The sequence below is a fragment of the Corynebacterium cystitidis genome (genome assembly GCF_900187295.1).
Lineage (GTDB): Bacteria > Actinomycetota > Actinomycetes > Mycobacteriales > Mycobacteriaceae > Corynebacterium > Corynebacterium cystitidis.
The window spans coordinates 2,874,914-2,932,584 of the sequence record NZ_LT906473.1 but is presented as its reverse complement, the minus strand read 5'-3'; the positions used below and the strand labels follow the sequence as shown (position 1 = coordinate 2,932,584).

Annotated in this window: 57 protein-coding genes (1 of these 57 cut by a window edge); 28 read left to right on the top strand and 29 right to left on the bottom strand. The window is 56.7% G+C overall.

What is annotated here, in order from left to right; translation table 11 throughout:
- From CKV99_RS13805 to CKV99_RS14905, 4 genes are all read left to right on the top strand, one after another.
- Positions 1-1,666 carry the end of a DEAD/DEAH box helicase gene (locus tag CKV99_RS13805; RefSeq protein ID WP_092258198.1) on the top strand. Its footprint begins 3,284 nt before the window's first position, so 1,666 of the gene's 4,950 nt are visible here — the last part of the coding sequence; its start codon lies beyond the left edge, outside the window; the stop codon is at positions 1,664-1,666.
- 689 nt (positions 1,667-2,355) lie between these two features.
- Entirely contained in the window at positions 2,356-6,171 is a 3,816-nt protein-coding gene (locus CKV99_RS13800; protein WP_143063426.1) for a hypothetical protein, read from the top strand.
- 173 nt (positions 6,172-6,344) lie between these two features.
- Positions 6,345-6,542 carry a hypothetical protein gene (locus CKV99_RS13795; protein WP_092258204.1) on the top strand — a complete coding sequence of 66 codons (198 nt, stop codon included), beginning with the start codon at positions 6,345-6,347 and terminating at the stop codon, positions 6,540-6,542.
- Between the two features lie 412 nt (positions 6,543-6,954).
- The gene (locus CKV99_RS14905; RefSeq protein WP_231910105.1) at positions 6,955-7,188 is read left to right on the top strand and encodes a hypothetical protein; all 234 of its coding nucleotides are present in this window, start codon (positions 6,955-6,957) and stop codon (positions 7,186-7,188) included.
- A gap of 41 nt (positions 7,189-7,229) precedes the next feature.
- Here CKV99_RS14905 and glf read toward each other — a convergent pair whose 3' ends face one another.
- Entirely contained in the window at positions 7,230-8,420 is a 1,191-nt protein-coding gene (gene glf, locus CKV99_RS13785) for a UDP-galactopyranose mutase (protein WP_092258207.1), read from the bottom strand.
- Between the two features lie 201 nt (positions 8,421-8,621).
- Between glf and CKV99_RS13780 the strand changes: the two genes are divergently transcribed.
- Entirely contained in the window at positions 8,622-10,604 is a 1,983-nt protein-coding gene (locus CKV99_RS13780; protein WP_092258210.1) for an N-acetylmuramoyl-L-alanine amidase, read from the top strand.
- Between the two features lie 432 nt (positions 10,605-11,036).
- Here the strand turns inward: CKV99_RS13780 and CKV99_RS13775 are convergent, their stop codons facing one another.
- Together CKV99_RS13775 and CKV99_RS13770 are read right to left on the bottom strand one after the other, a co-directional pair.
- Positions 11,037-12,050, bottom strand: coding sequence for a DUF3039 domain-containing protein (locus CKV99_RS13775; protein WP_092258213.1), 1,014 nt, complete (start codon positions 12,048-12,050; stop codon positions 11,037-11,039).
- A gap of 16 nt (positions 12,051-12,066) precedes the next feature.
- Complete coding sequence (locus CKV99_RS13770) at positions 12,067-12,462, bottom strand: helix-turn-helix domain-containing protein (protein WP_092258216.1); 396 nt, start codon at positions 12,460-12,462, stop codon at positions 12,067-12,069.
- Positions 12,463-12,678: 216 nt separating this feature from the next.
- Between CKV99_RS13770 and CKV99_RS13765 the strand changes: the two genes are divergently transcribed.
- The 3 genes from CKV99_RS13765 to CKV99_RS13755 all read left to right on the top strand — a co-directional run bounded on the left by CKV99_RS13765 (position 12,679) and on the right by CKV99_RS13755 (position 14,753).
- Complete coding sequence (locus CKV99_RS13765) at positions 12,679-12,975, top strand: antibiotic biosynthesis monooxygenase family protein (RefSeq protein WP_092258378.1); 297 nt, start codon at positions 12,679-12,681, stop codon at positions 12,973-12,975.
- Positions 12,976-13,770: 795 nt separating this feature from the next.
- A complete protein-coding gene (locus CKV99_RS13760) occupies positions 13,771-14,088 on the top strand; it encodes a hypothetical protein (protein ID WP_092258219.1) in 318 nt (105 codons plus the stop codon).
- 2 nt (positions 14,089-14,090) lie between these two features.
- Positions 14,091-14,753 carry a nucleotidyl transferase AbiEii/AbiGii toxin family protein gene (locus CKV99_RS13755; protein WP_157728494.1) on the top strand — a complete coding sequence of 221 codons (663 nt, stop codon included), beginning with the start codon at positions 14,091-14,093 and terminating at the stop codon, positions 14,751-14,753.
- Positions 14,754-14,787: 34 nt separating this feature from the next.
- Here the strand turns inward: CKV99_RS13755 and CKV99_RS13750 are convergent, their stop codons facing one another.
- Complete coding sequence (locus tag CKV99_RS13750; RefSeq protein ID WP_092258381.1) at positions 14,788-15,435, bottom strand: response regulator transcription factor; 648 nt, start codon at positions 15,433-15,435, stop codon at positions 14,788-14,790.
- Complete coding sequence (locus CKV99_RS14435) at positions 15,429-15,584, bottom strand: ATP-binding protein (RefSeq protein WP_157728492.1); 156 nt, start codon at positions 15,582-15,584, stop codon at positions 15,429-15,431. Before CKV99_RS14435 ends, CKV99_RS13750 begins: the two co-directional genes overlap by 7 nt.
- A gap of 170 nt (positions 15,585-15,754) precedes the next feature.
- Between CKV99_RS14435 and CKV99_RS13745 the strand changes: the two genes are divergently transcribed.
- A complete protein-coding gene (locus CKV99_RS13745) occupies positions 15,755-16,483 on the top strand; it encodes a hypothetical protein (protein WP_143063428.1) in 729 nt (242 codons plus the stop codon).
- 90 nt (positions 16,484-16,573) lie between these two features.
- Here CKV99_RS13745 and CKV99_RS13740 read toward each other — a convergent pair whose 3' ends face one another.
- On the bottom strand, positions 16,574-17,845 hold the full coding sequence (locus CKV99_RS13740; RefSeq protein WP_092258228.1) for an ATP-binding protein: 1,272 nt from the start codon (positions 17,843-17,845) through the stop codon (positions 16,574-16,576).
- Positions 17,846-18,148: 303 nt separating this feature from the next.
- A complete protein-coding gene (locus CKV99_RS13735; protein ID WP_231910104.1) occupies positions 18,149-19,396 on the bottom strand; it encodes an ATP-binding protein in 1,248 nt (415 codons plus the stop codon).
- Between the two features lie 292 nt (positions 19,397-19,688).
- Between CKV99_RS13735 and CKV99_RS13730 the strand changes: the two genes are divergently transcribed.
- The 3 genes from CKV99_RS13730 to CKV99_RS13720 all read left to right on the top strand — a co-directional run bounded on the left by CKV99_RS13730 (position 19,689) and on the right by CKV99_RS13720 (position 21,442).
- Positions 19,689-20,126, top strand: coding sequence for a hypothetical protein (locus tag CKV99_RS13730; RefSeq protein WP_092258235.1), 438 nt, complete (start codon positions 19,689-19,691; stop codon positions 20,124-20,126).
- A gap of 56 nt (positions 20,127-20,182) precedes the next feature.
- Positions 20,183-20,614 (top strand): hypothetical protein, encoded by a 432-nt coding sequence (locus CKV99_RS13725; protein WP_092258238.1) that lies wholly within the window; start codon positions 20,183-20,185, stop codon positions 20,612-20,614.
- 120 nt (positions 20,615-20,734) lie between these two features.
- Entirely contained in the window at positions 20,735-21,442 is a 708-nt protein-coding gene (locus CKV99_RS13720; RefSeq protein WP_092258241.1) for a chymotrypsin family serine protease, read from the top strand.
- 19 nt (positions 21,443-21,461) lie between these two features.
- Here CKV99_RS13720 and CKV99_RS13715 read toward each other — a convergent pair whose 3' ends face one another.
- Positions 21,462-22,277, bottom strand: a complete 816-nt coding sequence (locus CKV99_RS13715; RefSeq protein WP_092258244.1) for an ATP-binding protein — start codon at positions 22,275-22,277, stop codon at positions 21,462-21,464.
- Positions 22,278-22,815: 538 nt separating this feature from the next.
- On the opposite strand from CKV99_RS13715, the gene CKV99_RS13710 reads away from it, so the two are divergent.
- The 7 genes from CKV99_RS13710 to CKV99_RS13680 all read left to right on the top strand — a co-directional run bounded on the left by CKV99_RS13710 (position 22,816) and on the right by CKV99_RS13680 (position 27,715).
- Positions 22,816-23,076, top strand: coding sequence for a type II toxin-antitoxin system Phd/YefM family antitoxin (locus tag CKV99_RS13710; RefSeq protein ID WP_092258246.1), 261 nt, complete (start codon positions 22,816-22,818; stop codon positions 23,074-23,076).
- Between the two features lie 10 nt (positions 23,077-23,086).
- Positions 23,087-23,341 (top strand): Txe/YoeB family addiction module toxin, encoded by a 255-nt coding sequence (locus tag CKV99_RS13705; protein WP_092258248.1) that lies wholly within the window; start codon positions 23,087-23,089, stop codon positions 23,339-23,341.
- Positions 23,342-23,494: 153 nt separating this feature from the next.
- Positions 23,495-24,595 (top strand): sensor histidine kinase, encoded by a 1,101-nt coding sequence (locus CKV99_RS13700; RefSeq protein WP_143063430.1) that lies wholly within the window; start codon positions 23,495-23,497, stop codon positions 24,593-24,595.
- Positions 24,592-25,263 (top strand): response regulator, encoded by a 672-nt coding sequence (locus CKV99_RS13695; protein WP_169872657.1) that lies wholly within the window; start codon positions 24,592-24,594, stop codon positions 25,261-25,263. The genes CKV99_RS13700 and CKV99_RS13695 overlap by 4 nt, the downstream gene beginning before the upstream one ends.
- A gap of 60 nt (positions 25,264-25,323) precedes the next feature.
- The gene (locus tag CKV99_RS13690) at positions 25,324-26,235 is read left to right on the top strand and encodes an ABC transporter ATP-binding protein (protein ID WP_092258254.1); all 912 of its coding nucleotides are present in this window, start codon (positions 25,324-25,326) and stop codon (positions 26,233-26,235) included.
- Entirely contained in the window at positions 26,232-26,981 is a 750-nt protein-coding gene (locus CKV99_RS13685; protein WP_092258257.1) for an ABC transporter permease, read from the top strand. The genes CKV99_RS13690 and CKV99_RS13685 overlap by 4 nt, the downstream gene beginning before the upstream one ends.
- Positions 26,981-27,715 carry an ABC transporter permease gene (locus CKV99_RS13680; protein ID WP_092258260.1) on the top strand — a complete coding sequence of 245 codons (735 nt, stop codon included), beginning with the start codon at positions 26,981-26,983 and terminating at the stop codon, positions 27,713-27,715. Before CKV99_RS13685 ends, CKV99_RS13680 begins: the two co-directional genes overlap by 1 nt.
- Positions 27,716-27,771: 56 nt before the next feature.
- Here the strand turns inward: CKV99_RS13680 and CKV99_RS13675 are convergent, their stop codons facing one another.
- The 10 genes from CKV99_RS13675 to serS form a co-directional block, all read right to left on the bottom strand.
- Positions 27,772-28,071, bottom strand: coding sequence for a HigA family addiction module antitoxin (locus CKV99_RS13675; protein WP_197697197.1), 300 nt, complete (start codon positions 28,069-28,071; stop codon positions 27,772-27,774).
- Positions 28,072-28,078: 7 nt separating this feature from the next.
- Positions 28,079-28,360: a type II toxin-antitoxin system RelE/ParE family toxin gene (locus CKV99_RS13670; RefSeq protein WP_092258265.1), complete on the bottom strand. Its 282-nt coding sequence runs from the start codon at positions 28,358-28,360 to the stop codon at positions 28,079-28,081.
- Positions 28,361-28,496: 136 nt separating this feature from the next.
- On the bottom strand, positions 28,497-28,700 hold the full coding sequence (locus CKV99_RS14900) for a hypothetical protein (protein WP_231910103.1): 204 nt from the start codon (positions 28,698-28,700) through the stop codon (positions 28,497-28,499).
- Between the two features lie 28 nt (positions 28,701-28,728).
- On the bottom strand, positions 28,729-29,169 hold the full coding sequence (locus CKV99_RS14895) for an ATP-binding protein (RefSeq protein ID WP_231910102.1): 441 nt from the start codon (positions 29,167-29,169) through the stop codon (positions 28,729-28,731).
- Positions 29,133-29,402, bottom strand: coding sequence for a hypothetical protein (locus CKV99_RS14890; protein WP_231910101.1), 270 nt, complete (start codon positions 29,400-29,402; stop codon positions 29,133-29,135). The genes CKV99_RS14895 and CKV99_RS14890 overlap by 37 nt, the downstream gene beginning before the upstream one ends.
- Positions 29,403-29,637: 235 nt before the next feature.
- Entirely contained in the window at positions 29,638-30,315 is a 678-nt protein-coding gene (locus CKV99_RS13660; protein WP_092258268.1) for a hypothetical protein, read from the bottom strand.
- A 416-nt stretch (positions 30,316-30,731) separates the two neighbouring features.
- Complete coding sequence (locus tag CKV99_RS13655; protein WP_092258271.1) at positions 30,732-32,438, bottom strand: ATP-binding protein; 1,707 nt, start codon at positions 32,436-32,438, stop codon at positions 30,732-30,734.
- Positions 32,439-32,581: 143 nt separating this feature from the next.
- A complete protein-coding gene (locus CKV99_RS13650; RefSeq protein ID WP_092258274.1) occupies positions 32,582-33,397 on the bottom strand; it encodes an HAD family hydrolase in 816 nt (271 codons plus the stop codon).
- Positions 33,397-34,230 (bottom strand): lysophospholipid acyltransferase family protein, encoded by an 834-nt coding sequence (locus tag CKV99_RS13645; RefSeq protein ID WP_092258277.1) that lies wholly within the window; start codon positions 34,228-34,230, stop codon positions 33,397-33,399. The genes CKV99_RS13650 and CKV99_RS13645 overlap by 1 nt, the downstream gene beginning before the upstream one ends.
- 1 nt (position 34,231) lies before the next feature.
- Positions 34,232-35,491 carry a serine--tRNA ligase gene (gene serS / locus CKV99_RS13640; RefSeq protein WP_092258280.1) on the bottom strand — a complete coding sequence of 420 codons (1,260 nt, stop codon included), beginning with the start codon at positions 35,489-35,491 and terminating at the stop codon, positions 34,232-34,234.
- A 114-nt stretch (positions 35,492-35,605) separates the two neighbouring features.
- Between serS and CKV99_RS13635 the strand changes: the two genes are divergently transcribed.
- Genes CKV99_RS13635 through CKV99_RS13625 form a run of 3 tightly spaced genes read left to right on the top strand, consistent with a single transcriptional unit; the run spans position 35,606 to position 37,779 of the window.
- Positions 35,606-36,358 carry a GntR family transcriptional regulator gene (locus CKV99_RS13635; protein WP_092258283.1) on the top strand — a complete coding sequence of 251 codons (753 nt, stop codon included), beginning with the start codon at positions 35,606-35,608 and terminating at the stop codon, positions 36,356-36,358.
- A 9-nt stretch (positions 36,359-36,367) separates the two neighbouring features.
- Positions 36,368-37,435: a septum formation family protein gene (locus tag CKV99_RS13630; protein WP_231910100.1), complete on the top strand. Its 1,068-nt coding sequence runs from the start codon at positions 36,368-36,370 to the stop codon at positions 37,433-37,435.
- Positions 37,432-37,779, top strand: a complete 348-nt coding sequence (locus CKV99_RS13625; RefSeq protein WP_092258285.1) for a metallopeptidase family protein — start codon at positions 37,432-37,434, stop codon at positions 37,777-37,779. Before CKV99_RS13630 ends, CKV99_RS13625 begins: the two co-directional genes overlap by 4 nt.
- 18 nt (positions 37,780-37,797) lie before the next feature.
- Here the strand turns inward: CKV99_RS13625 and CKV99_RS13620 are convergent, their stop codons facing one another.
- Complete coding sequence (locus CKV99_RS13620) at positions 37,798-38,397, bottom strand: histidine phosphatase family protein (RefSeq protein ID WP_092258288.1); 600 nt, start codon at positions 38,395-38,397, stop codon at positions 37,798-37,800.
- Complete coding sequence (pheA, locus tag CKV99_RS13615) at positions 38,398-39,327, bottom strand: prephenate dehydratase (protein WP_092258291.1); 930 nt, start codon at positions 39,325-39,327, stop codon at positions 38,398-38,400.
- A 26-nt stretch (positions 39,328-39,353) separates the two neighbouring features.
- Here pheA and CKV99_RS13610 point away from each other — a divergent pair, with 26 nt between their 5' ends.
- Positions 39,354-40,061 carry a CPBP family intramembrane glutamic endopeptidase gene (locus tag CKV99_RS13610; RefSeq protein ID WP_092258294.1) on the top strand — a complete coding sequence of 236 codons (708 nt, stop codon included), beginning with the start codon at positions 39,354-39,356 and terminating at the stop codon, positions 40,059-40,061.
- A gap of 26 nt (positions 40,062-40,087) precedes the next feature.
- On the top strand, positions 40,088-41,332 hold the full coding sequence (locus tag CKV99_RS13605; protein WP_092258297.1) for an LCP family protein: 1,245 nt from the start codon (positions 40,088-40,090) through the stop codon (positions 41,330-41,332).
- A gap of 302 nt (positions 41,333-41,634) precedes the next feature.
- Here CKV99_RS13605 and CKV99_RS13600 read toward each other — a convergent pair whose 3' ends face one another.
- The 5 genes from CKV99_RS13600 to CKV99_RS13580 all read right to left on the bottom strand — a co-directional run bounded on the left by CKV99_RS13600 (position 41,635) and on the right by CKV99_RS13580 (position 48,278).
- The gene (locus tag CKV99_RS13600) at positions 41,635-43,503 is read right to left on the bottom strand and encodes an MFS transporter (protein WP_092258299.1); all 1,869 of its coding nucleotides are present in this window, start codon (positions 43,501-43,503) and stop codon (positions 41,635-41,637) included.
- 221 nt (positions 43,504-43,724) lie between these two features.
- Positions 43,725-44,639, bottom strand: coding sequence for a DUF5926 family protein (locus CKV99_RS13595; protein WP_092258302.1), 915 nt, complete (start codon positions 44,637-44,639; stop codon positions 43,725-43,727).
- 24 nt (positions 44,640-44,663) lie between these two features.
- On the bottom strand, positions 44,664-45,377 hold the full coding sequence (locus CKV99_RS13590) for a glycerophosphodiester phosphodiesterase family protein (protein WP_092258390.1): 714 nt from the start codon (positions 45,375-45,377) through the stop codon (positions 44,664-44,666).
- A 14-nt stretch (positions 45,378-45,391) separates the two neighbouring features.
- A complete protein-coding gene (locus tag CKV99_RS13585; protein ID WP_092258305.1) occupies positions 45,392-47,266 on the bottom strand; it encodes a pyruvate kinase in 1,875 nt (624 codons plus the stop codon).
- 67 nt (positions 47,267-47,333) lie between these two features.
- Complete coding sequence (locus CKV99_RS13580; RefSeq protein WP_092258308.1) at positions 47,334-48,278, bottom strand: L-lactate dehydrogenase; 945 nt, start codon at positions 48,276-48,278, stop codon at positions 47,334-47,336.
- 220 nt (positions 48,279-48,498) lie between these two features.
- Between CKV99_RS13580 and CKV99_RS13575 the strand changes: the two genes are divergently transcribed.
- A complete protein-coding gene (locus CKV99_RS13575) occupies positions 48,499-50,352 on the top strand; it encodes an alpha/beta-hydrolase family protein (RefSeq protein WP_231910099.1) in 1,854 nt (617 codons plus the stop codon).
- Between the two features lie 25 nt (positions 50,353-50,377).
- Here CKV99_RS13575 and CKV99_RS13570 read toward each other — a convergent pair whose 3' ends face one another.
- Together CKV99_RS13570 and msrA are read right to left on the bottom strand one after the other, a co-directional pair.
- On the bottom strand, positions 50,378-50,848 hold the full coding sequence (locus CKV99_RS13570; protein WP_143063431.1) for a Rossmann-fold NAD(P)-binding domain-containing protein: 471 nt from the start codon (positions 50,846-50,848) through the stop codon (positions 50,378-50,380).
- A 57-nt stretch (positions 50,849-50,905) separates the two neighbouring features.
- A complete protein-coding gene (gene msrA, locus CKV99_RS13565) occupies positions 50,906-51,547 on the bottom strand; it encodes a peptide-methionine (S)-S-oxide reductase MsrA (RefSeq protein ID WP_092258317.1) in 642 nt (213 codons plus the stop codon).
- A 176-nt stretch (positions 51,548-51,723) separates the two neighbouring features.
- Between msrA and CKV99_RS13560 the strand changes: the two genes are divergently transcribed.
- Entirely contained in the window at positions 51,724-52,326 is a 603-nt protein-coding gene (locus CKV99_RS13560; RefSeq protein WP_092258320.1) for a superoxide dismutase, read from the top strand.
- 731 nt (positions 52,327-53,057) lie between these two features.
- Here the strand turns inward: CKV99_RS13560 and CKV99_RS13555 are convergent.
- Complete coding sequence (locus tag CKV99_RS13555) at positions 53,058-54,020, bottom strand: hypothetical protein (RefSeq protein ID WP_143063432.1); 963 nt, start codon at positions 54,018-54,020, stop codon at positions 53,058-53,060.
- A gap of 189 nt (positions 54,021-54,209) precedes the next feature.
- Here CKV99_RS13555 and CKV99_RS13550 point away from each other — a divergent pair, with 189 nt between their 5' ends.
- Positions 54,210-55,385 carry an MFS transporter gene (locus tag CKV99_RS13550; protein ID WP_231910098.1) on the top strand — a complete coding sequence of 392 codons (1,176 nt, stop codon included), beginning with the start codon at positions 54,210-54,212 and terminating at the stop codon, positions 55,383-55,385.
- Here the strand turns inward: CKV99_RS13550 and CKV99_RS13545 are convergent.
- Positions 55,382-56,908, bottom strand: coding sequence for a TM0106 family RecB-like putative nuclease (locus tag CKV99_RS13545; RefSeq protein WP_231910097.1), 1,527 nt, complete (start codon positions 56,906-56,908; stop codon positions 55,382-55,384). The two genes, CKV99_RS13550 and CKV99_RS13545, sit on opposite strands and share 4 nt — an antisense overlap.
- A 90-nt stretch (positions 56,909-56,998) precedes the next feature.
- Here CKV99_RS13545 and CKV99_RS13540 point away from each other — a divergent pair, with 90 nt between their 5' ends.
- A complete protein-coding gene (locus CKV99_RS13540; protein WP_092258329.1) occupies positions 56,999-57,634 on the top strand; it encodes a DUF6474 family protein in 636 nt (211 codons plus the stop codon).
- The last annotated feature ends 37 nt before the right edge of the window (positions 57,635-57,671 follow it).

Genomic DNA, 57,671 nt, shown 5'->3' with positions numbered 1-57,671 from the left:
AAATGGCGGGTGGATCGACGCTAATACTGGCGATGGTATTCGCCTCTCGCTTGCCGACGAGTTCTCCCACCTCTATGTCTTCAACCTACGAGATAACCAACGCACGGCGGGTGAGCAATCACGTAAAGAAGGTGGGAAAGTTTTCGGTGCTGGTTCACGTGCAACTATCGCGATCCTCATCGCGGTGAAGAGGAGCGATCCGGCTTCTGACGGGTGCCAGATTTCCTATCACGATATAGGCGATTATCTGAGAACCGAAGAAAAGCTAGCGATCATTGATTCGGCATCGTTGGAATCCTTACCCTGGTGCATTATTAAGCCTAATAAGCACGGTGACTGGCTCAACCAACGCTCAGAACACTTCGAGACGTGGCCCATACTCGGCGAAAAGAAAAAGACTTCGAAAACAAAGTATTTTGGTTTGTACACTAATGGTATAGGTACAGGTAGAGACGCCTGGGTCCACAATTTCGACACACAAACAGTGAGCGAATCAATCGCCCTTCTAATCTCTACTTTTAATCTGGCTGTTGAAGCAATCGAAAAGACATCGCTTTCACCCAGAAATGAAAAAGAAGTCATGGCTTTCCTTGCCCAAACCCCGTCTCTCGCGGATTCTAAAAAAATTAAGTGGACCCGAGGTCTAAGGACTGTGGCATCCAACCAACGCCACATCACCCCCCTGGAGGTAGGAATTCATGTCACACTGTACCGGCCATTTTCAAAGACAAATACAGCTCTCCATCCCGACCTGATCGAAACGCCTGGCTTGACGAAGGCTGTTTATCCAACCCCGAAACACGACAATATTGGGTTTGTTGTCATGGCACCTCGCAAAGCGGCATCGTTTGCCACCCTAGCAACCGATCTATTGCCTGATTTGTCATTCTTCACCTACACCGGCCAGTTCTTCCCACGGTGGACGTGGGAGGCGCTGGAAACGCCCGAGGGAATGCTGGATTTGGGGGCGGGGAACGGAGCGTCGACAAGCGAGAAAGGTAAAGAGGGGGAGGTTCTTGGCGGGTATCGGCGAGTCGATAACATCACCGACGAAATCCTGGAGATCTACCGTGCTGCCCTAGGCAGAGACGTGACGAAGGATGACATTTTCTACTATGTGTACGGCAAACTGCACGACCCGGCGTACCGGGAAACGTATGCAGCGGACCTGAAGAAAATGCTTCCGCATATTGAGACGCCGGGAACGCGCGAGGAGTTCGACAAGTTCGCTACCGCTGGGTGTGAACTTACGGGCCTGCACGTCGGCTACGAGGAAGTGGAGCCGTGGCCACTGGATGTACAGGTCAAAGGTGATTCTGAGGACCGAGAAACGTGGCGGGTGACGAAGCTAAAATGGGCGAAGAAGAAAGACCCCGAGACCGGCAAGAACGTCAACGACGTGACGAAGATGATCTACAACAAGCAGGTGACTATTGCGGGCATTCCTGAAGAAGCCGATGAGTACATGCTGGGATCGCGGTCGGCGCTCGCGTGGATCATTGACCGCTACCAAGTTAAGAAGGACGAAGCCTCCGGGATTGTCAACGACCCAAACGACTGGGCCGACGGAGTGGGCCACCCGCGATACATTGTGGACCTGATCGGGAAGGTCACGCGTGTGGCCGTGGAGACCGTGCGGATCGTGGAGGGGTTGCGAGCAAAGTAAAACCCCCGAAGGAACATGCGGTGTACCGCGTGAACGCTTACCCGGGGCGACTGCATGAGCAAAGCTAACGGAAGGTCACTGGCTGCGCAGCTAACTGGTTGCCTGCAAGCTAGAAGCGACGTACGAAAGTCACGTCACGACCGGTACCGCTATCCACCTCGGCGGAAGTCCAAGGCCGGTCCTAGTTTTGTAGGCGAACTGGCGCAGGCCTGGGAAGTCCTATCTCTTCCCCAGTCAAGTCTTAGTCCCGAATGGCGTTCATCAGCTGGTCAAGCGTCGCGCCGTTAATTTTCGCGTCACTCCAGATTCCTCACCCACGGGACTACAGAAACGAAGTGTCGACAATTCGCATCCGCCGGGCGTCAATTCTCCCAACAGTCTGTGTCTCAGGGTGTCGAGTTAGCACGCCATAGATATCTAATTTTCCGGCCCAATAATTATGCACAGCAATATCCAAATCTTCATCCGGTGGCTCAGAGCGTGACTGAGCGCTGTAAGATTATAACTATGTGAAACGTGGTGGTCCAGTTCAACCATATGGTGCTCTGCCGTAATTACCCTCCTAATTTCGTTTAATTGGGGACTGCGCGTTCATGTAAAGGGAATCGTTTTTTCGTAAGATTCTCATGAGCTAGATCTGGACGACCGTAGTTAATGAGGAGTAATTTGCGCGACCGGAGGCATATCCCGTGAGGACTAGAGCAGGCTATATTGACCGAAGTAGGCTGAAGAACTGGGCCGATTCTCGTCATTCAGAGTCTGAACTCCCGCGTCTGGTTCGTCGTCTCATCCTCGAAACGACACCGGGGTTAGTCCAGCTAGGTATGCCCGCAGGCGATGGAGTGGCGGCCGGGGATTGGGACGGTGTTGTTCGGGCAACCGAAGCGACGACTTGGGTTCCAGGTGGTTTGTCGGTATGGGAGCTGTCGGTTAATTCCAACCCCAACAGGAAAGCCGATGAGGACTATTCTAAGCGAATAGACACTCCAGACGGCACACCGACCGCTGAATGCACCTATATCGAAGTGATCCTGCGCCCTTGGACGGCAAGGGAAAAGTGGGCTACAAATAAGCGAAACGATCAGGTCTGGAAAGACGTCAAGGCTTACGGGCTTGATGATATCGAGACCTGGCTTGAGTCCGCCCCAATTACATGGGCGTGGCTGTCGGAAGAACTGGGGCTTTCTCCATACGGGCTTCGCACCGGTCTGACTTGGTGGCGAAATTGGGCAGCGCAAACGAATCCAAAATTAATACCGGAAGTTGTGCTCGCCGGTCGAACTGACATTGCGAAAAAACTTGAAACCCAGCTTGGTTCTTCCGGTTCCGTTACTACGATTGCTGGCGCATCGCCGGAAGAAGTGTGCGCCTTCATCGCTGCTATCGCCGTCAGCCTGGATAACCAGGGCAGCAGCCAGATGCTCGCACGGCTCGCATTCGTCGACGACATATCTACATGGAGGCAGTTGACAACCTCGTCCCAACCGCTCGTCTTGGTCCCTCGCAGGTCCGAGTTGGCAAACGAGATCCCCACCGGTACTGTGCATAACTTCTGTGTGCCGGTTTTCTCTAACGAAGGTGCCGACATCACACTTCCAGCGTTGGATTCTGCTGAGGCAGCAGTCGCGCTGACTAGCGCCGGAGTCACAGATAAAGATAGGGCCGACAAACTCGGTAGGCTCGCACGGCGAAGCTTGACCGCCATGCGGCGATGCTTGGCGGTAAAGCCCGTCCTACATCGACCGAACTGGGCTGATAGTCCGTCCCGAAACGTCCGATCAATCCTGTTGGCTGGCTCCTGGAGAGACAATACAGAAGAGGATCGTTCGATCCTTGAGGAGCTCACAGGAACCGACTACGAGTCGTTTAGAGAGGCGATCACAGAAGGAGCCGGCAATCCTACCGACCCTCTGGTAATCCGCACAGGCGAAACTTGGCATCTTGTCTCACCGGTGGATGCTTGGATGCTGTTGGTGCGGAAGCTGACTCACGAGGATCTAAAGCGGTTCGAGAACATCGTTGAGATGGTGCTCAAAGAGCACGATCCGGCCCTCGAGCTACCGCGGGACCAGCGGTGGAGAGCATCGATTGATGGCAAAACCCGTCGCTACTCCGGAAACCTCCGCCGTGGCCTCGCTCAGTCGCTTGCCCTCTTGGGAATATACGGCGAAAATGTCGTCTGTTCGGGTGGAGCATCAGGGGCAGACTTCGCAAACTATATGGTTCGGAAGCTACTCGAATGGGCGTCGATAGATGACACCGGAGAAGCGTGGCAATCACTAGCTGACATCTTGCCCCTCCTCGCTGAGGCTGGGCCGGACAACTTCCTCGATGCGGTCAGCGCAGCAACAGCGGGCGATGCTCCCCTATTGGCCACTATGTTCCAGGACAACGCCGACAAATCGGGAATCTTCTCGGGCGGAACTCCTCACAGCAACCTGCTGTGGGCGCTCGAGTGCGTGTCCTGGTCCTCTGATCATTTCGCGCGTGCGGTCTACCTCCTGGCACAGCTTGACGAGATCGATCCGGGTGGTCGGATTGCCAACCGTCCTGCGGCCTCTTTGGCTGCGATATTCCGCCCCTGGCATCCAGATAGCTCTGTCGATTCTGATCGTCGACTTTTTGTCCTCGACGAGTTGCGCCGAAGACACCCTGGCGTCGCCTGGAAGTTGGAGTGCAGCATGCTTCCTAAGCGGCACGAGACACATTTCCCGATTAACACACCCGCGTTCCGAACTTGGAAGCCAGACAAACTATCTGTGACATACGGCGAATTCTGGAAGATGACGACCGCAGCGGTAGAGCGTTGCATTGAAGATGCTAGTGAGGATGCGCAGCGCTGGTCAACGATCCTTTCTCACACGGCAGAGTTGCCACCAGCAGACCGGGCGCGAGTGGTGGATGCTCTCGATTCGATGGCCGATCAACCGCAGCTTGCGGCTGACTTTCGAGACACGGTGTGGCGAGCACTTGTGGCTATTATTGACCAGCATCGCGAATTTCCGGATGCTTCGTGGGTGCTTCCCGACGAGGAGCTCGGCAAGCTCGAGGCGTTAGCAGCGCGCTACCAGCCAAGGTCAGCGTATGTCCGACTGGTCGGACTCTTTCAATCAGGGAACCCGTATGGCCGTGCTAACCGGCGAGAGGACTACGAAACCTTTAAGCGCGAACTCGAACGTCAACGCATCGAAGCCATAAAAGAGATCGAAGCCGAGGGGGGATTCGATGCCATCACGAGACTTGCACAAGACGGGACGGTGCATAGGTCTGTTGGTTTTGCTCTGGCCGACGTCGGCTCGTCACATGACGACGAATTACTTAGTTGGCTAGCATCTGACGACCAGGATCTCGCCAGCACCGCGATGTCGTACTTCTCAGCCCGTTACGCCTTAGATGGTTTCGAGCTCATCACAGACTTCCTCAAACGGGACGACCTCACGGTTGATCAACGTGCTCGACTCCTGCTTGTCGCTCGCGACAACCTGCCGGAGGCGTGGGCTTTGGCTGCTGCGGACCCGGACCTTGAGGCCAGGTACTGGATGACATTCCAGACAATCGGTTTGGGGCAAAACATTGACAAGGTCGACGAGATTGCTGATCACTTGATCCGGGTTGGCCGCCACGCCGACGTTGTGCATCTCATGAGCATGTACACCCACGACGAGGCCGGTTCGCACCCCTGGCTAGCGGAACTCATTGTGCGAGCACTGGACGGGTTCCTGGCAGATCAAGCTCAATCGGCTGCTGCCCGTGATCTATCGTCCTATGACTTCCAACAGCTCTTCGCCTACCTCGAAGCTATGCGCGAGCACCTTGAGCCTGGCTATCTTGCTCGACTCCAATGGTCATACCTGCCAGCCCTCGGTTATGATGCGAGAGTCCCAGCGCTATCCGAAAGTTTAGCTGATGACCCTGAAAAATTCGTCGAGCTCGTGTGCACTGTTTACCGTGCCCGGACGAGCGGGGAAGACGAAGAAAGTACCGAGCAGTCTAGTGACGAAGAACAACCTGACGCTTCCCTAGTAAGCAATGCGTACCACCTGCTCAATACATGGGACACACCACCCGGCCTCGTTGATGGCGTCATGAATGCCGAGGTACTTCGAGCTTGGCTTGATCACGCTAGAGAGCTCCTGGACGAACGAGGCCGGACCGAGGTCGGCCTGCGGCAGATCGGTCAGGTTCTCGGCCACACCCCACCAGACGCCGACGGCACCTGGCCGGGAAACGTCGTCCGAAATCTCATTGAAGAAGTGCAGCTTGATCACATTGAATCCGGCTTGTACCTCTATATCCTTAATAGTCGTGGAGCTACTAGTCGCGGCTTGGAAGACGGCGGCGATCAGGAGCTCACGCTTGCTGCGGACTATCGAGCCAAAGCCAGTGCATTCGCCGACATTGCTCCTCGAGTGGCTAGTTTGTTTAGGAAAATCGCTATCTCGTACGAAAACGAAGCACGACGGCATGATGAAGGCGCAGAACGCTTCCGGCGCGGACTTCACTGAGCGGCATAAATCGTTTCACTCTGCCAGGTAGGGATCACCGACCCACCTCCTTCGCTGATTCGCTTCGAGCATAGCCTCACCCTTGGACATAGGAACGGTGCGGATCGAGTAGAATTTGCGAGAAAAGGAGACACGCTTGCACGCCGCCTAGCCATCGAGAAAAGACTACCCTCATGAACCCGCTCTTTGCTATAGGGCTAACCGGGCTCCTCGGTGCCGCCGCCACCTTCACCGTCCTTGTACTCGTCGGTGTAGCCAACCCTTGGCCAGCGACAATCCTAGTGGGCGCGATAGTCATTCTTCTGGGCTACTGGCAGTTCCGAAAGTTCAAGAAGGATTCCCACGATGTGCGTCGGGACTCAACTAATTAGACTCTTCTTACTTCAACGAAAAGCATTCCCTCCCGATTAAATCGAGCTTGAAACGCAGCCTATGCCCTGCGATTGAGCCGCATCAGTTATTTTCACCCGATTGATCTTTGAAGGAGACGAAGTTTCATTTGTCAAGATCACCTGTTAAGAGCGTGAATTTTGAGGGGGTGTGGTGATGGCCAGATCGCGCGGAACGGTGTCAGATTAGTTATCAATGCCCTTTTGGATCAGTCACTGGTAGCGCTCATCGCGCAGTGCCGCAACCTCCGCGGCAGCGCTGTGAACACAGTGGCCGAATCACCCTCGAACACGTAGCGCATCCGCCCCACAAACCCAGACGCAGTAGCTTTACTGCCGATCCGCAGCACCATATTGTGCCCATCAATGTCACTGACCCCACCTGACGTGAGGCATGTGGAAGCCAATCGTGGTCACGCCCCTGCACCCACAGGCCAGGCCCGCAGAACACGCTGCTCAAGCGTTTATTCAGCAAACGGATCAGGTTGTGCAGATCTACACGCGAAGTGGATACATCGTTTTCGTGGAAGGTGGTTGGCGAGCGGAAATTAACCATCACCGCATGCTGTGGCTCCATCTTCCGTCAGATGACCCAGTTTTTCGGGACACCCCACCTCCCCAAGCCTGAGCCAAACAACAGCCCAAGCATCACCCCTAAGCACCACCGCCCTAGTGCCCGCGCTCCTGGTTAATCGGCTCGCCGTCTTCAAAGTACGGTCGCAGGTGATTATCAAACAAGCTCAACGCCGCACCGATCGCCATGTGCATATCCAAATACTGGTAGGTGCCCAGCCGCCCGCCGAACAGTACCTTGTTCTGGGCGGATTCGGTAGCAGCCAATCGTCGATAAGCGACAAGCTTTTCCCGGTCTTCCGGGGTATTGATTGGGTAGTACACCTCATCATCGCCCTCGGCAAAGCGGGAATACTCCTTCACAATCACCGTCTTGTCGTTTGGGTAATCACGCTCCGGATGGAAGTGACGGAACTCGTGGATGCGGGTGTACGGCACATCAGCATCGTTGTAATTCATCACCGAGGTGCCCTGGAAATCACCGGTGTCGCGCAGCACCTCCATCTCAAAGTCCAGGGTGCGCCACCCAAGATGGCCCTCGGCATAATCAAAGTAGCGGTCCAGCGCGCCAGTGTAGACCACTGGCGCATCCGGCGAGTCTGCCCGCAGCTGGTCGCGTACCTCAAACCAGTCCGCGTTCAGCTGCACATCAATCAGATCCGACGCCACCATGTTCTCCAGCCACTTCGTGTAGCCGTCAACAGGCAGGCCCTCATACTTGTCGTTGAAATAACGGTTATTAAAGGTATAACGCACCGGAAGGCGCGAAATGATTGAGGCCGGCAACTCCGTCGGATCAGTCTGCCACTGCTTGGCGGTGTAGTGCTTCACAAAAGCCTCATACAAAGGCTTGCCAATCAGCGCGATGCCACGCTCCTCCAAGTTCTCAGCGTCGGCTGGGTCCATCCCCTCTGTCTGGTCCTTAATCAGCTGGCGCGCCTCATCCGGCGAATAGTACTTGCCAAAGAACTGGCTGATCAGGCCCAAGCCCATCGGAAATGGGTAGGCCGAACCATCGTGCATCGCAAACACGCGGTGCTGATAGTCCGTAAACGAGGTGAAGCGGTTCACATATTCCCACACGCGATCGTTCGACGTGTGGAACAGGTGCGCACCGTACTTGTGCACCTCAATGCCTGTTTCAGGCTCGGCCTCGGAGTATGCGTTTCCGCCCAAATGGTTTCGCTTTTCGACGACAAGCACACGCTTGCCCAACTCGCTTGCAGCCTGCTCCGCCACTGTGAGCCCAAAGAAACCAGATCCAACAACAATGAGGTCATAAGTCATGCCTTAAAGGCTAGCGAACCGGGGCCGGTTTCACCGAGCTGACACGGTTCCAATGGGTGAAGGGAATGGCTGGTGGAGCGAACCCGGAACAAAAACTCTTGCAACACTTGCCACAACACTACCAATTGTCACATTTATCACCTAGAATGCATGGTGGTCTATTGCAATAACACCAGCAACAATTTTCTCAGGAGCTTTACCGTGATCCAAAGACGCCGACTTTCCCAGTCCACGTCAACGTCCAACCCAGTATTGGTCGTTCTCGTCACCGCAGCGCTAGCGATCACCGCAGCGTTCGGCGGGAACTATGTGATGAAAACACAGTCGCTTGGCGGTGCCAATGTCGAAGTGATGAACCAGACGCAGCCGCTCGCGCAGGGCACATCCGTCGTTGTTGAGGATCCCGCCGTGCCAAGCCAAGGCGAAAGCCCAGAGGCCCAGCGCACCGTCAAAGAGTTCACTAATGACACTCCTTTTTCCATGTTCGCGCTGACCTGGGAAGGCGAAACCGACACCGCTGCTTTCGTGCGCGCTGAACGAGAAGACGGTTCTTGGTCCGAATGGTACGAATTGGACCACATGTATGAGGTGGAAGGCGCAGGCAGAAACGGCACCGAGCTGATTTTTATTGAGCCCACTACGCGCGTGCAGGTCAACATGTCCAACGTGGACATGACAGCGGGTGGAGCCAATTCTTTGCCCACCAACCACGGCGATATTCAGCCCGTTGCTGATGTTGTTGATGTTGCTGATGTTGCTGAATCAACCGGGCTAGCAAACCACGTCACTGACTTTGACATCGTGATGATTGATGGTGGAACCGGCACAGCACAAAACATTGCCCCTGCAAGCTACGAGGGAATGCCCACGGTAATCACCCGCGCAGGCTGGGGCGCACGCACCGATTTGCAGCGCAACCCCACCATTGTCTCGCCAGTCAAAACTGTCACGGTGCACCACACAGCAGGCTCGAATAACTACTCTGAAGCCCAGGCTCCGGGCATTGTGCGAGGTATCCAGGCCTACCACGGCGCAACCCTGGGCTGGGGCGACGTGGGCTACAACGCGCTGGTAGATAAGTACGGCAATATTTATGAAGGCCGCTATGGTGGCCTTGACCGTGATGTCATGGGGGCCCACGTCGGCGGATTCAACCACAATACCTGGGGTGTGTCGGTGCTGGGCAACTACATGAACGCCTACCCCACCCAAGACACCATCAACGCGCTCGGCGAGCTGGCGGGCTGGCGCCTTGCCCAGGAAGGCCAGGACCCCACCGGCAGCTCGTGGCTGGGCATGTCCGGCTCCTTCCCCGGATCCAAGTACTCCAACGGCCAGGGCGCAATGTTCCCCAATATTAACGCGCACCGCGACTTCCACTACAACGATTGCCCCGGCACCCACCTGTATAACCAGATGGGCACCATCCGCACTATCGCGAAGAAAAAGTTCGACTCTCTATCAAAGGATCCACTGGCAGATAAGGACTACGAGTCTGACATGACCTTGGGTGAGCTGTCCGCAGCTCTCGGTTCCTCTGGCGACAAGGAGTCCAATGATAATGCCACTACCCAGACCACTCGCACCGCTGACGGCACCACAACCACGGTGCACAACGCCAACACCGCCAATACCGCCAACCCCGCGAATAATGGCACCAGCTCCATCGGCGGCCTGCTCAATGGCGAGTCCGAGGCGATTGCGGCAACCGTCGGCACGCTCGCCGCGGTCATCCTGACTGTCGCCCTGGCAAACAACGCGCTAGCGGGCGAAACAACTTCGATCGCAGGGATCGAAATGTTGCCAGGGCTCACCCTAGATAAGATCACCCCATACATTGGTGCCGTCTTGCAGGTCGCCGGCAAAGACGAGTTGTCCAGCCTTTGGTCCTCCCTCGAACCATTGCTGGGCACCGCGAACGGCACAGCTACTGGTGCGGGTGGCGCAAAATACGCCTTCTACAACGACGGCATTGGGGTGTTCAACCCTGAGCAGGGTGAAGTCCACGCGCTGATCGGTAAGATCGCCGACGCATGGCTCCAGCAGGGCCTCGACTTAGGCCCACTGGGCTTGCCGGTCAGCGACCAGTACGCAGCTAACAACGGAGATGTGCGCGTGGACTTCCAGGGTGGGTCCATCCTGTACAGCGCCGAGAAGAACACCATCGACATCAACGTGAACTAGAAAGTTGGCTCGGGCCAATCCCCGGATTCCGCCACAGAAGGGGAGACGCTCTTTTCGGTCGACAAATCCGCTGTTGTCTCTGGGCAACGCAGCATTTGTCGGCCGAAAAGTGCGCTACGGCACGCGGCTCCCCGACTAATCGCGCAGCTGCCCCATCCGACAACTCTCCGATTAACCAAGACCCGGCAGTGTTGCTTGGTGCTAGCACCGGTGGTTTTTCGCCACCATCGTCTTAATATCCAAACTCCAATTCCTACTCGTAACCACGAAATTCTCTACAATAGTGAATCCGTCGTACTAAATTGAGCCAACTCGTGGCGAGTTAGTTCCCCACCCCGCCGCAGGTGCTCTTTTCGGCTGACAAATCGGGCATTTCTTCCTGACAACGAACACCGTGTTTATCGACCTGTCGGTGATATTGTACTGAAAGCGTTATGGAATTGTTTTGTTAAGGCGGGCATACTCTTGGGCGCACTCTGGGCATGGTTCTAGACCATCAGTGTCTCGATGACTGACCACGTAAGTGCCACACAATGCGCGCTTCGCTTCGCCGGTTTGTGCGGAATCCTCAATGTCTACCTTATGCAGGTAATGTGCGTGTGGATCCTCGGCAAGCAGACGAACCTCTTTTTTGTCGATGGAATCAGAAAGCTCTCTCGCCTGATTGCGCCAGAAGCCTTCTTCTTCACAGCAGTAAAAGAGCGAATTCGGCAGGGCATCCCAACGATAAAGGGGTGGATAGATCGCGTTAAGCACGAAAACCTGCAGCTGCCACCCTAACTTCGAACTGGACCATCGAGGTTGTAGTTTGAAGCGGATTGAGATTTCGTCGAGAGGGGATGTCTCATCCACTTCGATTCTAAAAGTAAGGACTTCACGTTCATAAGACGGAACTTTGGGATATTCCCCATCCGGTAAACGCACTGCTTGCGGCGACGGGTGCCCATCTAAAGCCGATAGAAGTCCTGCAAGAACCAAGCGTTGAATGTCCAGCTTCCAATCAAGATAGACAGCATTCGCCTTCTCAGCTAGAAGAAGCTTCCGATCTGTATCGTTTGGAAGAATAACTGCCGCAGTTTCTGGTGATTGGTGGTCACGCTCGATGCGTTTGTAGAAATCGTCGTAATCCCTATGCCCGCCTTTGGCTAATCCCACCGAAATGACCCAAGCAGTTCCAGATTCGTCTTTCCACACTCCACCTCGCCATTGTGAGGACTTAATTTCAAAAAGTGTGTATTGGGTCGCTGACTTAATGGTGCCTTCATGCCGATCTTGCCCCGGTTCACCGGTAAAACACTCGGCGGCTTTGATGAGGATCGGGTGATCGAGTTCAGATAGCCCGTAAAACAGAGCAGGGTCTTCTTCGCAGCGATCGGCAAGATAAGTGAAACGCGTCTCACCCAGATCCTCTCGCAAAAGTCTTAGGGTAGGGCGGGCGCGTTTCATACTCACTTGACCTAGATTACATCAGATCCATGAGTTCGTTGAGGGCCGCGTTCTCATTCTTGCTGTGGTTACTTCGGGCCTCAGCAAACAGCTTGCGAGCCGTTTCACGTTCCGCCATGAATTGAGTGATCGCGCTGTGTGGAATTCGTTTATGACTGCCCACCATCGCACAATCAAGGTCCCCCTCGCGGATCAGCTTGTTGACAAAGCTGCGACTAACACCAAGCAAGTCTGCGGCCTCGGTCGTTGAAAGAGGCTTAGCTGGCACAGTGTAAAGAACATCGCCGTCGGCAGCATTGCTGAGGAAAGTGAGCACCTCTTTGACCTTGGGGAGCTCAGCAATCTGGGACAGTTTACTCAGTTCTCCGCGTTCAGCTTCGCCAAGATGTGCTGCACTCAGGGTGGTATTCATGGAAAATCCTCGAGTAAAAGTGGATCAGATAAGTGTTTTAAATGACTTAACTGATTTAAGTGTACAGAAATCTGACTGTACTCGTTCTGTGGAAGTAACTCAAGACCGACAGCGCATACAGGAGGGAATTCTCACCCTGCCCGAGATGAGTAACAGGCGCGCCACTGTAGGAAAATTTAAGCAAATCGTAGCTTAGGCTGCCCTAAGATGGTGACTATGACCTTCATCAACATTACTGCTCTCAGTGCCCCTGCCGGAATGGAAAAAGAAATCGAGCAACGCTTCGCGGCCCGTCAGCGTGCCGTCGACAAGTCCCCCGGCTTCCAGGAATTTGAACTTCTGCGCCCCGTCTTCGGTGAAGAGCGCTACTTCGTTGTCACCAAATGGGACTCCCAACAAGACTACGAAGCCTGGGTAAGCAAACGCGATAAACGTGCCCACGAGGGTGACGAACAACGAGGCATGTCCGTTGAACTCTTCGGCTTCGAAGTAATCCAACACGAAGAGAAATAGCTCTGAGAAGTAGCTCACGCGCCTAACATGACCCTCCTCGTTTAGGGGCCGGTCTGTGATAGGGATGGCGTTTTCGCCGTCTAAGCGTCGATAAGCGTACGGCCCAACTGAGCGCACGACGGCGCCACATTCCAGGCCGGACTTATCGAGATAAAGGCAGACAGTACCGCTTAGGCTTTCCGCATAAATCCGGAAATCACGAACGACAAGATTCTCAAATATGAGTCCCATCGTGTTGAGATCCTCAATCAAATCTCGCGGACCAAAACCCAAGGCCGCCACCGCAATAGAAGGAACTGTAGAGCGTTTTAGCGTCACCATAATCCCGGACGTGAAAAATGCTGTTCTCTCGCATGTAAGGGTTACAGCCTGTGACCATCAACCTCGTGCACGATAAAACACGATCTCTTCGAGGCCTGCCTGAGCCCATGCTGTATGTGCTTCGCCTGGTAACGGTATTGCATAGTTGAGGCGCTAACTGCCACTGGCCGATAAGCCTCGGAACCTTCCAAAAGAAGTGTTGGGCCTTTTTCTGCACCACCTAGGGCCCTCAATCAACACCGCACTCTTTGTTTCGAGGCGAAAGGAAAGCTCCGAGTCTAACAGACGTGGAAGATACTTCGCGGACACTTTCTACCAGCGTGTTCCAGTGTTTGGCACGTTTTAATTCCAGTGTTTGGAACCCTGTATACGATATTGTGACTGCGGAACTACCTCGCCCCTCGCTGGGCATAACCTTAGTATGATGGCGGGAAGCCAGTGCACACCTCGAACAGGAATGGAAAGGCTTTAGATATGTCCGATGGCATCTTGACCCGTACTTTCCGGCCTCCATTTTTTGTGCCGGACTCCCTCGACGATCTTAAAGGGCCTGCTACAGGAACATTGGAGATCCCGCATTCGATTATCTGGGCTCGCCAAGAAAACGAAGTGGTCAATCTGTCGGATGAGGTACATGTGCGGGGTGTCTATCGAGAAATCTTGGGTTCTGCACGGCCAGATGATGTTGTGAGCCTGGTGAACAAGGAGCTGCTAGTTCGGCTGTGGCCGGTCACTTTCGATCGGCTTATTACCAGGTCATGGGAAGAAAAATTTCCGGAACTGAGATCCTAACGATGGCCTTGACCGAAGAGGAGTTTCAACAACGGGTCGCTGAGCTAGCGCTTCACGCCTCAGCTGCCGACAACTTCCTTTTGGCCGGCGGAAAAGCTTTACAAGCACACGGACTTAGCGGCCGCCCAACCCAAGATATTGATCTCTTCACCAACCAACATGACCTTGAGAAATTTGAACTCGCAACAGATGCGGTCGTTTCGTCCTTGCGCCACGAGGGTTACAACGTAGTAGAAAATTTACGCAATCCAGGTTTCGCCCGGCTGGAAGCAGTCGATGAAGGAACCGGCATGAAAGTTGAAATAGACCTCGGTATTGACTGGCGGAGCGACAGTGACGGCGTCTTACTGCCTATCGGGGGTGTTCTGTCCAAGGACGACGTCGTCGCCTCAAAAACCCTCGCGCTCTTCGGGCGCGCGTATGCCCGAGATCTGATTGACTTCGACAGCATTCTACGTTCCGGTCTTTATGATCTTCCTGGCCTCTTCGTTCTTGCCCAAGAACACGATCCAGGTTTTGATCCCCGCTATTTCGCTGACGCGTTGAAAGCTGCATCCCGACATGGTTACCGTGAGGTCATGCGCTATGGACTCTCGCTGGAGCAGTGGCAGACTATTACCGACCGCATGGTCAAAATTGCTGACGATATCATGCGTGAGCTCTAAAGTTTTGTTGGCTGGAGGGCACCCGGGCAGCAGGTTATTGCTCCAGTTCCGCGTCATGGACCACAATCGCAATGTGCACCCGGTTACTTACAGCGAGTTTGTCGAGGATTCGAGTGATGGTCGCTTTCACAGATGCGGCTGAGAAGTACAGGTGATCAGCGATCTCCTGGTTTGTTAGACCGGCGGACACCAGCTGAGCGACTTGAAGTTCACGCTCACTCAGTCCCGCCAGTTGGGCGCGGGCAACGTCACGGCGCGTATTTCCTGACTGGACAGTAGCTGCATGAACAACTTTCTCGACGACACTCGGAGACAATGATCTTCCGCCGGTGGCAACGTTTTCTATCGCAGTGATCATGTTCTGCGGCGGGGTGTCTTTAAGTAGAAACCCCGAAGCACCAGCTTGAAGTGCACGAAGTACCATCTCGTCTGCGTCGAAGGTAGTGAGGACGATGACTTTCGGCGGGTTCTCGCGCCCGAGGATTCTTTTGGTTGCCTCGACCCCGTCAACCCTTTCCATCCTGATGTCCATGAGAACAACATCGGGTTTGCACTTATCCACTAAATCGACGGCCTGATCCCCGTCAGAACCTTCGCCAACAATCTCAAAATTGCGCGACAAAATGTATCTGAGCCCGGCGACAACCAGCGGGTCATCGTCGATAATTAATAACTTCACCACGGCATCCACGCTTTCACCTGGAATTCCTCGTCGACAATACCGACTGTAAAAACGCCCTGGGCTCCTTCGACCCGCTCTCGTAAGCCGATGAGGCCGTGCTGCGTGCCCGGTGGGCGCTCGTTAACATCATTCGCCACCGGGTTAGACACGAAAACTCTAAGCCCCTCATTGTGTTCATCAACCAGTACAGAAACGGCCGCGTTACGAGTGGAGCCTGGAGTTTTGTTGAATCTGCTCTGTGATCTACTGCCGGAAGGCAGGTAGATCCTAATGGCCCATCGATCGCTGGAGGGGTCTTAATCCTTTGTGGTTGGTTACTGTGCGCGATTATCGTCATTTTTGTGACCAACCGCAGGAAGGTTGGCTGATGATACGCGCCTACGTGGTCAGGATTTTCTCAGTACAGACTGTCCAACGTGCGTTGCTAGCAGCCGTCCTGTGGGTTGTTGCCGCTTTTGCTCTGCAGTTTCTCCGATTCCAAGTCAACGACTCCGGGGTCACTTCCCTGTCAGTGACTGCGGGTGCTTCACTAGCCAGTTTTAGCAGTGTGATTGTTGCCTTCGCGCTGTGCCAGATGGAAATATCGTCAAGGGAGATAAAACTTGTCGCTCTCTTGTCGGGTAGCAACTTGAGAGCGGGGTTATTGACCTGCCTCCATATGCTCCTAGCCGGTGTTGCGGTAGTGAGCTTTCTGACAGCAGTGTTTATTTTGCTGCAACTTACAATCAACACCCCACCTGCAGAAACGGTGAACGCAGCGCTCTACATGCTCTTGTCGAGCCTCGTACTGTTCCTTATTGCCTGCGCCCTGACATGGCTTACGGATAATCTGCTCACTGCAGCGGCTATATTCTTGCTTGCTCCGCTCTTAGCATTCCCGGCGATTAGTCGTGTCTATCCCCCGGCCAGATTCTACTTTTCTTTCGATCCACTACGCCAGCTGATCAGCGGCGAAAATCAGCTCTTGAGCGCCGGGACGGTTCTGTCGTGGGTGGTGCTTGCAGCAGGGGTCAGCGTGTGGCGAGCAGTCGCACTGGTCAGGAAATAATTGCTGGAGACGTCGCCAAGCTTGACGACGGCATCGTCACCGTCCCGCTCTCTGCACTGACGGTGTACAACCGCGCTGTTGGTCAAGGGCTTAGGGGCCGAAGGTTGTAATGGGTATGACCTTGACTCCGTCTGGACGGGGATAGGCGTAAGGGCCGACGGCGGTGACGACTGCGAGAAAAGCGGGTGGTCGCATACGTGCTGTATCGATATGGGCGGCGAGTGTTTTCAAGCTTTCTGCGCCCTGCTCGATAGCTGTGTCGCCACCGATTTTTACTTCAATCAAGCCGTAAGATCCATCACGCAGGTGAACGACGGCATCACATTCCAACCCAGACTTGTCCCGATAATGGTAGACAGCGCCATCTAAAAGTTCCGCGTAAACCCGAAGATCACGAACGACAAGATTCTCAAATATTAAACCCATCGTGTTGAGATCGAAGATCAAATCGCGTGGACCGAGGCGTAGTGCTGCGACAGCAATGGAAGGATCAACAAAGAATCGTGTATCAGCTGTTCGTATTGCAGTCTTAGACCTGACATTGGGGTTCCACGCCGGTACGTCTTCAATGACGAATATCTTCTTCAAAGCGTCAATGTAGTTGTAGAGCGTTTTCGCATCAAAAGTGTCGTCTTTATCCCCTAAGACATCCAATCGTATGGTCTCCAGTGAGGCGGACGTAGCGCAATGTCGGCCGTAAGAACGGAGTAAACGTTCTGCCTTATCAGCATCCCTCTTTACAGAATCAACCCGGCGAATATCGTTTGAGACGACAGCATCCACGTAATCCCGAGCATGAAAAAGCGCAGCTTTGCGATCCTTCGTTGTTACCGCCTGTGGCCATCCACCACGAGCGAGCAGGTAGGCGATCTCCTCAAGATCGGCCTGAGCGGTTGCTGCGGGAGAGTCCCCATCGAAAAGTTTCCGCAAAGACACATGGCCAGTAGAGTCGCCTGATTCAAAGAGACTCATCGGACGCATTCGCATTCTCGTGATGCGTCCTGTACCCGTGTGTGTAGCGCTATCGAGTTCTACGGGCATCGCAGACCCGGTCAGAATGAACTGTCCAGGCTCTCCTCTTCGATCCACTTCGTAGCGAACCGTATTCCACAACGTCGGCGCCACCTGCCATTCGTCGATGAGCCTTGGAGTCTCACCTTCGAGTAGAAGCGTTGGAGCAGTCTCTGCCATTTGTCTGTATTGAGCCGCCATTTCAGGCTGATCCATTGACAAGACACTAGTTGCTGCGGCGCGGGCTGTCGTCGTTTTGCCACACCACTTTGGGCCCTCAATCAACACCGCGCCTTTTGCCTTGAGACGGAAAGCGAGATCGTCATCTGCTAGCCGTGGAAGATACTTCATGAAGGCCATCCTACCAGTGAATTACAGTGTTTGGCGCGTTTCAATTCCAGTGTTTGGCAAATTTCTGTTCCAGTATTTGGCGTGATTTCATTCCAGTGTTTGGCGCGTGGCAAGATCAGTTACCAAGACCAGGAAATGAGTGGTGGGAATGGCGCTGCATGTAATAACAGGTTCCAACCGTGGTGGGCGCAGTATACCCCCATTGATTAGCATGGCGGCCAGGGAAAATCTCGATAAGGAGTTAGGGGGTTAGCTGCGTGTCGGATGGCATCTTGACTCGCACTTTCCGGGCCCCAGCAAACCCTAAGCCCTGAGGAGCGACAGTGGGATAACGGCGACACCGTCAGGGCGTCGATAAGCGTATCGACCCGTGTAGAGCACCACTGCCTCAACGAGGTCTTCGCCGAGCTGGTCGCGGAGCCAGGTCAGGTGGCGGACATCTTCATCGCGGATGCGACCGGCCAGCTTCATCTCGAAGGCGAGCACAGCGCCGTCGCGAGATTCGAGCACAAGATCAATCTCGCGCTCACCACCCTTGGTCCGCACATGACTGGCCTTCAACCCGTGAGCGGAGCCGGCGACCCTCGCGCTATGCACCGCGAAAGACTCAAAGAACTGACCGAAGCGACTCGCGTTCTGAGAAGTATTCAGCTGGCGGGGACGGATGCCCGCGAAATATAAGGACAGAGCAACGTCGGCAAGATAATGTTTCGGTGCGACCGTCTGGCGAGGAATGAGGTGGAACAGAGAATCCCATGCTGGCAGCGGGTCCACCATCCAAATCTCCGACAACTTCTCCCGATACACAGCGGTTGTCCGTTTACTCGGCGCATTGCCATCACCCGCAGTCGCCCGCGCCAACAACTGGGTATAACTCGCGTCCGTGCCAGTCGCGCGGGCATAAGCACGCAGCCACGACAACAGTCCCTGACGGTTGCGAACCGTATAGCCCTGCGCCGGAAGCTCACGATCAACAATGCGCTGAACGTAGCCAGACAGAAAATCACTCTGGGCGTGAGAGGGAAGTGCTGACGCGGCAGGAAGGCCCGTCGTAGCTAATTCCCTGATGTAATCATCCAGGGTAAAAGTAGCCTCGGCCTCGATTTGTGTCTCGCCAGTGAGTAGATCACCCAAGGAGATTGCGTCCTCTTCTGGTGTTGTCTCACACAAACCGAAAGGACGTAACCGAGCGGTCATGATTCTGCCCGCACCAGTGTGGGTGGTGACCCCTGGCGCAGGTGTGGCCGAACCTGTCAAGAAAATACTGCCGGGTGGGGCACCAGCATCGACTGTGCGGCGAACAATATCCCACGACTCAGGAAGAAGCTGCCATTCGTCGATCAAAATCGGGTTCTGTTCCGTTTTGGAAAGCAGATCGGTGGCGAGGAAACGGTCCCGATCATCCGCGGAGTCCATACGAAAAACTTCGCCCACGCGGCGCAGAGCGGTCTCAGTCTTTCCGACTGCTTTAGGTCCCTCGATAGCAATAGCCGTGAAATACTGGGCAAGGTAGTCAAGCCTCTGGTCGAGAGCGCGAACACGATATGACAAACTCACTAAAGTACCTGATCACGGGGCCTACTGCGCGTTTGGTCGGGAACCTACTGCACGTTTGGTCGGGCACTTCGTGACCCACCGGTCGGGTAGTTACTGCACTTTTGGTCGGATCTGTGTCGTGTGCAACTGGGGCAGGAGGTGAGATCGTCGATAAGCACGGGGGAGTAACCGTCTCCGCACCGCCCCAAAAAAAGGAGCGCAGCTGCTTGCTATATTTGGTGGGTGCGGATTTAGGACTCTGAGCACGATCGGAAGGCCGTGGCAGTAAGCGTTGTAGAGGATTCACATGGGTGATCGCCAATCCGAAACCGAATCGAGGCCCGTAATCGAGCAATTAATGGGTCGGTTTAATAGTGCTGATAGGCGCAGAATTTTGGGCCACATAGTAGCGAGTTATCTGCGATATATTCATCCTGGCGATGTCCCACCCGATCTGGTCAGCGCGTTAAAGGGCGATGATCTCGATGCGATTAGCCGTCAAGCTGTGGCCAGGATGGAAGAACGCGATGACCTGCTCCTGGATGCCTATGAACGCGAGGAAAATAACAGCAGTGTTGCCTATTTATCCGACGTTTATTCACTAGCCACAGCCGCAGCCACTATTGCACACAAAGAACCGAAGGAAATGCACCTTCTTACCTTCATGGATGGAATAGCTGCGTTTACAACTGATCCCCAGGTTGATATTCAAAAAGCAATAGACCAGTGGTTCGGCAAAGAATGAATATTGCTCTGCCGGACGCATCTAGTCCCACTTGAGTGTGCACTTGGAGGAATCCGATGACGCGTTTTAGCCTCACTATTATCCATCCTTACCCTGACTATCCCCTTTTCCATGTTCTAGGGGACCGGAAGGTGGATCGCAACCTAGCGTGGAATGGTGGTACCGCTGCTGCTGAAGGGGCTGCGTGCATCGCGCTTGCGAGCCAGGAGAAAACTGAGGCAGTAATCGAAATATCCGACGAACCCCGAGCTTTAGCGGACAGTTTCTTACGCCACACCATCGCGATTAGCGATAGTAGTATTCAAATTGCCGGTCATGTGGAATCAAAAGAAGCTAGGGATCCAGATAATCCGGGGCTGATCGGCGATCTTGGCTGGTCAAATAAAGCAACCTTGCAGTTCCGGTCGCCGGAAGGCTTTGCCCTTAGCGACGACAGACTGATCTTACCGACAAGCATCGAGCTGCTCATCACCCCGCCTTTCTCCTAAGACGTGGCATGGGCGATCAGGGTAGCCGAATGTATCCATACTTTTGTTTCCCTGCCTCCCCCAACACACAGTCACTAAAGTGGTCCATGGTTTGTGGCCACAACCCGAAAGGATCTCGCCATGCGTATCAAAACGGCTGTTGCCTCCATCGCTGCGGCTTTTCTAGCGACCGTTTCCTTGCCCGCTACCCAAGCCGACGCCAGCAGCATCCCAGGAGAAGCCCTGGATGGTGCCTCCGTGCTCAGCGGCCATCTCAATGCCTCCGCACCAGAAGGCACCGTGGTCAGTCAGGGCGACGTAATCTACGCTCTCCACGGAATAGGCATCGACAATAGTTGCACTCTCGGCTTCATTGAACGTGAACACCACACCGCCTACACCGCCGGCCATTGTGGCATTGCTGGTGAACCAGTGTTTAACCAGAACAAAGAAGTGATCGGCTTTGTTGAAGCGTCCAATTTCTTCACCCAATTTGTTAATTTCTTACCCCAGTTTGCTGGCATCGGTGACGTCGCCCGCATCCGCCTTCTCGACCACGTTGTCGCTGGTCCCAACGATCTAACCGGTGATACTTACGTTCCCGTTAGTGAAGTCCGCGCAGGCGAACCGATCTGCCTGTGGGGTGCTAGCTCCCGGGAAACCCACTGCGGAACCATTAATCATGTGCGCGGCACTTCTTTGCTTGTCGACGCCCCAGGAACTGTCAGCGGTGATTCCGGTGGCCCAGCCTGGATCCCCGGCCGTGGCTTCGTGGCTGTCCTCTCTGGCTGGGAAGAAACCCCGCAATACGGTAGACACGACAAATTGGCTTCACCTGACGGGCTTTAGTCATCACTACGACCGCAAGCTATAAGTCGTGTTGCGATCGCCCTGGCTGCCTTCCATGTGCACAACGTTGGCGTCGACAAGCGAATTTAGAGCGTAACGGACCTTGCTGGCGCTTAAGCCGGAAAGCCGAACGAGATCGCCGAAACTGATGGGTTGACTGTGTTTGGACACCGCCGCCTTCTCCCTCGATGATCCGGCTGCCGTCGGCAGTGCGCAGATGACGGACCAGCGCATACAGTCGCTGGTTAACTTCCCGACGGGTTAAGTCCGCACCCTTCAGCGCTTCGACAGTAAGCCCTTTCAATCCTCCAGGACTGCTGATGATCAAGGCATCGGGTGTGAGCCTAATATCGATAGCCTGGCCCACCCCCAAGGTGAAAGGCCCGAGATCGCGGTGAACCAAGGCATTGGCCACCGCTTCACGCACAGCTCCCAGGGGGATTTCATATTCATCTCGCATTTCGCCTTCCGACGACATCCGCTGCGTACGACTCAGGTGAGTGTGCGCCCACGCCATGACGCTGTGCAACAGATCTGGGACCGGCCCCTCAAAGCGCTCTAGATCACGAGTCCGGTTGCCGTGCGTATTTTCTGGCAGGCGTTCCGCGACAGTCACAGCCAAAGCGGGGTTAGGCCCTTGCGGATAATAGCCCAGCGCGTAATTACCAGCCAAAGTTAACTCGCCACTGCCGCTGACAACCTGCATGAGGCGAAGGAGAGTATCGTCATCGGTAACCAGGGCTAAACGGGGAGATGCTTCGCGGGCCCTGGACAATAAATCCACAGAAAGCTGCTGGTCAAGGTCATCTATTGTCGAACCTGGAATAGGCTGCACATCATAATGGACTGCCTCTTGCGCGTGAAGTTTAGCAACATCCGCAAGACCCCGAAGTGCGAAATCATCGCGTTCATCAACCCCGAGGATAATCAGTCCACCGGAAGCATATTCGCAAAAGCGCTCAGCGTACGGGGAAGATCCTCTGGGACACCTCCCTGCGCACTCTTTAACTCGACGGTGGCACAGTCGCCTCCGCGACGCCGCAGAGTGGCAATAAGAGCCACAAGCTGCGCTTCATTCGTAATCTCCACAGCCACAGTGCAACTCACACTGCCACTCTTGGACTCATACTGTGAAAAAGTCACACTGTGACTCACACTCTGACTCGCACTGTGTGAGTGTGGGGGCGTTGGCGACGGGGCGGGCCTTCGTCGTCAAGCGGGCAAGCTAGCTCTATGCCTGGGCTTCATACCAGGCGACAACGATTTGGGTACGGTCCTGGTGAGAATCTTCTGTACACATTGTCAGCTCGGACCACAATCACAGCACCTTAAGGTGTACGTGATCATGTACACTCCGAGGTGAGGAGGTCAAGATGAAAACCATATCTTTTACAGAATCACGCAATAACTACGCAGCTGTTATGGATTCCGTTATTGATGATCGGGAACCTGTCGTTATTACGCGTACCGGACGTGATCCAGTTGTCATGATCGCTCTAGATGATTACAACTCTCTGCAAGAAACTGCGTATCTTATGCGCTCGCCGGAAAACAGCAAACGCTTACGTGAATCCATCGCGGAGCTTGAAGCTGGCGGTGGTGTTGTCCACGAGCTGCTCGACGAAGAGGCATAGATTCCTTAACATGAATATTTCCTGGTCCACACACGCCTGGGAAGACTATGTGTGGTGGCAGCAGCATGACCGTAAAATGTTGAAGCGAATCAACCAGTTGATCCGCGATATTATCCGCAACGGCACTAGAGGCATCGGAAAACCGGAGCCTCTAAAGCATGATTTCAGTGGCTATTGGTCTCGACGCATCAATGAAGAGCACCGGTTGATCTATTCGATCCAGGATTCGACGATATTCATCGCCGGGTGTCGGTATCACTACTGATCCCACCGGGACTCCTAATCCCTGCGAAGCGACAGTCGGTAATTCCTGGTTAAGGACTTTACTGCCCGTTTGATCGGATTCCTTCCGATGCCCGCTCACGCAGTCCTACCCAGGTATGACGTTTTGCGGGCAGCCCAGCATTAGTCTGTGGGGGTGCCTTCTTTTTCTTCGCGGTGTGTCCTGGATCTGGTGGCAGCAACAATCGCTGCGAGTACCTGCCTTATCGGCGCCTCCACGGTGGCACGCCCCTTCCCATATGTGCTGGCTGCGCTCATTTTCGTAGCAGTCTTGGCGCGCCGACGCTGGCCGCTGGCCACTGTTGTGGCGCTGCTGGCCGCGTTAACCGCCGCAGCTTTTGAACCCATGCTTACGCCTGGTGTGATCGTGGCAGCTTGTGTTGCCTCCTACATCATTTTCCGCGATCTCACCGGCACAGCGCGCCTGCTCACGGCCATCGCCCTCTACGCTGGGGTGTTCCTGGCGGTGACGCTGGTCGTTGGCGATATTTCGCGCGAGCCGTGGCAGCAACGCTTGCTGTATGTGGCGTGGGGGCTGACCTTCCTGACTGTTTTTGCCATGCTGGGGCTGCTGCGCCAGCGCGAGGAACACAGCAGGACCCGCGAAGTTGAGCTGTCGTTGGCTCGCCAGCGCGAACAATTTGAGTTGCAGCAAGCCCAGCAACGCACGCTGATCGCCCACGAAATTCACGATATTGTCACCCACTCACTCACCGCGGTTGTCGCCCAGGCTGACGGCGCGCTCTACCACCCCGAGCCCGCCGCTCAGCAGCAAGCGCTACGCACAATCAGCACGGTCGCACGCAATTCCCTGCGCGAAATGCGTGGTGTTGTCGAGGTCCTACGCGAGGGCGATTCCGCCTCAGCACAACCACGAGCCAGCCACACGGACATTCCTTCTTTGCTTTTCGACGCCGATGCACTCACCACCATCGGCAATCCCCCAAATGATCTGCGTGACTCTACGTCTCTGACGCTCTACCGGATTGCCCAGGAAGCCATCACTAATGCGCGCACCCACGGCACCGGACCAATCGAGGTCACTGTGCGGTGGTCACCAACAGAAGTGTGCCTGGAAGTAAGTAACCGGGTTACCGGCTCCAGCGAGCCTGGTACCGGGCTGGGGATAGCGGGAATGCGCAGGCGTGCGCAGTTGCTTGGGGGCAGCCTGGATGTCGTCGACAAGCACAATCGGTGGTACGTGACTGCGAGGCTGCCGTTGAAGGAGGAGCCGTGATCACACTCGGATTAGTGGATGATCAGCCCTTATTTGTGGAGGGCATCAACATGATTGTGTCCTCGCAGCCGGACATGCAGGTGCGCTGGATGGCGCACAATGGGGCGGAAGCGATCGAGAAAGCTGCCGCGCAGCCGGTGGACATTGTGCTTATCGACGTGCAAATGCCGCTTCTCGACGGGATCAGCGCCACCGCTGAGCTTGTCGCTGCCCACCCGGATACCTCAGTAGTTATCTTGACCACTTTCGACGACCAAGACTACGTGATAAACGGACTCGCAGCTGGTGCCAGCGGTTTCTTACTCAAAGACACCGAACCGGAGACCTTGTTACGCTCGGTCCGCACCGTTCATCAAGGTGAGGCGATCATCTCCCCGCGTGCCACCACCCGATTGGTCTCGCGGCTGCGCACCCAATCGCCGGTGAGCGCGCCGGGAGCAGACGATGTGAAAATCCTGGAGCGGCTGACCGAACGCGAGAAAGAAATCCTCATCGCCATCGCCCAGGGCTGGTCCAACACCGAGATCAGCCAACGCATGTTCATCACCATGGCCACCGTGAAAACCCACGTCGGGCGCATCCTGGCCAAGACCGGATCACGTGACCGCGTCCACGCCGTGATCTTCGCCTACCGCACCGGCCTGGTTGATCCTCATACCCAGGGCTGACACACAAGTTCATGCCACAGCCCGATGTTTTGCCCGGCCGGGAAAAACATGATGGAAGACATGGCAACAGTTATTGAAACTCACGGGCTGACGAAGGCCTACGGTAAGGCGGTAGTCGTCGACAAGCTCGACCTAAGCATCGAACCAGGACGCGTCCACGGGCTGCTCGGACCCAACGGCTCCGGCAAAAGCACCACCATGAAAATGCTGCTGGGCTTGATCACACCAACCCATGGCGCTATACGCCTCTTCGGGCAAGAGCTGACCGCCAACTCACGGCCTGAGCTTGTGCAGCATGTCGGTGCGCTTATTGAGCAGCCCTCCGGCTACCAGCACCTCACCGGCGCGGAAAACATGCGTATCGTTGCCCGTCTTGTGCATGCCGACGAGGCCAATGTGCGTGAGGCCATCGCGCTAGTGCGGATGGAAAAACAGATGAACAAGCTGGTTAAAAACTATTCGCTGGGGATGAAACAGCGCCTCGGTATCGCCATGGCGCTGGTACGCAACCCCCAGTTGCTCATCCTGGATGAGCCGACCAACGGGCTTGACCCCGCCGGAATCGAAGAAATCCGGGAACTCATCATCTCCCTGGCACGCGACCAGGGGCGCACGGTATTGGTGTCCAGCCACTTGCTGTCTGAAATTGAGAAGATGGCCACAGAGCTAACCATCATTAACCATGGCCGCCTCGTTTTCTCCGGCGGGCTGGACGAACTCTATGAAACCAGCCAGCCAACCCTGCGCATCGACACACCCCAAGCCCAGCGGGCAGTGAAGCTTTTGCCTCACTTCCAGGTGACTACTGCTCGCGGAAGCTTGCGTATCGACGGGTTGAGCAATGATCAGGCTGCTGAGGTCTGCGTCCAGCTGGTTCACGCAGGCGTACCCATCTATCAGATGGTGCGCGAGCGACACAGCCTGGAAGACATCTTCATCGCACTCACCGGAAAACAGGAGGCGTTAGCATGAGGACACTTCTGATTGAATACGCCAAACTGAAGCGCTCCCGGATACTTGTTTTAACCCTGGGGTTGAGCGCGGTGATTGTCATGATGAGTTCCATGGGCTTTGGCCGGGACGACCAGGTTGCAAGTTTTGTTGCTGAACCAGAGCAGATGTGGGCAGGCCACCTCGTCGGATACATCGTCATCTACGCGCTGATCACCCCGCTACAACTAGCAATCATCGCATCCCGCCTGGCGGATCTGGAACACCTTGCTCATGGGTGGCGGCTTAATGCAATCGTCGGCACGCCTCCAGGGGACCTGTTGGGTATCAAATTCTTCGTCTTAGGCTCGCTGACTTTGCTTGCCAAGGTAGTCGAGGCGACGCTGCTGGTTGCTATACCCGTGTTGGTTGGTGCGCCCCCGCCACCGAATCTGGCGACCATCGCTGTGACCTGCCTTGCGCTGTATGGAACCGCATTGGCCATCGGGGCAGTGTTCATCAGCTGCGCCACACTCGTGGAATCCCAACTTGTTGTTCTCGGACTGGGAGTAGTCGGCGGGATGCTCGCCAACGCTGCGATGCTCTCTCCGGTGTGGGTGGCTGCCATTAACCCATTCGGCTACTTCGCCATGGTCACCCCTTACACCTTCGCTGAGGGCGGTGTCGTCCCGGTAACCCCCAACTGGTTGGCCTGGGGCTGCTACCTGGGCTTAGCGCTAGGGTTCATGGCCGTGCTCAGCCGCCGGATCAACAGGAAGGAAATCTAATGCTCGCTAATGAATTGCTGAAATTCCGTCGCTCCCATTTCGGGATTATCCTACTCCTTATCCCTGGTCTTTCCATTCTTCTTGCTTCCATCAACTATCAGATGAATCTTGGGGTACTGACTCCGGGCTGGGAGAGCTTTCTCGGGCAGACCACCCTGTTTTACGGCATGCTGTTCATGAATGTGGGTATTGCTATCCTGGCGGCCACCACTTGGCGCAGAGAGCACAAAGACAACAATCTAGCTTTCCTGCTCACCAGTCCGCGCAATAGCGGCAGCATCGTCGTGGCTAAAGCTGGGGCATTAACAGTGCTGGTAACAGCGATGCAGATGGTCTTCTTCGTGCTTGCCCTTGCGGTCGGGTTCTTGCTTAATGTACCGGGCCATCCGCCACTGAATGTAGCCATGATTCTTCTGCTGGCTATTATTCCTGGTGCGGCCGTCGCCGTGTGGCAATCCTGGCTGTCCATGATGACCAAGAACTTCACCCTGCCCATCGTGGTGGCTGCTGGGGTGTCGATGGCAGGGGCGGTACTATTGGCGGCTGATATCAAGATCTTTGACTACCTCTTGCCTCCGGTACTGGTCTCACGCGTGATGTTCGCTGCTGGTTACGCAACCACCGGTGAGAGTACTGACCCCGTGGTGCTTGTCGGTTATCTCGTGGCGTCAGGTGTGCTCGCAGTGGTTGGGTTGTTGGCGAGTGCCTGGTGGCTGCGGCGCGCGGATCGGTAGGATGAACCGCCCGGAGTTCCCGGCTGCGCGCAGCAATGGCCGACGTAAGGGGCGAGCTAGGCTACTTCCATTGGGACGATGGAATCGAGATCGGAGGCTGCAGCTCGCGCTGATTCAAGCTCGTAATCTTTCTGCATATTCATCCAGAACTCTGGGCTATTGCCGAAGAAACGTGCCAGACGCAATGCGGTATCTGCTGAGATACCTCGCTTACCTAGAACGATCTCGTTGATCCTGCGAGGTGGCACATTAATTGCTCGAGCAAGCGCATTCTGGGAGAGTCCTAGTGGCTCCAAGAAATCCTCTTGAAGAAATTCGCCGGGGTGAAAAATCATCCGATTATTAGTCATCGTCATCACACTCCTAGTGGTAGTCAACAATTTCTACATTTCTGGCTGCGCCGTCTATCCAGGTGAAGCACACTCGCCATTGATGGTTTATTCGGATACTGTGTTGGCCTTTCCGGTCACCGGTAAGTTTTTCAAGCCTGTTTCCGGGAGGGATTCTCAAGTCGTCCAACGAGGTGGCAAAATCCAACATCTTGAGTTGTTTTACGGCCTTGCGCAGGATCTCCGAAGGGATTTTGGCTGATCGGTGGTTGAGCCAGAGATCTTCCGTGTGTTTATCTCTGAAAGATTCGATCACGAAGACAACTATAACGCGTGCCGTTATAGCGTGCAATGGTTTGATGCAACGCGAAGGGCAGCACCCCCAATAGCGCGAGGTTGATCTTGAGGAGGGCAGCCCCTGCAGTTCCACCAGGCCGTCGAAAAGCGAAGCCTTAAACAGCGGGGACCTGCCACAACGTCGATACCGGCAACAGATACACCGAGCTTTTATCCACAGCGATTCGGTGCGGGCTCTCGCCAAGGTAAAACACCACCCCGGCGATCACACGCTCACCATGCTGGGCCATCATCTTCTCAATATTCTTCCACGAGCGATGATCAACATCGCGCGCGCTTTTCACTTCAACGAGGATCAAGCGGCCTCAGTCAATTCCACGACCATGTCTACCTCATCGTCTCGTTGACGATAATGAAAAATCTAGAAACGGCACTTTCAGACACCCCGACCGAACGCGCAACCTTCGCATTCACCAGCTCAGACTGGCCCCACGAAGCCAACAATCTCAATAAAGTGTGGACGTGCGAAGCGAACTCACTGCGTGTGACCAACTCCGCCACGTCATGGGTGGCAATCCTCTCCACGTACGACAAAAACCAATGTTCAATAGAGCGTTGTGAATCGCGCTTCAGCGGCTCCGGATAACCCCCTCTCAGAACAGTTTCACGGACCTCATCCGCGTGAAGCGGGGCGAGGTCAGTCAGACCCGGTGCACCGGAAACGATCCACGCCACCCAATCCTCGGGTATTGTCCGCTGAATAATTTCACCCTGGCTAAAAGGAAACACCCTCAACGACTCTGCTCTCCCCACCAAAGAATCAGACACGCCTGGTGACCGCAATAAGTCAGAAGATCCTGTAATTGCCTACCGTCCAGATCGGCGAGGGTGTCAATCGCGGACTTGAACGCCAAAGCAAGCTCAGGAACACGCTGGGCTTCATCAATAACCAAAGTCTTCTGCGGGGCCTGTTCGACGAAACCACGCGGATCTGTCAGCGCGGCTTCCCTCGTTGCGGCATCGCCCAAACTAGTAAAAACTGCCTCGTTCCCATCAAACACCTGACGCAGAAGTGTCGTTTTCCCCACTTGCCGCGCACCCTGCACCACCAGAAGTGGGGCAAATCTCAGCACATCTCGTGCTTCCGCGACACCATAGCGCGGCACCTCAGAATCAATTTTTCGCGTAGGCGCAATACTACCTGTTCAACACGCTAGCTCGAAGATTTGCCAGGGGTTAGCTCGAAGATTTGCCAGAACCTCCCGCGCTAGAACCAATGCACCAGCGCCAGCAGCCTCACTCCATCAACTCGCGTGCGATATCTTTCCGATTGGCGTTGGTGAAGTTCAGCAAGTCAATATCGAGGTGGTCGCTTGTCGTGTTATCGGTGGCGATGTTTCCGTACGCGCGGAGTTTAACAACTTCCAGCGCGAACCCGGGCCGTTCTATCACCCACTCATAGTGCACAGGCCCAGTTGATGAAGCTTGTCGACGCCCCTTACCACGCCACCGATTTACCTCTAACGCCTTGTTTGTTACTCGCACGTGGGTCGTGGCAGGCGCTTTCCCCCAGAAGCGGGGGAGCATCCACACGGCCATGACGAAAAAGGCGATGACAGGTCCGGGCCGGTGTGCCCAACCAGCAAAACCAGCAGCGAAGGCTACACACAGCAGTAGTACGAGGGCTGTACTGAGGATGCGGAGAATGAGGGGGCGTACTGCCCGGTCGACCCATTCCACTCCCCCGTCAATTCGGGTTACCTCGGGGTGCATGAAACCCAGCCAAGGCACGGGCCGGTTCACGGATCGGTAAATGTGTTTGATGCCGACCCACAGCACCATAGTGATAACGAGCACGACAAAAAATAACTTCCAACCAGGGAAGGTACCCGCGATTGCTCCGTGCATAATGGCTAGGCAGACCGCAACAATAGCCGCCTCGGCAATGGACCACAGCGCGTTCTGAGTCCTCATAATTTCTCCTTGCCTGTGTAGCCGTAGTCGGGGAGATTGTCAGCCTCGCCGTAGTAGCCCCCTTCCAACGCGTCTTCTACCCATTCGTCGATTCCTTGTACTCCCGAAAGGTGGGCACGCCAGTTACATAAATGATTTTCACACTGATCCCCCGATGGATTTGACACCTACCAGGTTATAGCCGATCTAGGAACAGGGCAACAGGAGAATGAAGTGTGCTGTGTCAGCGCCGATAAGTCCTTCATCGATCTGACCTTCACGGGCGCCGCTGATGACGTAGCGTTTGTAGTTTCAGAGTGAGAGAATTCCCATTCAGCCTCATTACAAACTCTATGACCAGCTGATTTGTAATGAGAAATCCTCATTGCAAACGCTCATTGAGAAAATGAGTGACACTTTCGAAGTGGGAGTGAGAGTCATACTCTGGTAGTCAGGCTATATGTGGTCCGACGTGACCCCTGGCCACCATTCATTTTGGCATAGCCCTGCGTGATGAGGGGGTCAAGGGCGTATCGGACTTGACCAACAGACAGCCCGGTGTATTCGGATAACTGGTGAACCGTGGAATCACCCAAACTGGACAAGGCTTCGAAGAGCGCCGGCACATTGACCCCCAAGGAAGAGAGGTCCTGGATGGAAGGGTGGTCGCCTGTTGCCCCATCGGCCAGCGCAACGATGTCGTCGACAAGCGAGACCACCCCGAGGGATTCCAGCTTGTCCACCATGGCCACGCAAGCATTCTGACTCATGGGCACATACCGCAGTCCAAGGCGGCCGATCGACATAGGTCCGCTAGTGCGCAACGTCACCAGTAGGTCTTCTTCGGTAGGGGTCAGCGAGTCAGAGAGTGACGAAAGCCAGGCCTCGTCCTCTTCGCTAAAACGTGAACCGCGGGGAAAGATGACTTTGAATTCAACGCCGGTATCGATAAACCGCGGCTCAGGCAAACGCGCCTCGCGGGTAACAGTCAAGATCTCTTGGATCCCGCCCCCTTCACCCTCGATGACACGTTGGCCGTCGGGCATGCGCAGGTACCGAGCAATTTCATAGAGCCGCTTATTTACCGGAGCTTTCGTCAGAGACGAGCTTAGGAGTTGATCCCTCGTCACCCCGCGAAGTCCGCCCGGGTTCGACACCACCAGAGACCGCTCAGTGACCCGAATCTCCACCTTCTTGCCCACCTCGAGTGACGGACCCAGATCCCTGTGCACCAAAGCATTAGCTAGTACTTCACGAATTGCGGAGGGAGGGAACTCGGGCGTGTCGACGAGGTGGCCGTGATCGTTATATCTACTGGTAATAGTCGTATTCTGCTGCACCCAGGCCATCCCTGCTTCGAGCATGGCAGGCAAGGGGCCTTCCAACTCGACAAGGTTCTGGTTTCTTCCTTTTCTCCCATCACGGGTGAGCCGAACCGCAGCTGTTGCACCAAGAGCAGGATCAAAAGCCTGTGGAAGATATCCCAACGCATAGAGGCCTCCCAAGCGAAGGTTTCCGTTCGTGTCGCACACGTTGGTCATTTGCAACAACTGTTGGTGATCCGAAATGTTCGCAAGGCGGGATCGTGACGAACGGATCGTTTTTAAGTATTCCTCCAGGGCTGACTGGTCAAGAAGTTCGATGCCAGTGCTGGGGAGTGGGGCAAAGTCGTAGTCAACCCGCTCAGGCTCGTTCAGGGCCGAAATACTCAGCATCCGCAGATCATTGGAATTCATGACATAATCGCCATCTGCTTGCCTCAGATAAGCATTCTTCTGATAGCGGGCAGGCTTCTCCTGTGGCAGGAGAGGCATAACATCGATAGCAACGACAGCTTTGCCGTCGACAGCGAGGTGCGAAATGTGCAACTGTGGTGCCGGATCCACCGAGTTGCGATTTACATTGACAACGGATTTCTCCATCTGTGAAGGATCGTCAACACCAGTAACAACGAAGCCTAAGGATTCACTAACCCCGAGAAGGATGGACCCAGTCTGAGGCATATTGGCGAAAGCGCATAGAGTTTCACCAATATCCGCAGGAATACCTCCCTTGGCCGTTTTGCACTCAACGAGTGTGGTGTCATCACCGAATGCGCGCAGCTGTGCCAGAGTCTCAGAGAGCCTGAAAGAATCCCACGTCATGCTCACAGCATAGCATCATTACAAACTCTATGACCAGCTGATTTGTAATGAGCAACCCTCATTGCAAACGCTCATTGAGAAAATGAGTGACACTTTCGAAGTGAGAGTCGAACTTTCACCAGGCCCTCCCAGCACGCCCCGCGCTAAAACCACTTCTCCAACACCAAAGCCACGCCGAAATCGTCATTGCTGGTGGTCACCATGTCGGCCGCGTCCTGCACACTCGGCGCGGCGTTGGCCATGGCCACACCCGTACCGGCCCAGGCAAGCATCTCAATATCGTTGGGCATGTCCCCAAAGGCAGCCACGTCCTGCTGGTCCACCCCGTGCATCGCTGCGAGCGTCGATACGCCCGTGGCCTTATTTACACCCGGCGCGGCGATCTCCAAAAGCCCGTCATCCATGGAATAGGTCACATGTGCCGTCTCCGGATCCACGTGTGGTACCAGCACATCAAACATCTCCGCCGAGGTCATGTCCACGTTGCGCATGATCAGTTTGACCGCGGGCTCGGCTGCCAGCTCGTGTACCGGTGCAACCCCGTGGCCCTCGGTCCACAAATCGGTGGTGTAGCCGGGGCTGGTCAGGAACGATTCTTCCTCACTGTCGAACGCGGATTGGCCCACACGTTCCACGCCGAAGGCAACGTCGTCGCCGAACACGTCAGTCGCCGCTGCCATTACAGTAGATAGGGTTTCCGGGTCGAGGCTGTGCGCTGACAGGATCTTGTCGTCCGCAGGGTCATACAGCACCGCACCGTTCGAACACACGCACACCGGGCGGATCGGCAGCTGATCAATCACGGGGAAAATCCAGCGATGCGGCCTCCCTGTGGCCAGCGCTACCTCGGTTCCCGCGTGCACGGCGCGCATCACAGCGTCACGGAGGCGGGGGCTGACTCGATCGTGTGAGTCTAAAAAGGTCCCGTCAATATCACTAACGATCAGCCGCGGTGTCATTATTTTCTCCTCTTTTTCTTTTCCGCTTTAAGTTTAGCGTCAATCTCGCGGGCCTCTTCCAAGGTGGGGGCAGACCCACCCATGGATGCAGGCAGCCAGTCGGCACCGTCTCCGAAGGGGCCGAAGCGTTCGTTGTATTCGGCGCGTGATTCGTCGAGAAGCTCTTGCATCGACGCTTTGAGCTTATCGACGACCGCGTCGGGCTCCCCGGAGGTGTCGATCGGGGCGCCCACTCGAATAATCACGGGGAAGCCGTTACGCCCCAACTCTTTTTTGCGGCCCTTAGTCCACAACCGTTGGCTACCCCATATGACCATGGGAATCAAAGGAGCATCGGCGTGCTGGGCGATGCGTGCCGCACCATTTTTGAAATCTGCCAGTTCGAAGGACCGCGAAATCGTCGACTCGGGGAAAATGCCCAGCAGCTGGCCCTTCTTGATGCGCTGGACAGCTTCATCAACGCTTGATCGGCCGTTGGAGCGGTCCACTGGGATGTGCTGCATGGCGCGCATGGCGTGGCCCACCACGGGCTTGTCAAAGATTTCCTTCTTCGCCATGAAGCGCACCAGCCGCTTCCCGCGGAGGTAACCGGGCACTCCGCCGAAAATGAAGTCGTAGTAGCCTGTGTGATTCATGGCGAACAGTCCGCCACCGGCCGTCGGCACGTGCTCAACACCATACACCGTGACCTCCACTTTTTGGAAGCGCAGCAGTGCTCTTAGGCGGCCGATCACCCACTGGTAGAAGGTTTCCTGCGACTCCACCGGGTGGTCGGGGACTGTGTCAAGCGTGGCGGGTACCAGAAATTGGCCATCGACTGTGCGTAAATCCATCTTATTTAACCGCAGTGATCACGTCTTTACCCAGCAGTGGGCGCAAAGCCTCAGGCACGACCACAGAGCCGTCCGCCTGCTGATTATTTTCCAAGATAGCCACCAGCCAGCGCGTTGTAGCCAGGGTGCCGTTGAGCGTTGCGACGATCTGGGTCTTGCCCTCTTTATCGCGGTAGCGGGTATTAAGCCTGCGGCCCTGGAACGTTGTGCAGTTCGAGGTTGACGTCAGCTCACGGTAGGTGTTCTGGGTGGGCACCCACGCCTCGGTATCAAACTTGCGGGCAGCGGACGCACCTAAGTCGCCACCAGCCACATCGATCACACGGTAGGGCACTTCCACTGCGGCGAGCATGTCTTTTTCCAATTGCAGCAGTTTCTGGTGCATCTCTTCTGCATCTTCAGGCTTGCAGTAAACAAACATCTCCAACTTGTCGAACTGGTGCACGCGGATAATGCCACGGGTGTCTTTGCCATAGGAGCCTGCCTCGCGGCGGAAGCAGGAAGACCAGCCGGCGTACAGGATGGGGCCGTCGGACAGATCAATAATTTCGTCTTGGTGGTAGCCGGCAAGGGCCACCTCAGAGGTGCCCACCAAGTACAGGTCATCGCGCTCAAGGTAGTAGATCTCATCCGAGTGATCACCTAAAAATCCGGTGCCCTGCATGATCTCTGGGCGCACCAGAACCGGCGGGATCATCAGCTGAAAACCAGCCTCACGCGCCTTGGCGGCTGCCAGCTGCATGATCGCCAGCTGCATCCACGCCCCATCACCGGTGAGGTAATAGAAGCGGGCACCTCCTACCTTGGTGCCCCGGGCCATATCAATCATGCCTAAGGACTCACCCAACTCCAGGTGATCTTTCGGCTCAAAGTCGAACTCGGGGATCTCGCCGATGTGCTCCAGCACAACAAAGTCTTCTTCGCCGCCGGCGGGAGCGCCCTCGACAACGTTGGAGATTGTGTACTGCAGCTCCACCACACGCTCTTCGGCGGCCTTCTGCTCATCTTGGGCCTCTTTCACCTTGGCCTTGAGCTCATTGGAGCCCTCCAGCAGCGCTGGACGGTCCTCAGGAGCTGCCTGCCCGATCTTCTTGCCAAACGCTTTTTGCTCACCACGCAGGGTATCGGCCTTGGCGATGGCAGCACGGCGGGCTTCATCAGCAGCCAGGAGGTCGTCGACAAGCGATGGGTCCTCCCCGCGGTTCTTCTGGGATTCACGAACGCGGTCTGGATTCTCACGGAGCATTTTCAGATCAATCACAGTATTTAACCCTACCGACAACGGACAGCGTTTTCCGCGCGCCCCCCACCAACGTTATCTACCTGTCATACAAACGCTTGAGGTGGTCATAACCAGCGGAGTACGATGGTAGGTATGGATCGCGCAAGCACTGAACTACCACACCAGGCCATCACCAGTGGCCCCGTTCCTAAGCATGCCCAACTCCGCGCAATCCTCGAGGAACTATGCACTAACCAGCTTGGTCCCGGCGACCTACTGCCGGGCGAACGCGTCCTAGAAGAAACGTATGGGGTCTCGCGCATTACGGTACGTCGCGCGATTGGTGACCTCGTCGCCGCAGGTACGTTGCGCCGAGTGCGGGGAAAGGGCACCTTCGTCTCCCCGAACCCCCTGGTGAGCAAAATGCAGCTCGCCTCTTTTTCCGACGAGATGCGGGCCCAAAAAGTACAGGCTTCGTCCAAAATCCTACTCTCCGCCCGCGCACCGGCACCACAGGAGGTAACCACCTTCTTCAACACCGACAGCACCCGCGAGCATATCCACCTGCGCCGCCTCCGCCTTGGCGACGGCGAACCCTACGCCATCGATGACGCCTGGTACAACGGCGAACTCACACCCGACCTGCTAGAAAACGACGTCTACAATTCCGTCTACACACTGCTGGAAGAAAACTACGGCCTGCCCGTCACTGAGGCAGACCAGACAGTCACCGCGGTGGCCGCCGACGACCAATCAGCCACCCTGCTCGATGTTTTGCCAGGCAGTCCCCTGTTACACATTGTGCGCTTCGCGCGTTCCGACGAACACCCCGTGGAGCTGTGTTCCTCGGTGTACCGCACTGATCGGTATCGCCTCAATACTCGCGTGGAGCTCGCGCTTGAGTAGGGTTGAATCATGGCTACTTCTTCCATTTGGCGTTCACGGGCCGGCATCTCAGGCCTGCTTTTTGCCATACTCGTCGGCGTCGTCGGCGCAGGATCTTACGCAACGGTCGCAGACCGCAACGGTGCGCAGGCTCAGAACCACACCGACGGAAGCCAAAACAGTAGTAGCAAGGCGAACGCCGGCAACGGTGCTGACAGCACCACGACGCCAGGACTCATCGCGCCGTTCACCACTGCGAACCAGGGCGCGTGCCTGACCTGGGAAGTAGACGCGAACGGCAAAGTCACAAACTTTGAGCAGACCAGCTGCGACGGCGCCCACCGTTTTGAGGTCTCCGTGCGCGAAGATCTTGCCACCTACCCCACCAGCGAGTTCGGCGCCGATGCAAAGATGCCCAGCCAGACGCGCCAGGCCCAGCTGCGCGAAGAGCTGTGCCACACTCCCACCATCCGCTACCTCGATGGTCGTTTCGACCCGTTAGGTAAGTACTCGATCGCCCCCATTTTGCCCCCGGCGGAAGCCTGGGAACGTGGCGACCGCACCATGCTGTGCGGCCTGCAAGTCACCGATGAAAAAGGCAAGCCCCAGCTCACTGAAGGCCGTGCTGCCGAACAAGATCAGGCACGGGTGGCAGAACCAGGGCAATGTTTGAAGGTGGACAGCTCGAATGTGCTCCACATCGTCGATTGCGCTGAGGACCATCAGCTGGAGGCCACTCACATCGAGAACCTCACCCCTGTCTTCCCTGATCGCACCCCCGCCTCGGAAGAGCAAGACGAGCACTTAAAAAATGTGTGCACGCAGGCCGCCATGGACTACCTGGGCGGCGAGGAGCAACTTTACCAGTCCACACTCCAGCCCTACTGGGGCACTCTGCCTGCAGCCAGCTGGGATGGCGGTTCTCGATCAGTAAACTGCAGCCTGGTCCACGCCAACGAGGAGGGGGGATTCTCCACCCTGAAGGGCACAGCTACTAACGGGCGCGACGGCTTCACCATCGATGGCGAACCACCGGCAGAGCAGCCACCACGCGACCCAATCAAATCGCCTCCTCCTGCTGAAAGGCCAGCGCCGTGACCCCAGTCAGCGACGAGTTTTTTGAATCACTCATCGACGACGCCCTCGACGAACTGCCCGACGCGTTCGCCGAGCGCATGCGCAACGTCGTCGTACTAGCCAGGCTCCGCCACGAGGACAATCCGAATCTGCTGGGGCTTTTCGAAGGGGTGCCGCTACCCGAGAGACTGTCCAACCACGCCGGTTTCTTGCCTGACACAATATTCATCTACAAAGAGCCCCTCGAACGAATCTCTGGCGACGTGGACGAACTGCGCCACCAAGTCCGCGTAACCGTACTGCATGAGGTGGGCCACTACTTCGGGCTTGAAGAAGATGACCTGCACCGCCTCGGCTACGGCTAGGACTATGGCTAGGCGCGACTAGCTGTGGTCGCCCCAGCGCACCAGCTCCCACTGGCCGAAGGTAGCTGTGGGGTGAAGCACCACAAAGCGACAATTGGGCAGCGGATTGTGCACAGCGAATTGCGGGTCAATACCAGCGGCACGCACCGCGAACATGCGGATTGCTGCGCCGTGCGAGACCACCACCGCCGAGCCGTGGCCCCCGCGCAGCGCCTCGGCAACGCCACCACGGTAACGATCCAAGAACTGGTGCGCGTCTTCGCCACCGGGAATCGCCACATCAGAATCTCCACCAAACCAGGAGTGGACAGTGCCGTGGTAGGCCTCGTGCGCTTCTGGAGTGTTCAACATTTCGTGGTCGCCTGCGGTGATCTCTTGCAGACCGGCAACGGCGGGGATGTCGTCGAAATGCGACCCAAAGGCCAGCTGGCCGGTCTGCCGGGCACGTAGCGCCTCAGAGGTGACTACCAGCTCTGGGTTGTAAAGGTCCATCAGCTCCGGGCCCACCTCGCGTGCCTGCTGCTGCCCGAGCTCCGTCAGGGGCGCGCCTGGCAGTGCGGTATCGAGCGCACGGCCCACATTCGATGTAGTTTGCCCGTGGCGCAACAGGATCAGCATTTAGTGTCCTTCCCGGGCCTTCCTGACCCAATCAGCAGCTTCTTCAAGGCGGGCCTGGTCGTCGATAAGCGAACCCTCACGCGCCTCACCGGACGCGGCTGGCCAAGACCCTAAAAAGGTCAGCGTGTTGGCACGCAGCCACAGGTTCCGCAGTGCCTCTGCTAGTGGCGCATCGTCAATATGTCCCACCAAGTCGACATAGAAATTATATGTCCTAGCCTCCTTTCTTGTTGGGCGAGACTCAATGCGCGACATATTCACCCCGCGGTACGCGAACTCCTGCAAAGCGCCCACCAGCGTGCCGGGCTCATTGGGAAGGTCGAAAACAACGAAAGAGCGATCATTGCCGGTGCGCGCAGTTGGCTTGTCAACGCGGCCAACCACAATAAAACGAGTGTGTGCCGTGGCCAGATCCGCAATTCCTTCAGCATGCACCTCCAACCCGAACAGGTTCGCCGCGCGCAGCGGTGCCGCCGCCACATCCGCCTTCCCCTCCGCCACCGCCTGGGCCGCCACCGCGTTCGAGGTCGCACCCGTATAGGTCACGTGCGGCATGTTGTTCTTCACCCAGTCGCGCACCTGACGCTGCGCCACAGGGTGTGTGGAGAACACCTGCGCCTCCTTCAAGGTGGTGCCAGGACGCGTCATGATGGCGAAACTGATAGGCAGCTCCAACTCATGGAAAATCTGCACGCCCGGCGCCTCAATCAGAGCATCGGTGGTTGAAGTCACCGCACCATCAACCGAGTTCTCGATGGCCACCACAGCCCAGTCGGCAGCGTCGGCACGCACCGCGCTTAGTGCAGCCGACGGCGAATCCACCGGCAAAAGTTCAATCTCTCCGGAGCCAAATGCTCCACGTTCCTGGAACTTCCACAGCGCCTCTTCAGTAAACGTGCCAGCGGGGCCAAGGAAAGCAACAGTAGTCATGCGCTCCAGCCTACAGTGCACCTACAGTGGTGCAGGTGAAGCGCATTTCCATCGAGATCCTTTTGGTTCTCACCATCACCTTTGGCATGAGCGGGCTGCGGTCGGTGCTCCGGCTGATCGGCGCGCTCGCCGCCCCAGAGGCACTCAATGACCAACAAGTGGTGCTCAATGATTCCGCCAGCCAGATGGCATGGCTTGATGTTGGGCTGCAGCTGGCCAGCGCCGCCACCCTTTTCGCGTGGGGCGGATTGGCACTGTTCCTGCTGGGCACCGGGCTGCCACGCCCACGCTTGGGCGACGTCGGGTGGGCATGCGTGCTGACCGCGGTGATCGGTATTCCTGGCTTAGGCCTGTACGTTGCAGCATTACAGCTGGGTTTGAGCAAAGAGGTAGTGCCCACCACCGACGGCGTGGAGATCCCTCTGCTTCTGGTGTGGAGTGCCGCCAACGCCTTCGGCGAAGAAGTCGTGGTTGTGATGTGGCTGATCAGCAGGCTGAAACAACTGCGGTGGCCGGCGTGGGCCGCTATCGGCGCCTCCAGCCTACTGCGCGGCTCCTACCACCTCTACCAGGGCGTTTCGGCCGGCTTTGGCAATATCGTCATGGGTGTGGTGTACGGCTACTTTTATCACCGCACTGGGCGCGTTTGGCCACTGATCATCGCACACTTCCTCATCGACGCCGTGGCGTTTGTCGGATATCTACTGCTTGATCTCAGCTGGCTAGGGTTGTAGCGCGGATTAGCGCTACGATAATTACCATGTCTAGGGACTTCCGCTCATCCGATGCCCGCGACAACGACAACTACGTCCTTGGTCGCGACGGACAACCGCTGGTCGACCGCTACGGTCGGCCCGTGCGCCGCCGCCCGCGCCCGCAGGAACCCCGGCAGCAGGAACCCCGGCAGCAGCAGCTGCCACCTGAACGTCCCCGGCAGCAGCTGCCACCTGAACGCCCCCGGCAGCAACCACGCCAAGAGTACGCGCCGCGCCACGCACCGTATGAACCACGCCGCCACGCATCTACTCATCATGATGTCCCCTTGCAGGTCTCGGAGCGGCCAAGTCGGTCGTCGTCACGCGTGCCCCGCCGCCGTCGCCGCCGACCACGGAGGGGTTGCTTCTCTGGGTGCAGCTCTCTGCTGGCTATCGTGCTTGTGCTCGCTGTTGTGGTGGGCCTGTGGGCGGACGCCCGCCTGACGCGTGTCGACGCCTTCCCCGACCAACCCGTTGGCAATACTTCCGGAACAAACTGGCTGCTGGTGGGTTCTGACTCACGCCAAGGTTTAAGCGAGGAAGACATAGCGCGCCTCGGCACCGGTGGTGAAGTGGGCCCGAGCCGCACCGACACCATCATGGTGCTACACATTCCCACCGTGGGCGAGGCCACGTTGGTGAGTATCCCTCGGGACTCTCTGGTGACCATCCCCGGCTACGGCGAAGACAAGATCAACGCCGCTTTTGCCTACGGCGGGCCGAAACTCCTGTCCACCACCGTGGAGCAAGAAACCGGCCTGCGGATCGACCACTACATGGAAATCGGCATGGGTGGACTTGCAGGCATCGTCGACGCCATCGGCGGGGTAGAAATCTGTGTAGAGGAGCCGATCTTTGATCCACTGGCCGCGCTGGATGTGCAGCCCGGCTGCCAAAACTTAGACGGCGCCACCGCGCTAGGTTATGTGCGCACCCGCGCCACCGCCCAAGGGGATATCGATCGCGTCGCGCGACAACGCCAGTTCTTCGGGGCGCTCGTCGGCAAGCTCACGTCACCTGTGACATTCCTCAACCCGATCCGCATGACCTCACTGCTCTTCAGCGGCACCGGCATGCTCATCGTCGGTGAAGGCGACCACCTCTGGCACCTAGGGCGCATGGCGCTGGCCATGGCGGGCGGGGTGCGCGCTGAGACCGTCCCGGTCGGTGGCTTCATGGACACGTCCGTGGGCAACGTGGTGCTCTGGGACGAATACGCCGCCGAGGAGCTGTTCAACTCGATGCGCTAAAGCGCTGAAGAAAACGCTCACCATGAGTGTTTTAAGCAGGTTTTAGCAGATAGTACTGCAGTGTATGAATTTAACCCTTAAGAATAAAATGGACCCCGAGTGCCAGCAGCAATCGTCGGGGCCCGAACCGCTGTGCCGTAACCGGCAGGGCAGTTCCACAACCTTGACTATAAAAGATGCAAGGAATCACCCCCAAAGCCTACCCCGTCTAGGAACATGACTGCTGACGCCAACCTTGCCAGGTTTCTTTACGGTAAACAAACTTAACCCCGCGAAACCGCTCCTTCCAGAAAGCTGCAAGCTTAGGCAACCACGTAGGTGGTGACCAAGTAGCGGTTGATATCGGAACGGTTGATGATACCCACGACACTTCCGTGATCGTTGACCACGGGCGCCTTCTTCAGATGCTTCTCGGCGAGAACTGTCGAGATCTGCCCAAGATCATCGTGCACATTTACAGTGATCACGTTCGGGGTGGCAATCGTCGATACGCGAGCCTCCAAAACCCGCGCAACGTCGGTTTCAAACTCCTCCGAATCATTGTGAACTAACAGTGCATATGGTGTGGTGAACGCGGGGACGGAATCTCCGATTGCGTTGAGCACATCGCCGTCAGAAACGAATCCTGCCAGGCGACCGTCCTCGATAAGTGGCACACCAGAAATTCGCTTATCGACGAAAAGGTGCAACGCTTGACGGATCGTGTCATTGGGGTGCAGGTGGTAAATATCTCTCTTCATCAGCGTGGACACCAGAGTATCTGCAACCTCGTCCGCCGAATCGTCGACGGTCGGGGAAGCAACAGTCGCACGAGTCCCAGTCCACCCCAGCACGGTAGCGATGACAGCCATAACGAACAGTACAATGCCCACCCACAGCATGCCATTGTTCGCAGCCTCATCAGTGCCACCTCCAGAAGCGATCACCGCGCCATAAATGCCAGTAGACAACGCAACACCGATACAACCCGCGATCTGGAACGAGGTGGAGAAAATAGTCACGCCATGCGGATTGAGTTCACGTGGCAAGGTCGAAAGGGCGAAGGACTGGACAGGACCGATCGTCATTGCAGAGCCGACAATCGCCGGCATGTAAAGCACAGTAATCAGCCATAACGTGCTGCCGCCCATTGCCCAGGCGGTAGCTACAGAGAATACCGCCATGAGCGCCATACCGACCGGTAGGAGATGCTTCGCACCTTGCTTGTCATAAATCTGTCCAGCGACCGGGCCGAAGACGACAGCCAAAAGGATCGCCGGGAACAGCACGAGCGACGCCTGCAAACCTGTAGTGCCGTGGACCGACTGCAGGTGGGTAGGCACTAGGATGTTCATCGCAAAGACGATGATTAGCGCCACAATATTGATCAGTACGCCGGCGGTGAACGGGTAAATACGCAGTGGGGCGAGGTTAATCAACGGATCATCCAGATTGTTCTGGCGCTTGACAAACAGCCACAGAGCCATCAGCCCCACAACGAACGCGATGGTCGCCACAAGCTTGGCCGGGCCGAAGATCGTCGAGATTCCGTACAATAGGCCAATCAGGGCGATGGCCACCAGGATCACCGATGTCATGTCCAGGCGAGCCCGCGCATTCTCGGAAATGTTGTACACCGTGAACAAGCCAATGATGAATACCACCACTGCCAGGCCCGTAAAGGACCAGCACAGAGCGCGCCAGTGCGCGAATTCAAGAATCACCCCAGACACCAAGATGGCCACCGAAGGGCCGAGGGTGGTCATCGCCCCCATGATGCCCATGAAGGTGCCCAGCTTCGGACGCGGTGCCACTGTTAAGGCGATCATCATGCCAATCGGCACCAGCAGGCCCGTACCGATGGACTGGAAAATGCGACCGACCAGCATCACCCCAAAATTTGGCGCCAAGGCAGTAATAATGCCACCGATGATCAGCGTTGATGTGGTAGCCAGGAACAGTGGCTTAGTGCCAAAGCTCCGCATGAAGAACCCAGCTGTCGGTGTCATCACCGCCGCGCCCAGCATGTAGGCGGTGGCAAGCCACTGGATGGTAGAAACGTCAACTCCGAAGTCGGCCATCATTGGGGTGAAGCCGACGTTCAGGAAAGTCTCGTTAAACGTTGCAATAAATGCTGCCAACGCGGCGGCGATCATGATGGTCAAGGACTGTTTTTGGGCTGGTTGTGCCATGAAGCCTCTCTTACAGGAAAACGTACGGGGAATTAGGCTTCGGTGGCGTGATCAGATTTAAGCCCCGCGTCCACAGCGCGATACGCGCGGGCGACGGGGCGACATGTCTCGTGTTCCAGGCCGACATCACATTGAACAGGAAAGGTGCGCCTTTTTCTAATTGAAAAGGCGCACCTCGGCAAAAAGTTTTACCCTGCCGGAATACCCCGGCAGGCGGGCTGTTAGATGGTCACCTGGCGGGATTTGATGTTGTCCAACTGCTTCCGCTCGTCAGCGTTGAGCTGGGCATCGTTGTCGTACTCAGCGTCGATCGCCTTGTCCAAAGCTGCTAGGGCATCATCATAAGAGTTGGCGTCCACGGTTGGGTCCAAGTCGAATACCGGGACCACCAGGCCGTGGGTGCGGAACGCGCCAGCAAACTTGGTGCCCTCACCCAGGTTAAGCCCGTCGCGGGCGGCGATACGCGCCAGCGCGTTGAGCATCTGATTTTCATTATCTTCGGTGCGTACCCAACGAATATGAGCCTTCCCTCCACCTGGATTCACCCACCAAATGGAGCCGGGTAGATCTTTGGCCACCTGGGTCGACGGGATGATTGCCTCATTCGCCCGCTGCAGCGCTTGCTGAATCTCCAGTGGAGCACCAGAAGCGTTAGCAAACCACCAGTTGAAATCGTTATGTTCGGTGATCTCCAGCACCGCGTCCGCTGCGATTAAGTCCATGATCGCCGGCTGCGTGCCGTCGGCCACGGTGGACTCCAAAGAATCGCCAGCATTGGCCTCAAGAACCCAGCTCAGGGCGTAAGCCAGGTCCCGGCCCGGGTTGTGGGAGCGCTTCTGGGCTTGGAGCGCAACGAAACGGTCGCCGCCCTCGTCATCGGAACGCACCATCGCAGCACCTGCACCAGGCAAAACAGTGGCGATATTAACAGGGGTGCCCTTCACCTCCACCTTTGCCACGGCAGAAGGAACAAACTCCTGCAGGGCTACCAGGTCAGCTTCAGCCGCCAGACCCTTGTAGGGGCGTGGGTCCTTCTGCAACGCCTCGCGCTCAGCTGCACGGGCGGCCAGCTTCGCCTGGCGGCGGCTCATACCCTCAGGCAGCTGTTCTTTCTTCTTACGGTTCTTTTTGGCCATGCTGCCTAATCTACCGCACAGTGTTTAGCGCACTGTCTCCAGCGCCAACTCTGGCAGGTTCGTTGCCATCACCTCCACCCCCATATCCCGGCACCACAGCATGTCGGCGGGATCATCCACAGTCCAGATATAGGTCGGCCTACCGCGCAGACCCACAAGCTTCCGCTGCTCTTTGGCCTGCGTAATCGACGGGCCCAAACCCTTCGGGTTACACACGAACAACTGGGTCAGCCGGAAAATCTTGTCGCGCGGGTCCACCAAATAGTAGCTGTCCAACTCCGGCAATAGCCTAGTGAAGCGTCGGATAGCGCCATGGGCAAAAGAAATCAACGAAATACGAGGATCTTCATGCAGACCGGCATAGCGCAAACGCAGGGCTACCTGTTCCTCAATCTCACCGAGGAACCGGGTGGGGTGCTTCGTCTCCACGAACAGTTCCTTACCCGGGTAGTCTTGCAGCATCTCGAGCAGCTCGTCGAAAAGCATCATCTGCTGCGGCGCCTCCGGGGTGCCAATGTTCAGCCGGCGCAGCTCCGCAAAATCCATCTCAGCCACAAAGCCAGTGCCGTTAGACGTGCGGTCCACGTCCTTGTCGTGCTGGACAACCACCTTGCCGTCGCGCGTCAACCGCACATCACACTCAATGCCCGCGATGGGCAGCTTCAACGCCTCCTCGAAAGCGATCGGCGACAACTCCGGGTACTTACCGGAATAGCCGCGGTGGGCAACAATCTTCATGCCTTTCGCCTGTGTCACAGGGCATTCTCCCAACTAGAAATACGGCGCAGCAGCTGGCGGTTCTTGCGCTGCGAGTGGCCAAGCCTTTCGGAAGCCCTCTCCAGAATGCGGATCGCATCGGTAATGTGCGGGCCCTTATTTAACATCACGCATTCGCTGCGCAGCGCGTACATCACGTCGGTCATCTCCGCCCGCGATGGCAGCCCGTCCTTCGCCATCTTTTCCAAGATCTGGGTAGCCATAATCACCGGCACGTGGGCAGCTTCTGCCATCTGGGAAATCAGACGCGGTACCTCCACCATGCGCTCAAAGCCCAGCTCCACCGCCAAGTCACCACGTGCGATCATGATGCCTAGATTCGGGTGACGCATGCCTTCTAAAAGCACGCTGGCCAGCATTTGGTAGGCCGGGATCGTCTCAATTTTCAGCACAATGCCCAGGTTGCGGATGCGTTCAGCCAACGCATCGTGGCCAGTTTCCGCAGCCTCCCGCGCGAAACGCTCCAACGTTTCCAGCACATCAGCCACATCTTCCGGGGTGCGGATGAAAGACACCGCCGCGATCTCCGCGTTGTGCGCCACGAATTCGAACGCCTCTAGGTCTTCCTCCGTCAGGCTGGGCAGCGGAATGTCCGTATCCGGCAGGTTGATTCCCTTATACGCGCGCAGGTTTGTGCCGTTTTCCTTGGCCCGGGTAATGCGCAGGACAGCTTCGCAGTGGCCTGCGTTGTCACGCTTATCGACGACCTCTGCCGCGATCGCGCCGTCGTCGAAAAGCACCTCGTGTCCCACCTCGAGTGCTTTCACTGCCTCTGGCGCGGTACAACCGATAGTAGATGGCTGGCCTTCTACGATCTGAGCAGGTTCCTGGGAGGTTGTGAGGATCAGGGTGTCGCCTGGGTACAGGCGGATCTTTTGCTCGACGGCAGGCACTCCCCAGACGCGGGTGCGCTCCCAGTTATGCTGCAACAACGTCGAGGCAGCGATATAGGCATTCTTGTTTCCCTGCGCAATAACCACACCGTCTTCGCGCACCTCTCGGACGGTGAAACGACGCTTGGAGCCACGGGAATCGCGCATGGTGATCACTGAGCCAATCTTCAGGTTGCTAAGCCACCACCCTTCAACCTGCAGGCTCACACCCGGACGACCCGCGGTCTCTGGGGCCACCGGCACCGGATCACCGTGCTCAGATAAGAACAAAGTAGCGGGGTGAATAACCTGGCCTGCGCTATCACGGGTGACGCGCGCACGGATCACGGCAGGGCCAGGCTCAATGTCCCCGGTCCGCACCTTCGGGCCCGCCAGGTCCATAGACACACGGATCTCGCGGCCGACAACTTCCGCGGCGGCGTGCACATTATCAATCATTGCGCGCCACATATCTTGATCACCGTGGGCACAGTTGATCCGCGCCAACTCCATCCCGGCTTCTGCAAATTCACGCACCATCTCCGGATCTGCGGCGGCTTCTTCCGGCAATGTCACCATGATGCGGGAATGAGTGTCCTCACTAGTCGGCCCGAACAGGGCATCGGAGTGTTCCTCCAGGATGTCGTCGGAACGGGCAAACGCACCCGCCAGTGCCTCGGCAGGATAGGTCAACGCGCGGCCCGAGTACGCGTCGAGCACGTTATGCGCTGCCTGCAGGCGTGCCATGACGGCCGGCTCAGTCGTCGTTAAGCGTGTTGCGCCTAACGACGACAGCTCGGCCTGTAAAGTGCGCACGTCGTGGGCGCGCAAGGTGGTGTAGTGCACGAGATTTGTCGCACCGTGCTGATGCGTCTTAGCAACCCGGCCAATAGCCCCTTGCTGCGCCTCCGCTTCCCGCTGCAGATCTTCAATGATGCTGTCGAGCTGGGGGATTAATTCGTTGACAAATTTTTCCATGAAGGTGGCGCTCCTTTAAGAGTGTGAACACCACCTATTGTGCCCTGCAAATCACGAATCTGCAGGGTTAGAAGTTCGCGTCCTTAATCTCACGCAACGTATCCACCGAATGCTTAAACAGCTCGCGTTCATGCTCATTCAGGTCGAGCTCCACTACGCGGCGTACACCATTGCCGTCGATGATCGCGGTGGTACCAATGTAGATATCCTTCTCACCGTACTCGCCGTCAAGCATGACCGATACTGGAAGGGCCACACCTTGGTTCTGCACAATCGCGCGCGTAATGCGTGCCAGGCCCATGCCGATGCCGTAAGAGGTGGAACCCTTCGCATCAATGATGGTGTAGGCCGCATCGCGGGTCTCCTCGAAGATCTTCTCAATCTTCTCCGCGTAACCCGGCTCCTCCTCCACCTGGCGACGCAGTTGAATACCGCCGACGGTCGCGGTAGACACAACGGGCAGCTCAGTATCGCCATGCTCGCCAATAATGTAGGCGTGCACCGACATCGGAGACACGTCCTTCATCTCACCGAGCATGAAGCGGTAGCGTGCGGAGTCCAGGATGGTGCCCGAGCCAATCACGCGTTCAGTGGGGAGGCCGGAGTACTTCCACACACCGTAGGTCAGGATGTCCACCGGGTTAGAGGCAACGAGGAAGATACCGCCGAAGTCATTGGCCATGACCTCCTCCACGATAGACTTCATGATCTTCAGGTTGCCTTCAACCAGCTCAAGGCGGGTCTCGCCGGGGCGCTGGCCACGGCCGGCGCAGATGACTACCAGGGACGCGTCTTCACAGTCAGCGTAGGTGCCGGCGGTGACTTTGGTTGCCGATGGTGCCCACACCACGCCGTGGTTGAGGTCCATCACATTGCCTTCGGTTTTCTTCTCGTCGATGTCGATGATGGCCAAGTGGTCAACGGTGCCCTGGTTGACCAGTGCGTATGCGTAGGCAACGCCCACGTCGCCTGCGCCAATCAGTACTACTTTGTTGCCAACAAGCTTCTTCATATGAGGTGTCGACTTTCTCCGGCCCATGGCCGGATTGATCTGATTAATGCTGTACACCTCCCATTATGGACTAAGTCGGGCCATCTGGCAGCACGAATAAATGTCTGATCGGACACATGTGGGAACAGATGGGCACCTGTGGCTACCGGGAAACTGTGATTATTTTTGAATCGAGAACCAAAGCCAGCACTTCGCAGAATCTTCTGCCACAATGGGCCCCATGAGCATGACTTCGCGGATCGCCACACGCGTCGCCCGCGGAGCGTTGACAGTAGCCCAGTTCGGAATCGAACTCTATCTCGACCTCACACCAGGACTGCGAATGCGCGGAACACGCAGGCTGCCAGAAAATATGGGCTCAGGAATCCTCGGGGCAGAAGCCGCAACATGGTGGGCTATCTCCCCGTCTCTCCTGCCACGAAAATGGTGGGTCATTGCAGCCAATGTGGCTATCAGCCAAGGTTTCGGCCATGCCGTGGCCACTGGTTTCCGTTTCCTTTCCCGCCGGGTGCGCCGCCGCCTTGGCCGTGGCCCCACCATCGCATCGCTGAAAAAGATCAACGCTGCGATGCACACCGCCATGGGCATGACCACCCTGGTTGTGGCCCTGCGCGCACCGCAGCGCCACCGCACACAGGTCAGCCTGGCCTGGCCGACGACCCGGCTGACTGTGCGCAGCGCCATAGCTGGAACAGTGCTAGGCACCCTGGGCTACGGGGCGCTTTTGCTCACCGGTGAAGCCATCCAAAACTCAGTTGACCGTACAAACCACGAACTGCGCCGCTTCCTCCCACCTGTGGTGAGCTGGCCGGTGGCGCTGATCGCCGTGGCACTGGCGGGATTTTATGCGGTGGACACAATGGTGCTGCGGCGCTGGCTCTCACGCGCCTACAAACGCGCCCAAGAACTAAATCTGCAGGTCATGTCTGGATCTGCACGCCCAACTGAAGCTCAGCGCTCTGGTTCACGCGCCTCGCTGGAACGTTGGGGCAACCTGGGCCGCCAGGGCCGGGCCGTAGTGGCCGCAGGCCCGCGTGCACGTGATATCACACTAGTAATGGGTGGTGAGGCGACCGAGCCGATCCGCATTTATATCGGTTTGAATGAAGACCGCTCCCCTGAGGAACAAGCCGAACTGCTTTTAGCAGAAATGGACCGCACCGGCGCTTTCAACCGCCGCGCCATCGTGATGATGACCTCAGCGGGCACCGGCTGGCTCAATGACTTCATCACCAGCCCTTTCGAGTTCCTCCACCACGGCGATTGCGCAGTAGTATCCATGCAGTATTCCTTCATGCCGTCTGCCGTGTCCTATATCGCGGATAGAACCACGCCGGTGTCGTCGTCACGCGTGCTCATTTCCGCCCTCTGCGAACGCCTTACGCTTATCGACGAGCACATCCGCCCCAAATTCTATCTAGCAGGTGAATCACTTGGGGCTTATGGCATCGCGGATTCCTTCGACAGTGTCGAAGACATGCTGGCCTCCATCGACGGCGCTATCTTCACCGGCGCGCCGGGTTTTACTGCGATGCATGGGCAGCTGACTAAACACCGCGACAAGGGCAGTATTGAGCGCCTGCCGGTGATTGACGGCGGCAAACATATTCGCTTTACCGCCACCGAGAACCATTTAAACCATGACTATGCAGGCCAGGACTACGCCAGTCAGTGGGAATTTCCCCGGGTGGTTTTCGCCCAACATGCTTCTGATCCGGTGGTGTGGTGGGATTGGTCGCTGCTGTGGAGCCAACCAGACTGGCTGCGCGAAGTTGGCTCCCGGGGTGTGCCTGCACCAAAGGCTCAGGAGCTTGATGTGTTTGAGGGCCTGCGCTGGGTGCCCTTCATTACTGGGTGGCAAGTCGGGCTTGACCAGGTAAATTCCCTGGATTTCCAGCCTGGACACGGGCATGTGTACCGCGATGAAATCATCTCCTACTGGTGTGCGGTACTCGATGTGGAAATCACCCCCACCCAGTTTCGGCGCATCGCCCGCTGGGTCCGCCACGATATGAAACGTGTGCGTGATGAAAATGTGGTTATTCCAGAAAAACTCCGTCGAAAGTTAAACTAGGGCCCTGGTACACACTGCGTTGGTGTTAGCGCCGGAGTGCTTCTTCAAGTGACGTCGTAGGGCGCCCGATCAACTGCTCCAGGTCTGTACTTGCCGATTCCATATCACCCCGCGCAATCTGCTCGTCCAACGTCGCTAAGATCTCCGCTTCGACTTCTGGCACACCAAACTCCAATAATTGGGAGCGATACTCAGCAACCGAGGCGTTCTGATACGTCACAGGTTTCCCCAAGATCCAGCCAATTCTTTCCGCAATCTCCCCGTACGTCAAGCCCGGTTGGCCAGCAAGCTCATAGACTTTGCCGGAATGTCCCTCCTCAGAGACCACGACGACGGCAGCCTCTGCGTAGTTCTTTCGGGCCGCGCCCGAGATCACGGCGTTACCAGCCACCCCAAACATGGCACCGGTGTGCTGGGCAATCTCCACGTTGGCCGCATAGTTTTCCCAGTATGAACCGTTGCGCAGCATTACCCAGTCCAGACCGGAATCACGCAAATACCGTTCCGCCTCCCGTAACAGCAATATTCATATCCGCCACCCTAGAGGGAGAGATTAAATTGTGCAGGCCACCCCCGTGGAGTGGTGCGGACAGTACCCATTGGGCACCTTGTGCAGGTACTGCTGGTGCTCATCTTCTGCTAAGTAGTAAGGAACACCGACCTGCACTTCTGTGGTGATAGCACCGAAGCCTTCGTCGTTAAGCGCGGCCTGGTATTGGTTGATCCAGTCGCGGATCTGCTGTGCCTCTTCCTCCGTATCGGTATAGAAAGCGGAGCGGTACTGCGTACCCACATCATTGCCCTGCTGGTTGCGCTGGGTGGGGTCGTGGGCCTCCATGGCCATGCGGACCAGCTCTTTAAGGCTGATGCGTACCGGGTCGTAAACCACCTCGACTACTTCGGTGTGGTTGGTCATGCCGGAGCAGACTTCGCGGTAGGTAGGGTTCGGGGTCTGTCCACCAGCATAACCGACGGATGTGCCCTCGACGCCGTCGGTTTGCCAATACATTCTTTCTACACCCCAGAAACAGCCAATGCCGACGATGAGGCGTTTTTGGCCTTCGCGCCAGGGGCCGGTGATGGGTGTGCCCAACACAACATGTGGCTGGGGCTGGGCGAGAACGGGCTGGTCACGGCCGGGAAGTGCGCGTTCTGGCTCTATGAGTTCGGGAGTGGGGCGCAGGAAGGGGAACATATTCGGGTCAACACTTAGGTGGGATTGTTTATTCCAGATCCACAATCACACTTAGGTAACACCAAAGGGTGGTGGCGAAATTTTCAAACTTGCCTATCATGGGTAGCACGCCCACTCAAGGGACGCGTAATACACCCTTGGGGAAAAAGGGCTATCAATCGACGAAAGGTTTTAGCATGGCTGTATATGAACTACCAGAGCTCGACTACGCGTACGACGCACTTGAGCCACACATTTCCGCAGAGATCATGGAGCTGCACCACTCCAAGCACCACGCAACCTACGTTGCTGGCGCAAACGCTGCCCTTGAAGCACTCGAGGAGGAGCGCAACGGCGAGGCAAACGCAGACAAGATCCGCGCCCTGTCCAAGAACCTCGCATTCAACCTGGGTGGACACACCAACCACTCCGTGTTCTGGAAGAACCTCTCCCCTAACGGCGGTGGCGAGCCAACCGGTAAGCTCGCTGACGCAATCAACAAGGACTTTGGCTCCTTCGAGAAGTTTAAGGCTCACTTCTCTGCAGCAGCTACTGGCCTGCAGGGTTCCGGCTGGGCTGTTCTTGGCTACGATCACATCGCCGGCAAGCTGATCATTCAGCAACTGACCGACCAGCAGGGCAATATCTCCGTTAACTTCACGCCACTGCTTATGCTGGACATGTGGGAGCATGCCTTCTACTTGCAGTACAAGAACGTGAAGGCTGACTACGTCAAGGCCGTTTGGAACGTTTTCAACTGGGATGACGTTGCAGAGCGTTACGCAGCTGCCAAGAAGTAAACAACCACTTCTTCGCTTAACCCCTGAACCCCTTGCCGAGTTCGGGGGTTTTGCCTTGTGCGGACACTATTCAGTTTTCCCGAAGCACATTCTTCAATGCGTTGAACTCCACAATATATGGAGACTTGAGAAAGCGCAAGTTTTTTAATAGGAAAAGAAAACCGCCGCCCGGTTCACCCTGCTACCACGTCAAGGTGAACCAGACGGCGGTTCCTACCTGTGGCCCGGCACTGGAGGATGCCGAGACCTTACCCATCTGGATCACGCGATTTGAAAATCAGCGCTGACCCAAAGCATAGTAGGTTAGGCAATCCTAAGTCAATGGTTTTTCGAAACAATTTTGTGCCTTAATTCCCCAAGCCCGCCTAGCAGCAATTTTGCTCTTCCCCCCCCCTCATCACCCACGTCTTGACCCTCACACAGCGTCATAGTTCACACTTGGCTCATACTGATTTCAGAAGTCGCCCGCGCCGCCGGCTGCTCCGTGCGCGCCATCCGCCACATGCATGCAGGCGTACCCTTGTCTGAAATCAACGCCCCGGATGCCCTCGAACGCGCCTTAACACTGTTCGGTGATTCACCCTGGGTAGGGCATGAATTGGACAGTTTGAATCTGCTGCCCCAGAAGTAAGCACTTCATGCACCTTCGGTTGTCAGTTTTGTAGAATTCCGCGACGAAATAGAAAACTGCCAACCGAACGTGCCGCAGCAGCTAATCAGCACCAGAAGAATCACGCGATGCGTCGTAAAGCGTTGTGGCGCACCAACCACGAATGCCAACGCCACGGCGGGCCCCACACCCGCCGCGGCGAAGTCCCCTCCAGCACCGCAATAACATCCTCCACCATGTCCAGGCAGCGCTCCATCTCCTCATCGATGCACTTCGCGGTGAACTGGAGCACGATATGGCCCTCAAGTACTGCATAATTGAACTTCCACGCCTCGCGGACATAAGCGGCCTGGCCTTCCGCCGTGGAAAGATCGCGGTGGTAGGTGTACGCGCCAATTTCAATCAGCAAGCGCTTAAACCTCTTGCTCTGGAAGTCCCACAGATAGGGGCCCAGCATGACATTCTGTTCAAACTCAAGCCCGCGGCGTTTCAAACCCCGAAAAAACCGCCTCTCCAGCCTGCTATCAGAACCAATAGACAAGGTAGAAACATACGACCGCAGAACTGCAGGAACCGCCCCCATCCACGACAAATGCTGCTCCAAACGGCGTTTACCATCTTTCTTGGCGTAGGCATCTTCGAGAAAGTCACTGAGGGTATGGGCAGCTATGTCATCGTGGGCATCCCACGCTGCCACGATAGGTGGAACCACCCGCACCAGGCCCTGGCGTGAGACCATATGATTGCGATGAGCAGTCACCCAAAACTTGTCAGTCTTCCTGGGCTTACTCTGCCGCGGTGCCCGGAACTGCAGCGGAAAAGTGAAAGGGAGCTTGCAGTAAAACTGATACGCCGTGGTTCCAGACAAAACCCATTGTGGGTGAATCTGCAACAGTGCCGCAGCCCATTGCTGAGGACTTAGCTCCCCGAGCGCGTAATGGCCACGCTCAAGCTTGGTGATCTCCCCGCTGAGGACTTTCTTGCGGAATTCGCGCACCCCAATTCCCAATTCCGCGCATAGCTGCTGACGTGAATAAACTCGCGGCGTGCTTTCCTGGTCGCCACCATGTGGTTGATAACTCATATTCCCCCCGAAACATGAACTAGTGTGAGCTACAGAGTAAACCATCGTGGCTCCACTGTCGCGCCAAGGGCACGTTCGGTTGTCAGATTTGTGGATTTTTAAGGAAATATTGGAATCTGACAACCGAAGGGAACATCTGAGGCAAGACAACAAACACAACCACAAGCTAGCCGCTCGACGAAGGACACCATGAAGAAGGGAACCACAGCGTACCGGCGCGCAACAGTGGCGATGCTTGCTGTAGGTTTAGCCATCTTCAACACGCTCTATGCCACCCAAGCACTGCTGCCCACGCTAGTTACCAACATGGGCATCACCCCTACCGAGGCCGCTTGGACCATCTCCGCAGCCACAGGTGCACTCGCCCTCTGCGTGGTACCCGCCTCGATCCTGTCAGAACGATTTGGCCGCGGGCGGGTACTTATAATTTCCGCACTGGCAGCCACTGCCCTCGGTCTACTCCTGCCCCTTGCACAAGATGCTTCCCAGCTCATCGCGCTTCGAGCCGTCCAGGGGGCACTCGTGGCCGGAACACCGGCGGTGGCCATGGCCTGGCTCTCCGAAGAAATACATGCCGACGACCTGCCCGGCACGATGGGCATCTACATCGCAGGCAACACCATAGGTGGGCTGACCGGCCGCCTCATCCCGGCAGGACTGCTTGAGTTCACCACCTGGCGTTGGGCACTGTTTGGTAGCGGTCTCGTGGCGCTGCTGTTCGCCATCACCATGGCCTTGCTGCTGCCCCGTCAACGCAACTTCACACCGAAGCAGATCAGCCTGCTCGGCGAGCTCCGCGCCATGGTGGGGCACCTGCGCAACCCGCTGCTGGTCACAATGTTTCTCACAGCTTTCCTAGGCATGGGCACGTTTGTGTCGCTCTACAACTTCTTCGGGTTCCGCATGGTGAATTTCTTTGGGCTTGCGCCCTCGCTGGTGGGCCTCGTGTTTGTCATGTATCTGTCTGGCACAGTTTCTAGCGCGCAGGCAGGCAACCTGATTAAACGCTTCGGCCGCCCGGCGGTGATCACAGCCAGCGCCGCCCTTATGCTTCTGGGTGCTCTCGCGTGTATCTCCAATCATCTCTGGGTCTCTATTGGTGGCCTCTTCGTCTTCACTGCGAGCTTCTTCGCCATGCACTCAACCGCGTCGGGGTGGGTGGGAGCCACGGCCACAACCAATCGCGCTGAGGCTTCCAGCATGTACACCTTCTCCTATTATGCGGGGTCGTCGCTGGTCGGAGCGGCCACAGGTGTGGTGTTTGAGCGGGTGAGTTGGGCAGGGTTCGTCGGCACGCTCGCGGGAATTCTGATTGTGCTGCTGCTCGTTCTGGTTCTCGTGTCAGTACGGGCGCAGCGTAGCTAGAACTCGTGGACACGCGGCAGGCCCGGCGCGCCGGCATCCAGGAAGTCGCGCACGGCACGGGTGGCACGGCAATCGTCTTCGTTGTAGCGCAGCAACACCTCGCGGGCGGACTGATCGCCGAGGCGGGCGCGGCGTCGTAAAGCGATCGATGCTTCACCGTCGATGTTATCCTCCCAGTCGTAGCCTGCCACCGGTGCCACCACTTTCAGCCCCAGCCCGTCCACGCCGACGAGGTCGCGGCGGACATGGGCGAACACGTCAACCCACTCATCGGAGGCGATAAACGCATTAACTTCCGCTAGCTCTACCGTGTCAAAGCGGCGCGCTGAGGCTCGCAACCAGTGGTTTTCGCCGCCCGCCGCATAGCAGTAGGCACAAAACGTCAAGCCTGCTTCGTGCGCTTGACGACGAACACCCATCAGCCACTGCCAAAACTGAGTGAAATTGTGGGATTCCGCAGCTCCCCCTACCTCCTCCCAGGTGACAAAGCTGTGGTAGGTGTCGCCGTCGTAGGCCCCCCAGAGGTAGGCGCCTTGGTCGAGGTAGGCCTCCATGTCTATATCAATTTCTACATCGGCGCGTGGCACCTCAGGCGAATCGGTGCGCGCCAGTACTGGGATATTTTCGCGCCAGGCGTGCGCAATTGCCGAAGGTTCACCCAAGCCTGCGGTGATGGCACCGGCAACTGTGTGAATACCGCGCTCACGGAACGGGGCCGCGCGCTGGCCAGGAAAGACTAGGGAGATTTCGTCGGCGGCGCGCAACTTTGGCTCGCAGAGCTGCCAGAACCGGCAGGTGGCGCACTGTTTTAAGCGGATCGGGGCCGTGGGTGTGGGTTGCGCTAAGGCTTCACGCACCGCCTTAATATAGGGTGCAACGGGAGCGAAATACGCCAGGCTGCGATCTTGGCCGACCACTCCTGCCAACGGGTCAGCCACACCAAGTTGTGCTAGCAGCAGTGCTGCTAGGGCGATGCGGTAGCCGTCGACAGTGTGGTGGCGTTGCTGCGCCTGTACCGTGATCAAAGAACCTAATCCCAGCCGGGTGGTGCTTACCGCCTGCATGGTGGATGTCTCTGAAGGTCGTGCCACCCGATGGTTGGAGACCATCACCGGTTGATATGTGTTGGCAGAGGTACGCACTAGTACGTCGATGTGCACGGTGACTAGGTGGTCGTCGATACGCCCCGATAAGCGCGCGTTAGTGATGAGGTGGGCGCGCTTGCGCAGTGCCTCGCGGGTGGCGGGCTCTGGATCTTCGGAATCCCGCGCGAGATCGACGCGGGTAAAGGTCCGCCGCCCGTCCCCCAGCGCCGGTTTGGTAGGCAGTGCTGCGTAGACGACGTCGCGGGCAGCGTGCATGCGTTCGGCGCGAGCCTGACCAGAATCTGTTGGGCCGATTTCTGGGTGGTCGAGGCGCTGGCGCAGGCGGTACCGGCACCCCACGAGGTCAGAAGCGCGCACGCCCTGGGTCTCGGGGGTGCCGAGGGCGCGCTGCGAGGAATTTTTCTTGTGCTGTGTCACGTCGGGCACTAAGCCTAATCGCAATTCGCAGGTAAGGTTGAATCAGAAAAAGTGAGCGAAAAATTCTGACAATTCTCAAGGAGCAACTACATGGGCCTGTTCGAGACTATCCGGAAGTCCCGCGCCAAGACGAAGGCGGAGGTCGCTGCCGCCAAGAAGCGTGCCAAGCAGGAAGCCAAGGAGGAGGCCAAGCTGCAGTTCAAGCGTGAGAAGCTGCTGGACAAGGCGGAGCGTCGCCTCATGAAGGAAGAGAAGAAGGCTCTGAAGAATAAGCGCAAGCACGAGCGCAAGCGTGCGCAGCAGGAGCTGGAGAAGATCCGTGAAGGCAAGTTCAACCGTAAAAATGTTGGCCGCTACGTTGGGGCTTTGCGCCTAGCCATCCCTGTTGTACTCCCACTGGTTTACCGCGGGATTACGGCTCTGCGCGATCGTGGGCTGCAAAAGAAGGCGAACCAGGTGGGTGTGACGACGGATCAGCTGGCCCAGTACTCGGGCCATGGTGCGGAACTCAAGGCTCGCGTGGAGGGTATCCGCAACACTGTTGATACCACCTCCTCTTTGCCATCAGGCTTTCAACAGGATGTGAACGACCGCCTTGACGAGCTGAACAGTGCGTTGGACAATGCTGAGTACATGGTTCCAGAGCAACGGCGCCGCGCCCATGCCGCCGTCGCTGGTGATATTGAGAGCGTGCAGGCGCAAGTGCAGGCCAAGATTCGTGGCTAGAGCATCTCACCCGAAGCCATCGCGGGCGGTTTTCTGT

What these genes read in the sequence shown, in the direction of transcription:
- CKV99_RS13710 (WP_092258246.1), top strand. Translation starts at nt 22,816, where the DNA reads ATGAAAACCATATCTTTTACAGAATCACGCAATAACTACGCAGCTGTT.
- CKV99_RS13795 (WP_092258204.1), top strand. Translation starts at nt 6,345, where the DNA reads ATGAACCCGCTCTTTGCTATAGGGCTAACCGGGCTCCTCGGTGCCGCC.
- CKV99_RS13660 (WP_092258268.1), bottom strand. Translation starts at nt 30,315, where the DNA reads ATGAGGACTCAGAACGCGCTGTGGTCCATTGCCGAGGCGGCTATTGTT.
- CKV99_RS13730 (WP_092258235.1), top strand. Translation starts at nt 19,689, where the DNA reads ATGGGTGATCGCCAATCCGAAACCGAATCGAGGCCCGTAATCGAGCAA.
- CKV99_RS13680 (WP_092258260.1), top strand. Translation starts at nt 26,981, where the DNA reads ATGCTCGCTAATGAATTGCTGAAATTCCGTCGCTCCCATTTCGGGATT.
- CKV99_RS13595 (WP_092258302.1), bottom strand. Translation starts at nt 44,639, where the DNA reads ATGGCCAAAAAGAACCGTAAGAAGAAAGAACAGCTGCCTGAGGGTATG.
- CKV99_RS13720 (WP_092258241.1), top strand. Translation starts at nt 20,735, where the DNA reads ATGCGTATCAAAACGGCTGTTGCCTCCATCGCTGCGGCTTTTCTAGCG.
- glf (WP_092258207.1), bottom strand. Translation starts at nt 8,420, where the DNA reads ATGACTTATGACCTCATTGTTGTTGGATCTGGTTTCTTTGGGCTCACA.
- CKV99_RS13655 (WP_092258271.1), bottom strand. Translation starts at nt 32,438, where the DNA reads ATGACGTGGGATTCTTTCAGGCTCTCTGAGACTCTGGCACAGCTGCGC.
- CKV99_RS13580 (WP_092258308.1), bottom strand. Translation starts at nt 48,278, where the DNA reads ATGAAGAAGCTTGTTGGCAACAAAGTAGTACTGATTGGCGCAGGCGAC.
- msrA (WP_092258317.1), bottom strand. Translation starts at nt 51,547, where the DNA reads ATGTTCCCCTTCCTGCGCCCCACTCCCGAACTCATAGAGCCAGAACGC.
- CKV99_RS14905 (WP_231910105.1), top strand. Translation starts at nt 6,955, where the DNA reads ATGTGGAAGCCAATCGTGGTCACGCCCCTGCACCCACAGGCCAGGCCC.
- CKV99_RS13685 (WP_092258257.1), top strand. Translation starts at nt 26,232, where the DNA reads ATGAGGACACTTCTGATTGAATACGCCAAACTGAAGCGCTCCCGGATA.
- CKV99_RS13635 (WP_092258283.1), top strand. Translation starts at nt 35,606, where the DNA reads ATGGATCGCGCAAGCACTGAACTACCACACCAGGCCATCACCAGTGGC.
- CKV99_RS13620 (WP_092258288.1), bottom strand. Translation starts at nt 38,397, where the DNA reads ATGCTGATCCTGTTGCGCCACGGGCAAACTACATCGAATGTGGGCCGT.
- CKV99_RS13600 (WP_092258299.1), bottom strand. Translation starts at nt 43,503, where the DNA reads ATGGCACAACCAGCCCAAAAACAGTCCTTGACCATCATGATCGCCGCC.
- CKV99_RS13630 (WP_231910100.1), top strand. Translation starts at nt 36,368, where the DNA reads ATGGCTACTTCTTCCATTTGGCGTTCACGGGCCGGCATCTCAGGCCTG.
- CKV99_RS13765 (WP_092258378.1), top strand. Translation starts at nt 12,679, where the DNA reads ATGACCTTCATCAACATTACTGCTCTCAGTGCCCCTGCCGGAATGGAA.
- CKV99_RS13690 (WP_092258254.1), top strand. Translation starts at nt 25,324, where the DNA reads ATGGCAACAGTTATTGAAACTCACGGGCTGACGAAGGCCTACGGTAAG.
- CKV99_RS13705 (WP_092258248.1), top strand. Translation starts at nt 23,087, where the DNA reads ATGAATATTTCCTGGTCCACACACGCCTGGGAAGACTATGTGTGGTGG.
- CKV99_RS13540 (WP_092258329.1), top strand. Translation starts at nt 56,999, where the DNA reads ATGGGCCTGTTCGAGACTATCCGGAAGTCCCGCGCCAAGACGAAGGCG.
- CKV99_RS13770 (WP_092258216.1), bottom strand. Translation starts at nt 12,462, where the DNA reads ATGAATACCACCCTGAGTGCAGCACATCTTGGCGAAGCTGAACGCGGA.
- CKV99_RS13585 (WP_092258305.1), bottom strand. Translation starts at nt 47,266, where the DNA reads ATGGAAAAATTTGTCAACGAATTAATCCCCCAGCTCGACAGCATCATT.
- CKV99_RS13575 (WP_231910099.1), top strand. Translation starts at nt 48,499, where the DNA reads ATGAGCATGACTTCGCGGATCGCCACACGCGTCGCCCGCGGAGCGTTG.
- CKV99_RS13645 (WP_092258277.1), bottom strand. Translation starts at nt 34,230, where the DNA reads ATGGATTTACGCACAGTCGATGGCCAATTTCTGGTACCCGCCACGCTT.
- CKV99_RS13650 (WP_092258274.1), bottom strand. Translation starts at nt 33,397, where the DNA reads ATGACACCGCGGCTGATCGTTAGTGATATTGACGGGACCTTTTTAGAC.
- CKV99_RS13675 (WP_197697197.1), bottom strand. Translation starts at nt 28,071, where the DNA reads ATGACGATGACTAATAATCGGATGATTTTTCACCCCGGCGAATTTCTT.
- CKV99_RS13740 (WP_092258228.1), bottom strand. Translation starts at nt 17,845, where the DNA reads ATGAAGTATCTTCCACGGCTAGCAGATGACGATCTCGCTTTCCGTCTC.
- CKV99_RS13725 (WP_092258238.1), top strand. Translation starts at nt 20,183, where the DNA reads ATGACGCGTTTTAGCCTCACTATTATCCATCCTTACCCTGACTATCCC.
- CKV99_RS13590 (WP_092258390.1), bottom strand. Translation starts at nt 45,377, where the DNA reads ATGAAGATTGTTGCCCACCGCGGCTATTCCGGTAAGTACCCGGAGTTG.
- pheA (WP_092258291.1), bottom strand. Translation starts at nt 39,327, where the DNA reads ATGACTACTGTTGCTTTCCTTGGCCCCGCTGGCACGTTTACTGAAGAG.
- CKV99_RS13755 (WP_157728494.1), top strand. Translation starts at nt 14,091, where the DNA reads ATGGCCTTGACCGAAGAGGAGTTTCAACAACGGGTCGCTGAGCTAGCG.
- CKV99_RS13550 (WP_231910098.1), top strand. Translation starts at nt 54,210, where the DNA reads ATGAAGAAGGGAACCACAGCGTACCGGCGCGCAACAGTGGCGATGCTT.
- CKV99_RS13605 (WP_092258297.1), top strand. Translation starts at nt 40,088, where the DNA reads ATGTCTAGGGACTTCCGCTCATCCGATGCCCGCGACAACGACAACTAC.
- CKV99_RS13555 (WP_143063432.1), bottom strand. Translation starts at nt 54,020, where the DNA reads ATGAGTTATCAACCACATGGTGGCGACCAGGAAAGCACGCCGCGAGTT.
- CKV99_RS13760 (WP_092258219.1), top strand. Translation starts at nt 13,771, where the DNA reads ATGTCCGATGGCATCTTGACCCGTACTTTCCGGCCTCCATTTTTTGTG.
- CKV99_RS13775 (WP_092258213.1), bottom strand. Translation starts at nt 12,050, where the DNA reads ATGAAACGCGCCCGCCCTACCCTAAGACTTTTGCGAGAGGATCTGGGT.
- CKV99_RS13560 (WP_092258320.1), top strand. Translation starts at nt 51,724, where the DNA reads ATGGCTGTATATGAACTACCAGAGCTCGACTACGCGTACGACGCACTT.